The organism is Aeromonas sp. BIGb0445 (assembly GCF_024809075.1).
In the GTDB taxonomy this organism is placed as follows: Bacteria; Pseudomonadota; Gammaproteobacteria; order Enterobacterales; family Aeromonadaceae; genus Aeromonas; species Aeromonas rivuli.
Genome location: NZ_JANUES010000005.1, coordinates 54756 through 111519 on the forward strand (window position 1 = coordinate 54756; position 56764 = coordinate 111519).

Annotated in this window: 58 protein-coding genes (2 of these 58 only partly in view); 46 read left to right on the forward strand and 12 right to left on the reverse strand. The window is 60.2% G+C overall.

The annotated features are described in order from the left end of the window. Window positions 1–550 carry the 5' portion of a flagellar basal body P-ring formation chaperone FlgA gene (gene flgA, locus M2367_RS12145; RefSeq protein WP_224432926.1) on the reverse strand. The gene continues 146 nt to the left of window position 1, outside the view, so the window shows 550 of its 696 coding nt (coding positions 1–550); the start codon lies at window positions 548–550; its stop codon lies off the left edge, out of view. Between the two features lie 169 nt (window positions 551–719). On the opposite strand from flgA, the gene lfgB reads away from it, so the two are divergent. The 12 genes from lfgB to M2367_RS12205 all read left to right on the forward strand — a co-directional run bounded on the left by lfgB (window position 720) and on the right by M2367_RS12205 (window position 10600). Further along, window positions 720–1109 carry a lateral flagellar basal body rod protein LfgB gene (lfgB, locus tag M2367_RS12150; RefSeq protein WP_259236826.1) on the forward strand — a complete coding sequence of 130 codons (390 nt, stop codon included), beginning with the start codon at window positions 720–722 and terminating at the stop codon, window positions 1107–1109. 2 nt (window positions 1110–1111) lie between these two features. Beyond that, window positions 1112–1534 (forward strand): lateral flagellar basal body rod protein FlgCL, encoded by a 423-nt coding sequence (gene flgCL, locus M2367_RS12155; RefSeq protein ID WP_259236827.1) that lies wholly within the window; start codon window positions 1112–1114, stop codon window positions 1532–1534. Between the two features lie 2 nt (window positions 1535–1536). Then, complete coding sequence (locus M2367_RS12160; protein WP_259236828.1) at window positions 1537–2214, forward strand: flagellar hook assembly protein FlgD; 678 nt, start codon at window positions 1537–1539, stop codon at window positions 2212–2214. An 18-nt stretch (window positions 2215–2232) separates the two neighbouring features. After that, window positions 2233–3435, forward strand: a complete 1203-nt coding sequence (gene flgEL, locus M2367_RS12165; RefSeq protein WP_042041857.1) for a lateral flagellar hook protein FlgEL — start codon at window positions 2233–2235, stop codon at window positions 3433–3435. A gap of 9 nt (window positions 3436–3444) precedes the next feature. After that, window positions 3445–4179 (forward strand): lateral flagellar basal-body rod protein LfgF, encoded by a 735-nt coding sequence (gene lfgF / locus M2367_RS12170; RefSeq protein WP_042041855.1) that lies wholly within the window; start codon window positions 3445–3447, stop codon window positions 4177–4179. 66 nt (window positions 4180–4245) lie between these two features. Continuing rightward, window positions 4246–5031 carry a lateral flagellar basal-body rod protein LfgG gene (lfgG, locus tag M2367_RS12175; protein ID WP_042041854.1) on the forward strand — a complete coding sequence of 262 codons (786 nt, stop codon included), beginning with the start codon at window positions 4246–4248 and terminating at the stop codon, window positions 5029–5031. Next, window positions 5031–5702, forward strand: coding sequence for a flagellar basal body L-ring protein FlgH (gene flgH / locus M2367_RS12180; RefSeq protein ID WP_042041852.1), 672 nt, complete (start codon window positions 5031–5033; stop codon window positions 5700–5702). The genes lfgG and flgH overlap by 1 nt, the downstream gene beginning before the upstream one ends. A gap of 8 nt (window positions 5703–5710) precedes the next feature. Next, entirely contained in the window at window positions 5711–6817 is a 1107-nt protein-coding gene (gene fgIL / locus M2367_RS12185) for a lateral flagellar basal body P-ring FlgIL (RefSeq protein ID WP_259236829.1), read from the forward strand. 9 nt (window positions 6818–6826) lie between these two features. Then, a complete protein-coding gene (locus tag M2367_RS12190) occupies window positions 6827–7219 on the forward strand; it encodes a rod-binding protein (protein ID WP_042041849.1) in 393 nt (130 codons plus the stop codon). A 61-nt stretch (window positions 7220–7280) separates the two neighbouring features. Then, window positions 7281–8600, forward strand: coding sequence for a lateral flagellar hook-associated protein LfgK (lfgK, locus tag M2367_RS12195; protein WP_042041847.1), 1320 nt, complete (start codon window positions 7281–7283; stop codon window positions 8598–8600). A 77-nt stretch (window positions 8601–8677) separates the two neighbouring features. Further along, window positions 8678–9577, forward strand: a complete 900-nt coding sequence (lfgL, locus tag M2367_RS12200) for a lateral flagellar hook-associated protein LfgL (protein WP_224431910.1) — start codon at window positions 8678–8680, stop codon at window positions 9575–9577. Window positions 9578–9595: 18 nt separating this feature from the next. Continuing rightward, the gene (locus M2367_RS12205) at window positions 9596–10600 is read left to right on the forward strand and encodes a hypothetical protein (RefSeq protein WP_259236830.1); all 1005 of its coding nucleotides are present in this window, start codon (window positions 9596–9598) and stop codon (window positions 10598–10600) included. Window positions 10601–10677: 77 nt separating this feature from the next. Here M2367_RS12205 and fliB read toward each other — a convergent pair whose 3' ends face one another. Further along, window positions 10678–11850, reverse strand: a complete 1173-nt coding sequence (gene fliB, locus M2367_RS12210; protein WP_259236831.1) for a flagellin lysine-N-methylase — start codon at window positions 11848–11850, stop codon at window positions 10678–10680. Window positions 11851–12086: 236 nt separating this feature from the next. Between fliB and lafA (M2367_RS12215) the strand changes: the two genes are divergently transcribed. The 11 genes from lafA (M2367_RS12215) to M2367_RS12265 all read left to right on the forward strand — a co-directional run bounded on the left by lafA (M2367_RS12215) (window position 12087) and on the right by M2367_RS12265 (window position 20886). Beyond that, the gene (gene lafA / locus M2367_RS12215) at window positions 12087–12947 is read left to right on the forward strand and encodes a lateral flagellin LafA (protein ID WP_259236832.1); all 861 of its coding nucleotides are present in this window, start codon (window positions 12087–12089) and stop codon (window positions 12945–12947) included. Between the two features lie 172 nt (window positions 12948–13119). Then, entirely contained in the window at window positions 13120–13986 is an 867-nt protein-coding gene (gene lafA / locus M2367_RS12220) for a lateral flagellin LafA (protein WP_259236833.1), read from the forward strand. Between the two features lie 119 nt (window positions 13987–14105). Then, window positions 14106–15389: a lateral flagellar capping protein LafB gene (lafB, locus tag M2367_RS12225; RefSeq protein WP_259236834.1), complete on the forward strand. Its 1284-nt coding sequence runs from the start codon at window positions 14106–14108 to the stop codon at window positions 15387–15389. Window positions 15390–15428: 39 nt separating this feature from the next. Continuing rightward, window positions 15429–15821 carry a lateral flagellar export chaperone LafC gene (gene lafC, locus M2367_RS12230; RefSeq protein ID WP_259236835.1) on the forward strand — a complete coding sequence of 131 codons (393 nt, stop codon included), beginning with the start codon at window positions 15429–15431 and terminating at the stop codon, window positions 15819–15821. Window positions 15822–15946: 125 nt separating this feature from the next. Next, window positions 15947–16285 (forward strand): LafX, encoded by a 339-nt coding sequence (locus M2367_RS12235; protein ID WP_259236836.1) that lies wholly within the window; start codon window positions 15947–15949, stop codon window positions 16283–16285. Beyond that, window positions 16276–17376: a flagellar hook-length control protein FliK gene (locus M2367_RS20405; RefSeq protein ID WP_310504069.1), complete on the forward strand. Its 1101-nt coding sequence runs from the start codon at window positions 16276–16278 to the stop codon at window positions 17374–17376. Before M2367_RS12235 ends, M2367_RS20405 begins: the two co-directional genes overlap by 10 nt. Before the next feature lie 31 nt (window positions 17377–17407). Further along, window positions 17408–17866 (forward strand): lateral flagellar basal body-associated protein LafF, encoded by a 459-nt coding sequence (gene lafF / locus M2367_RS12245; protein WP_042041832.1) that lies wholly within the window; start codon window positions 17408–17410, stop codon window positions 17864–17866. 7 nt (window positions 17867–17873) lie between these two features. Continuing rightward, the gene (gene lafS / locus M2367_RS12250; RefSeq protein WP_259236837.1) at window positions 17874–18584 is read left to right on the forward strand and encodes a lateral flagellar system RNA polymerase sigma factor LafS; all 711 of its coding nucleotides are present in this window, start codon (window positions 17874–17876) and stop codon (window positions 18582–18584) included. Window positions 18585–18637: 53 nt separating this feature from the next. Next, the gene (gene lafT / locus M2367_RS12255; protein WP_042041828.1) at window positions 18638–19495 is read left to right on the forward strand and encodes a lateral flagellar motor stator protein LafT; all 858 of its coding nucleotides are present in this window, start codon (window positions 18638–18640) and stop codon (window positions 19493–19495) included. After that, window positions 19496–20434 carry a lateral flagellar motor protein LafU gene (gene lafU / locus M2367_RS12260; RefSeq protein WP_042041825.1) on the forward strand — a complete coding sequence of 313 codons (939 nt, stop codon included), beginning with the start codon at window positions 19496–19498 and terminating at the stop codon, window positions 20432–20434. After that, a complete protein-coding gene (locus tag M2367_RS12265) occupies window positions 20431–20886 on the forward strand; it encodes a hypothetical protein (RefSeq protein WP_224431918.1) in 456 nt (151 codons plus the stop codon). The genes lafU and M2367_RS12265 overlap by 4 nt, the downstream gene beginning before the upstream one ends. Here M2367_RS12265 and M2367_RS12270 read toward each other — a convergent pair. Further along, window positions 20822–21709 (reverse strand): lytic transglycosylase domain-containing protein, encoded by an 888-nt coding sequence (locus M2367_RS12270; protein ID WP_259236838.1) that lies wholly within the window; start codon window positions 21707–21709, stop codon window positions 20822–20824. The genes M2367_RS12265 and M2367_RS12270 overlap by 65 nt on opposite strands. 230 nt (window positions 21710–21939) lie before the next feature. Here M2367_RS12270 and M2367_RS12275 point away from each other — a divergent pair, with 230 nt between their 5' ends. From M2367_RS12275 to mutT, 19 genes are all read left to right on the forward strand, one after another. After that, complete coding sequence (locus M2367_RS12275) at window positions 21940–22236, forward strand: hypothetical protein (protein ID WP_259236839.1); 297 nt, start codon at window positions 21940–21942, stop codon at window positions 22234–22236. 241 nt (window positions 22237–22477) lie between these two features. After that, complete coding sequence (mraZ, locus tag M2367_RS12280; RefSeq protein ID WP_042041821.1) at window positions 22478–22936, forward strand: division/cell wall cluster transcriptional repressor MraZ; 459 nt, start codon at window positions 22478–22480, stop codon at window positions 22934–22936. Next, complete coding sequence (gene rsmH, locus M2367_RS12285; RefSeq protein ID WP_259236840.1) at window positions 22937–23875, forward strand: 16S rRNA (cytosine(1402)-N(4))-methyltransferase RsmH; 939 nt, start codon at window positions 22937–22939, stop codon at window positions 23873–23875. 3 nt (window positions 23876–23878) lie between these two features. Beyond that, window positions 23879–24193: a cell division protein FtsL gene (gene ftsL, locus M2367_RS12290; protein WP_042041817.1), complete on the forward strand. Its 315-nt coding sequence runs from the start codon at window positions 23879–23881 to the stop codon at window positions 24191–24193. Further along, window positions 24190–25935 (forward strand): penicillin-binding transpeptidase domain-containing protein, encoded by a 1746-nt coding sequence (locus M2367_RS12295; protein ID WP_224431921.1) that lies wholly within the window; start codon window positions 24190–24192, stop codon window positions 25933–25935. Before ftsL ends, M2367_RS12295 begins: the two co-directional genes overlap by 4 nt. Then, on the forward strand, window positions 25880–27412 hold the full coding sequence (gene murE, locus M2367_RS12300) for a UDP-N-acetylmuramoyl-L-alanyl-D-glutamate--2,6-diaminopimelate ligase (RefSeq protein ID WP_259236841.1): 1533 nt from the start codon (window positions 25880–25882) through the stop codon (window positions 27410–27412). Before M2367_RS12295 ends, murE begins: the two co-directional genes overlap by 56 nt. Continuing rightward, window positions 27409–28764 carry a UDP-N-acetylmuramoyl-tripeptide--D-alanyl-D-alanine ligase gene (gene murF, locus M2367_RS12305; protein WP_259236842.1) on the forward strand — a complete coding sequence of 452 codons (1356 nt, stop codon included), beginning with the start codon at window positions 27409–27411 and terminating at the stop codon, window positions 28762–28764. Before murE ends, murF begins: the two co-directional genes overlap by 4 nt. Continuing rightward, window positions 28758–29840, forward strand: coding sequence for a phospho-N-acetylmuramoyl-pentapeptide-transferase (gene mraY / locus M2367_RS12310; protein ID WP_042041811.1), 1083 nt, complete (start codon window positions 28758–28760; stop codon window positions 29838–29840). The genes murF and mraY overlap by 7 nt, the downstream gene beginning before the upstream one ends. A gap of 2 nt (window positions 29841–29842) precedes the next feature. Further along, on the forward strand, window positions 29843–31126 hold the full coding sequence (gene murD / locus M2367_RS12315; RefSeq protein WP_259236843.1) for a UDP-N-acetylmuramoyl-L-alanine--D-glutamate ligase: 1284 nt from the start codon (window positions 29843–29845) through the stop codon (window positions 31124–31126). A 91-nt stretch (window positions 31127–31217) separates the two neighbouring features. Continuing rightward, entirely contained in the window at window positions 31218–32402 is a 1185-nt protein-coding gene (ftsW, locus tag M2367_RS12320; protein WP_042041809.1) for a cell division protein FtsW, read from the forward strand. After that, window positions 32399–33493, forward strand: a complete 1095-nt coding sequence (gene murG, locus M2367_RS12325) for an undecaprenyldiphospho-muramoylpentapeptide beta-N-acetylglucosaminyltransferase (RefSeq protein ID WP_259236844.1) — start codon at window positions 32399–32401, stop codon at window positions 33491–33493. Before ftsW ends, murG begins: the two co-directional genes overlap by 4 nt. Window positions 33494–33601: 108 nt before the next feature. After that, the gene (murC, locus tag M2367_RS12330) at window positions 33602–35056 is read left to right on the forward strand and encodes a UDP-N-acetylmuramate--L-alanine ligase (RefSeq protein WP_259236845.1); all 1455 of its coding nucleotides are present in this window, start codon (window positions 33602–33604) and stop codon (window positions 35054–35056) included. Window positions 35057–35152: 96 nt separating this feature from the next. Beyond that, on the forward strand, window positions 35153–35905 hold the full coding sequence (locus tag M2367_RS12335) for a cell division protein FtsQ/DivIB (RefSeq protein WP_224431925.1): 753 nt from the start codon (window positions 35153–35155) through the stop codon (window positions 35903–35905). Then, complete coding sequence (gene ftsA / locus M2367_RS12340) at window positions 35886–37145, forward strand: cell division protein FtsA (protein ID WP_042041806.1); 1260 nt, start codon at window positions 35886–35888, stop codon at window positions 37143–37145. Before M2367_RS12335 ends, ftsA begins: the two co-directional genes overlap by 20 nt. Before the next feature lie 40 nt (window positions 37146–37185). After that, window positions 37186–38337: a cell division protein FtsZ gene (ftsZ, locus tag M2367_RS12345; protein ID WP_005891146.1), complete on the forward strand. Its 1152-nt coding sequence runs from the start codon at window positions 37186–37188 to the stop codon at window positions 38335–38337. 95 nt (window positions 38338–38432) lie between these two features. Further along, on the forward strand, window positions 38433–39356 hold the full coding sequence (lpxC, locus tag M2367_RS12350) for a UDP-3-O-acyl-N-acetylglucosamine deacetylase (protein WP_042041805.1): 924 nt from the start codon (window positions 38433–38435) through the stop codon (window positions 39354–39356). A 137-nt stretch (window positions 39357–39493) separates the two neighbouring features. Beyond that, on the forward strand, window positions 39494–40399 hold the full coding sequence (locus M2367_RS12355; RefSeq protein WP_259236846.1) for a M23 family metallopeptidase: 906 nt from the start codon (window positions 39494–39496) through the stop codon (window positions 40397–40399). A 57-nt stretch (window positions 40400–40456) separates the two neighbouring features. Beyond that, complete coding sequence (gene secA / locus M2367_RS12360) at window positions 40457–43177, forward strand: preprotein translocase subunit SecA (protein WP_042041800.1); 2721 nt, start codon at window positions 40457–40459, stop codon at window positions 43175–43177. A gap of 85 nt (window positions 43178–43262) precedes the next feature. Continuing rightward, entirely contained in the window at window positions 43263–43673 is a 411-nt protein-coding gene (gene mutT / locus M2367_RS12365) for an 8-oxo-dGTP diphosphatase MutT (protein ID WP_042041952.1), read from the forward strand. A 75-nt stretch (window positions 43674–43748) separates the two neighbouring features. Here the strand turns inward: mutT and yacG are convergent, their stop codons facing one another. The 9 genes from yacG to M2367_RS12410 form a co-directional block, all read right to left on the reverse strand. Then, the gene (yacG, locus tag M2367_RS12370) at window positions 43749–43943 is read right to left on the reverse strand and encodes a DNA gyrase inhibitor YacG (protein WP_042041799.1); all 195 of its coding nucleotides are present in this window, start codon (window positions 43941–43943) and stop codon (window positions 43749–43751) included. Between the two features lie 61 nt (window positions 43944–44004). Then, a complete protein-coding gene (gene zapD / locus M2367_RS12375) occupies window positions 44005–44727 on the reverse strand; it encodes a cell division protein ZapD (protein ID WP_042041798.1) in 723 nt (240 codons plus the stop codon). Between the two features lie 37 nt (window positions 44728–44764). Next, the gene (gene coaE, locus M2367_RS12380) at window positions 44765–45379 is read right to left on the reverse strand and encodes a dephospho-CoA kinase (RefSeq protein ID WP_259236847.1); all 615 of its coding nucleotides are present in this window, start codon (window positions 45377–45379) and stop codon (window positions 44765–44767) included. Window positions 45380–45445: 66 nt separating this feature from the next. Beyond that, window positions 45446–46318 carry an A24 family peptidase gene (locus M2367_RS12385; RefSeq protein ID WP_259236848.1) on the reverse strand — a complete coding sequence of 291 codons (873 nt, stop codon included), beginning with the start codon at window positions 46316–46318 and terminating at the stop codon, window positions 45446–45448. Window positions 46319–46402: 84 nt separating this feature from the next. Further along, entirely contained in the window at window positions 46403–47644 is a 1242-nt protein-coding gene (locus M2367_RS12390) for a type II secretion system F family protein (RefSeq protein ID WP_259236849.1), read from the reverse strand. Window positions 47645–47706: 62 nt separating this feature from the next. Continuing rightward, the gene (tapB, locus tag M2367_RS12395) at window positions 47707–49413 is read right to left on the reverse strand and encodes a PilB family type IVa pilus assembly ATPase TapB (protein ID WP_259236850.1); all 1707 of its coding nucleotides are present in this window, start codon (window positions 49411–49413) and stop codon (window positions 47707–47709) included. An 11-nt stretch (window positions 49414–49424) separates the two neighbouring features. Further along, window positions 49425–49847: a type IVa pilus major pilin TapA gene (gene tapA, locus M2367_RS12400; protein ID WP_259236851.1), complete on the reverse strand. Its 423-nt coding sequence runs from the start codon at window positions 49845–49847 to the stop codon at window positions 49425–49427. A gap of 424 nt (window positions 49848–50271) precedes the next feature. Beyond that, a complete protein-coding gene (nadC, locus tag M2367_RS12405) occupies window positions 50272–51141 on the reverse strand; it encodes a carboxylating nicotinate-nucleotide diphosphorylase (protein ID WP_259236852.1) in 870 nt (289 codons plus the stop codon). Between the two features lie 5 nt (window positions 51142–51146). Continuing rightward, complete coding sequence (locus M2367_RS12410; RefSeq protein WP_042041791.1) at window positions 51147–51623, reverse strand: TIGR02281 family clan AA aspartic protease; 477 nt, start codon at window positions 51621–51623, stop codon at window positions 51147–51149. A 111-nt stretch (window positions 51624–51734) separates the two neighbouring features. Between M2367_RS12410 and ampD the strand changes: the two genes are divergently transcribed. The 4 genes from ampD to aceF form a co-directional block, all read left to right on the forward strand. Beyond that, on the forward strand, window positions 51735–52310 hold the full coding sequence (gene ampD / locus M2367_RS12415; protein WP_224432928.1) for a 1,6-anhydro-N-acetylmuramyl-L-alanine amidase AmpD: 576 nt from the start codon (window positions 51735–51737) through the stop codon (window positions 52308–52310). 273 nt (window positions 52311–52583) lie between these two features. After that, window positions 52584–53348 (forward strand): pyruvate dehydrogenase complex transcriptional repressor PdhR, encoded by a 765-nt coding sequence (gene pdhR / locus M2367_RS12420; RefSeq protein ID WP_224431934.1) that lies wholly within the window; start codon window positions 52584–52586, stop codon window positions 53346–53348. Window positions 53349–53415: 67 nt separating this feature from the next. Continuing rightward, the gene (gene aceE, locus M2367_RS12425) at window positions 53416–56076 is read left to right on the forward strand and encodes a pyruvate dehydrogenase (acetyl-transferring), homodimeric type (protein ID WP_224431935.1); all 2661 of its coding nucleotides are present in this window, start codon (window positions 53416–53418) and stop codon (window positions 56074–56076) included. Between the two features lie 163 nt (window positions 56077–56239). Then, a protein-coding gene (aceF, locus tag M2367_RS12430; protein ID WP_042041787.1) for a pyruvate dehydrogenase complex dihydrolipoyllysine-residue acetyltransferase crosses the window boundary here: on the forward strand, window positions 56240–56764 show its 5' end (the start). It continues 1374 nt past the right edge of the window; 525 of the gene's 1899 nt are visible here — the first part of the coding sequence; the start codon lies at window positions 56240–56242; the stop codon falls past the right edge of the window.

Consider the following 56764-nt stretch of genomic DNA (forward strand, 5'->3'; position numbering starts at 1 on the left):
CCGCCCGGATCAGTACCCCTTCCCCCTGGCGCACCGCCCACTGTTTCTGCAGGTCGAGTTCACCGATCAGCTGGCCCGTGCGCAGCCTGCGACCGCTTTTTTGCTCGAGCAAGGAGAGGCTCGCCGGGGTGAAACCGCGCTGAATGCGGCTGACTTCCAGCTCCTTGGCAACCAGATCGGCGACCTGGATGGGGTGCCCCTTGGCTATCTCCTGGGCCGTGGCCCAGACCGACATGAAGACGCTGACATCGACCCTGCCCCTGAGTTGCCATTGGGGATCGCCGCAGCTGATGAGGTAGGGGCGCCGACCCCAGGGCTGGCGATAGAGACCGCCAGCCTGCAACCCGAGGGCTTGTCGACAAGGGGGCAGGTGCGCCGCCGCTGGCGCGAGCCAGACTTGATAATCGACGCGGTTGGCCTGCCAGCGTTGCAGGGTCAGATAATCGTCGAGCTGACGTTGCGCCTGTTGGCGCAGGGTCTGCTCCAGGGCGGTGATATCCAGTGTCTCCGTCTGGGCTTGCACCCCGGGAGACAGGGCGAGCAGCAGCATCAACAAGAGGCCGCTCCACTTCCTGCCGGGAAAGCCAGCTTCCCCCTGATGCGTGCCAGGCAGGGTATGAGGCCACGCCATAGGGCGAACGGGGTGATTTTTCATGGTTGGCATGAGTCTTGATATGGCCTGCACGGGTCTGACTATTTCGCTGACGAGAGGATGAAGCATGAGTATCTCATTTGACAGTGCGCTGGGGGTACATCCCTATGCCCTGAATGTGCGAACGGATAGGGCGCGTATCCTCGCAGGTAATCTGGCAAATGTGGATACCCCGGGCTATCTGGCCAGGGACGTGGATTATAAGAGCATTCTGGGTCGGGTCGCACAGCAAGTGGCGGCCAAGGAAGAGAGCAGTGCCATTGCGGGGGGGCGTCTGCAGGATGATATGCAGCATCCCCTCTACCGCATGCCTTACCAGGTCTCCATGGATGGCAACACCGCCGAGCTCAGTGTGGAGCAGAGCAAGTTTGCCAACAATGCCACCGATTTTCAGACCAGCCTGACCTTCCTCAATATGAAACTCAGCGGGATCGCCAAGGCGATCGAGGGCCGTTAATCATGTCGTTCAATCGAATCTATGAGATCGCCGGCAGTGCCATGCGGGCACAGACGGTCCGTCTCGATACCATCGCCTCCAACCTTGCCAACGTCGATAGCGTGGCGGGACGGGAAGAGGAGGCTTTTCGTGCCATCAAGCCGGTGTTCTCCACCCTGTATCAGCGGGTTCAGGATGCCGATGGCATGGGGGCCGCCCAGGTACAGATTGCCGGCATAGTGCAATCCGATCGCCAGATTGAGCGGCGGCTGGAGCCGACCAATCCCCTGGCCGATGAGGATGGCTTCGTGTACCACTCCAACGTCAATGCGGTGGAGGAGATGGCCGACATGATGAGTGCCTCGCGCGGCTTTGAGACCTCGGTGGAGGTCATCAATCGTATCTCCAGCATGCAGCAGGGTCTCCTGCGCCTCGGGCAGGTCTGATCATGAGCCTTCCTCAGGTCAGTAGCCTGGACACGGCCCGCAGCACCAGTCAGAGCCTGGATGACAACATCGCTGGCAACGGCACGGCGAGCGGTGGCATGCAGCTGCGCAACGAGTTTTTGCAGATGATGGTGGCCCAGCTCCAGAATCAGGATCCCACCAATCCCCTCGACGGCTCCCAATACGTCACCCAGCTGGCCCAGTTCAGCATGGTGGAGGGGGTCGAGCAGTTGAAGGTATTGCAGCAAAAGTCCATCGCCATGATGGATACCCAGCAGGTGCTGCAGAGCACGGATCTGATCGGTCGGGATGTCATGGTGCCGACTGCTTCCCTCAAGCAGGGGGCAGAGAAGGCGATACGGGGCCAGATTGAGCTGGGTGGCGCGGCCGACCAGGTCGAGCTCAAGGTATTTGATCAACATGGCACCCTGGTTGCGACCCGCAACTTGGGTGAGAGCAAGGCTGGTGGCATCGATTACGACCTGCCGGTATTACCCGCCGGCGAGTACAGCTTTGAGGTGAAAGCCTCCCTGGCCGGGAGCAAGGTGCAGAGCAAGCACTATGTCTCCAGTACGGTGGACAGGGTCACCCTGCCCGGCACCGGCGACATCATGTTAGAGGTGGCGGGCGTTGGGGAAGTCCCCCTGTTCAGCGCCATCCAGTTTGGCAAATCGGCATAAGCCCATAGGAGCGACACAGTGTCTTTTAGTATCGGACTGAGCGGCCTGCGCGCCGTTAACCAGGAATTGAGCGTCATCAGCAACAACGTGGCCAACGTCAGCACCGCCGGTTTCAAATCGAGCCGTGCCGAGTTTGCAGCCATCTATGGTGGCGGCCAGGCGGGTGGGGTCGAGATGAACAACGTCTCCCAGAACTTCGATCGCAACGGCGATCTGATGCGCACCGGCCGTGGTCTGGATCTGGCGATCTCCGGCAATGGTTTCTTCCAGCTCAAGGATGGCAACGGCCAGACCTCCTACACCCGTGCCGGCATGTTCCAGCGCGATGCCAACAACTACCTCACCACCTCGACCGGGGATCGCCTGCAAGGCTATACCGTCAACGGCGCCGGTCAGTTGCAGACGGGGGTTGTGGGCGATCTGCAGGTGGGTACCGGCAGTCTGCCCGCCAAGGCCTCCGACTCCCTGGAGTTTGTGGGCAATCTGAAGGCGGATGCCAGCAACATAGACACCACGCTCAATCCGTTCGATGCCAGCAAGGCGGAGAGCTACAACTTCTCCCAGTCCAGCAAGGTGTTTGACTCCCTGGGCAGCGAACACAATGTCACCCAGTATTTCGTCAAGGTTGGCAGCAACGACTGGCAGGTGCACTACACGGTCGATGGCGTCGCCAACGGGACCACCACCAACCTCAAGTTCAATACGGATGGTTCTTTTGATGCGGTGGGCAGCGGTGCCGACAAGGCGACGCTGGCCCTGACACCGCAGGGTGCGGAGCCCATGACCCTGGACATCGGTCTGAGCAAGTTCAGCCAGTATGCCTCCGACTTCAACGTCAGCCGCAACCAGTCCAACGGTTACACCTCCGGCGATCTGACCGGGGTCCGCATCGATGGGGATGGCGGCGTCTACGCCACCTTCACCAATGGTCAGAGCCTGTTGCAGGGGCAGGTGGTCATGGCCAATTTCGCCAACCCCAATGGTCTGCTGCAGAGCAACAACACCACCTGGCAGCAATCCTTCTCCTCCGGTCAGCCAGTGGTCGGTGCCCCGGGCAGCGGCACCCTGGGTTCGCTGACCTCGGGCGCCTACGAGGGCTCCAACGTGGACTTGACCGGTGAGCTGGTGAACCTGATGACCTCTCAGCGCAACTACCAGGCGAACGCCAAGAGCATCAGCTCGGCGGACAAGATGACCCAGGTGCTCTTCAACTCCTTCTGAGGCTGATCCGTGGAAAAGCTAATCTACACCGCCATGTCCGGCGCCCAGCACTCCCTGGTCGCCCAGCAGATCCGGGCCAACAACCTGGCGAACCTCAACACGGCGGGTTTTCGAGCCGATTTCGAGCGGGTCTCCGCTTACGCCCTGAGCGGGGATGGTTACCAGAGCCGCGTCATGGCGCGGGAAGAGGTAGCCGGCACCGACTTTCGAGCCGGTGCCCTGATGCAGACGGATCGCAAGCTGGACGTGGCGGTGCGTGGTGAGGGTTTTCTGACGGTGCAAACGGCAGATGGTGCAGAGGCCTATACCCGGGCCGGCAATCTGGAAGTCGATGCCGATGGCCTGCTCAGCCTCAATGGCCGCCCCGTGCTGGGGGATGGCGGTGAACTGGTGGTGCCGGCCTATCGGGATCTCAGTTTCGGCAATGATGGCTCCCTGAGCATCACGCCTCCCGGTGGGGGCGCCCGCCTCGATGTGGGACGGCTCAAGCTGGTCAATCCGGCGGCCAGCGAGCTGGTCAAGGGACTGGATGGCTTGTTTCGCCTGCGCCAGGGCGGCGATGCCGAGCCGAGTGAAGAGGTGGTGATGGCCTCCGGCTTCCTGGAAGGGGGCAACGTCAACGCGGTCGACGAGCTGATCGGCAGCATGGCACTGACCCGCAACTTCGAATTGCAGGTCAAGTTGATGAAGACGGCAGACGATCAGGCCCGCCAGGGCGCCCGCCTCATCTCGGGCCAGGGTTAACCCTCAGGGGCAATATTTCGGATCCGGCCCCTGGCCGGGTCCTCATGAACGCAGTGGAGAGAGTCGATGCACGCAGCATTATGGGTCAGCAAGACCGGCCTGTCGGCACAAGATGCCAAGATGGCCAGCATTTCCAACAACCTGGCCAACGTCAACACGGTCGGCTTCAAGCGAGATAGGGTTGCTTTCGAAGACCTCTTCTATCAGGTCCAGCGCCAACCGGGTGCCCAGCAGGATCAACAGAATCTGGCGCCGATCGGCATCCAGATGGGGAACGGGGTTCGGGTGGTCGGGACCCAGAAGGTATTCACCTCGGGTCAGTTCCAGAATACCAACCAGGAGCTGGACATGGCGGTGGTCGGGGCGGGTTTCTTCGGGGTCGAGCGCCCGGATGGTGAAACCGCCTATAGCCGCAATGGCCAGTGGCATCGCAGCGCCGAGGGGCTGCTGGTCAATGCCGATGGCCTGCCCATGCTGCCGCAGATCCAGATCCCGGACAATGCCACCAAGGTCTCCATCGGCACAGATGGCACCGTCAGTGCCACTCTGCCGGGTCAGCAGGAGAACGTGGAGCTCGGCCGGATCACCCTGACCAACTTCGCCAATCCGGCCGGTCTGGAGGCGCTGGGTGGCAACCTGTATCGGGCCACCGGAGCCTCCGGTGAGGCGATCGAAGGGGTACCTGGCGAGGATGCCATGGGGGCCATCAAGCAGTACACCCTGGAGAGTTCCAACGTCAATGTGGTGGAAGAGATGGTCGACATGATCACCACCCAGCGCGCCTATGAGATGAATGCCAAGGTGGTCTCGGCGGCGGATCAGATGCTGAAGTTCGTGACCCAGGCCCTGTGATGATGAGCGTGTTCAGGCAGAGCCTCTGGCTGGTGTTGCTGCTCGGTGGCTGCGCCACCTATGAGCTGCGCGCCCCCGAGCCGGGTGAAGAGCAGTGGGCCCCCTCGCGTCCCAATCTGCCCGTGGCGGCCAGTGGCGAGGATGGCAGCCTCTATCGCGACAACTATATGTTCACCCTGTTTCAGGACAGGCGCGCCTATCGGGTCGGCGACATCTTGACCGTCATGCTGGAGGAGCGAACCCAATCCAGCAAGAAGGCCAATACCAGTACCAGCAAGAGCAGCAGTCTCAATGTACCGGCCCCGTCCATCGGCGGTGAGGTGCGCACCGACTGGGGGGCGACCCTGAGCGCTGACCGGGATTTTGACGGCGGCGCGACGTCCAGCCAGCAAAACACCCTGTCCGGTGCCATCACGGTCACAGTGGCAGAGGTGATGCCCAATGGGGTGATAGGGATCCGCGGCGAGAAGTGGATCCGTCTCAACCAGGGGGACGAGTATGTGCGGCTCGGCGGCATGGTGCGGGTCGAAGACATCGATCAGCGCAATCGCATCTCTTCCCAGCGCATAGCCGACGCCCGCATCACCTATGCCGGGCGAGGTGCCCTGGCAGACAGCAACCAGATGGGGTGGTTGAGCCGCTTCTTCAGCTCAGCCTTTGCGCCATTTTGAGGACTCTTATGAAAAAGTGGCTTCCTGCCCTGCTCTGCCTGGTTCTGCCCCTGCTTGCGACGGCGGCACCGGCCAGCAAACGTGCTCTGCTCGACATTGCGGACGTGCAGGGACTGCGCCCCAACCAGTTGGTGGGCTATGGCCTGGTGGTCGGTCTGTCCGGCACCGGGGATCGCAGCCAGGTCAAATTCACCGGTCAGTCGATGGCCAACATGCTCAAGCAGTTCGGTGTGCAGCTGCCTGACGATATCGATCCCAAGCTCAAGAACGTGGCCGCGGTGTCGGTGCAGGCGACCCTGCCTGCCCTGGCGGGCAAGGGCCAGCTGGTGGACGTGACAGTCACCTCCATCGGCGATGCCAAGAGCCTGCGTGGCGGCTCCTTGCTGTTGACGCCACTGCGGGGTATTGACGGTGAAGTCTATGCGGTCGCCCAGGGCAATCTGGTGGTCGCCGGGGTGAAGGCCGAAGGCCAGTCCGGCTCCTCGGTCACCATCAATGTCCCGACCGCAGGTATCATCCCCAATGGCGCCATCATAGAGCGGGAGGCGGTCAACAGCTTCGCCGACAAGCCTGAAGTGACCCTCAACCTGCATCAACCCAACTTCCGCACCGCTCGCAACGTGGAGCGCGCCATCAATGCCCAGTTGGGGCCGGTGGCCAGGGCGGTGAGCGCGGGCCGCATCCAGTTGGCGGCCCCCAAGGATGAGAGCCAGCGTATCTCCTTCATGGCCTTGCTCGAGGACATCCAGATCGATCTTGGCAAGGCGCGGCCCAGGGTGGTATTCAACAGCCGGACCGGCACCGTGGTGATGGGGCAGGGGGTCAAGGTGCGCAAGGCGGCGGTCAGCCATGGTAGTCTCACTGTCACCATAGGCGAGAGCCAGACGGTGAGTCAGCCCAACGCCTTCTCCAATGGGCAGACCACCACCACACCGAACTCCCAGGTCCAGGTTGATCGGGAGCGCAACAATATGTTTGTCTGGCCGGAAGGCACCTCCCTCGAGGTGATCGTCAAGGCGGTCAACTCCCTGGGAGCCACCCCGGATGATGTCATGGCCATACTGCAAGCCCTCGATGAGGCGGGAGCCCTCGAAGGGGAGCTGGTGGTCATCTGAGGACCTATCATGACTAGAATCACATCAGAACCTGGTTTTTATCAGGATCTCAATGAGTTGCAGCAGATAAAGAGCAACCCGGATCAGCGGGCCGCCCTGGAGGCGGCCGCCGGCCAGTTCGAGGTTGGCTTTTTGCAGACGGTGCTCAAGCACATGCGAGCCGCGACCGATGCCTTGCAAGACGAGGATGACAAGCTGATCAAGGGCGAGGGGCTCTATCGCGACATGTATGACAGTCAGCTCGCCATGAGCCTGGTGCAGCGCGGTGGTTTGGGGCTCAAGGAGCAGATGGTCAGGCAACTGGATCCCGCATTAAAGAATCCCGAGCCCATGGTCGCTTCACAGGAACAGGGCCTGGTGGCTTTCCAGCAACCCCTGACCCGGATGAAGAAACCGGGGTGATGCCAAGGCATACCCGCTTCGATCCCTATCGCCAACCTGCCAACAGAAGGAACGCTGACGGATGTCACTGCTCAATATCGGCTTCAGTGGTCTCAACGCCGCCCAGATAGCGTTGAATGTCAGCGCCCAGAACATTGCCAACGCCAATACCACCGGCTATTCGCGCCAGGAGGCCATGATGGGCAGCCTGTCTGGTTTTGGTCGGCTGGATAACGGCATGGGGGTTGAAGTCGTCGGAGTGCGCCGCATCACCGACGACTATCTGGTGGCCCAGCACTGGCGTGCCGGCTCCTCCCTGGGATCTGCCTACTCCTTTCATCAATACATCAATACCACCGAGCAACTGCTTGGCAGCGAATCGATGAATATTGCCAAGGGACTCGACAGTTTCTTTGCCTCACTCAGTGCGGCCCTGGACAGTCCGGAAACCCCGGCCCAGCGCAGTCAGATTGTCAGCTCGGCCGGTGCGCTTGCCAACCGTTTCAATCAACTAAGCGAGAGCCTGCTGACTCAGGAGAAGCAGATCGACGATCAGCTCAACGGCAGCGTCAGTCAGGTCAACAGTTACCTGGGGCAGGTGGCCGAACTCAACAAGCAGATCGGCGATCAATCCTCGAAAGGGGTGAATACCTCGGTGCTGGAAGATAGCCGGGATCAGGTGATCCGCGAGCTTTCCACCCTGATGGAGGTCAGGGTCAACCGCCAGAGCGATGGATCCGTGGCACTCAGCCTGCCTCAGGGACAACCCCTGGTGCTGGGCGCGAGCAGCAGCAGCCTCACCATCAAGGGTGACCAGCTCTCCCTGAGCTTTGGCCCCCAGACGTTCGAGGTGCCCAAGCTCAGTGGCGGCACCCTGGCCGGCATGCTCGCTTACCGTGCCGAGGTACTGCGTCCGACCCGGGATGAGCTGGGCCAGATAGCCAGCAAGCTGGCCGATGAATTCAATGCCAAACAGATGAACGGCATAGACCTCAATGGCGGCACCGGCAAGCCGCTGTTCGTCTATGACCCGCTGGATCCTGCCGGCACGCTCAAGCTGGCGTCGGGTTTTAAAGGGGACGATCTCGCCTTTGCCCAGGTCGGAGGGGGCCCGGGCGACAACCGTAATCTGCAGGCGCTGATCACCATCAAGGATGGCCAGTATGACGCCTACGGCAGTTTGCTTGGCCAGATGGCGGTGCAGAGTGGCCAGGCCAAGGCCCAACTGGATGCCAACGCCAACCTGGAGCAGCAACTCTCCCTCAAGCTGAGCAGTGTCAGCGGCGTCAATACCGATGAGGAAGGGGTCAAGGTGATGGCCTACACCAAGGCGTATCAGGCCAATGCCAAGGTGATCAGCACCTCGGATCAACTCTTCACCTCTCTCCTGAACATGTTCTGAGGTTAAGTCCATGATTGTCAGCGCCGACCAGCACCCGCTCTTCACCTTTTTCCTGAACATGTTCTGAGGAACTCTCCATGCGTGTCAGTACCAACCAGATCCAGCTCAGCATGCTCGGCAACCTGCAACAGGGCTTCGGTGACTATGCGCGGCTCGATCGTCAGATCGCGAGCAACAAGCGGATCCTGCAGCCATCGGATGACGCCATCGGCAGCGTGCGCCTGCAGGGGCTGCACAAAGAGCAGACGGCCATGGCCCAGTACCAGAAGAACATTTTCAATGCCAAGAGCCAGCTATCCCAAGGGGAGCAGCAGCTCGACACCATGACCAACATGCTGATGCGATTGCGAGACCTGACCCAGATGGCGGCCACCGGCAGCATGTCCCCCGATGACAGGGCTGCGGTTGCCAGCGAGCTGGCGGTGCTCAAGGAGGGTCTGCTCGATCTGGCCAATGGCCGCAACGAGAGTGGCTCCAGCCTGTTTGCGGGCAGTCAGGTCGACAAGACCGCCATCGTCAAGGATGCGGGTGGCAACTACCTCTATCAGGGGGATGCCCTGGTGCGGGAGGTGGTGGTGGCCAAGGGGGTGACGGTCGGCCTCAATCACACCGCCGATAGCCTCTTCATTCAGGGCGGGGACTTCTTCAAACAGCTGGACGATCTGGTGACGCTGCTGGAGAGCTCGACCGGTGATACCAATGCAGAGGCGGGTGCCATGCTGGATCGCAGTCAGCTGTTGCAAGATGAGATCAGCCAGATGGTGAGCGGCATAGGCGCCCGCATCAATCTGCTCGACCAGATCGACGAGAGCCATGCCGAGAAGACCATCTATAGCAAGGAAGTGAGCAATCAGATAGAGTCCCTCGATTATGCCGAGGCGGTGACCAAGCAAGCCCATGTGCTGATGGCTCTTCAGGTCCAGCAGCAGGCGTTTGCCAAGGTCAATGGCCTGAGCCTGTTCAACTACATTCCCTGACCCGGATAAGGACCCAAGATGCAGATCCAGCAGACCAGACCGGGCGGTGTGGCCGAAGCCTCCGCCCAGCTCAAGTTGCGCGGTCAGGCATCTGTTCAGGGGAAGAACAAGAGTCGCCAGCCGGTCGCCATGGATCGTCACCCCAATGTGGCGAGGCTGGAACGTTGGGCGCTGATTGGCACGGCCCAGCAACGTATCGCCCATGCTCAGGGTGGCGAGCAGGCCCTCGGTCAGGTGTGGGGCGAGCTCAAGCGCCTGGAGCGGCAGCTCTCGCAGACCACGAGTGCCGGGGGGGAGATAGTCCAGCGTCTGCGCGCCCTCGAAGAGAAACTGACCAGTCAGGATGCCCCCTTGACGGATGCCCTCAAGCCGAGGTTGCTGAATGGTGCGGGCAGCCGGGTTCATTATGGGGTCGATCATCTGGAGCTGCTGACGGCCAAACCGACGGCCGAGCGACTGGTACTGGCCTTTCCCGTCAGCAACAGCGCGGTGGAAGTGTTGATTCCGGCGGGAGCCCAGGGACAAGAGGTGATCAAGCGGCTGGATCAGGCCCTGAACAAGGAGCAGATCCAGGCCAGGATGAGTGAGCAGGGCAAGCTGGAGCTGAGTCTGCCTGAGGCGCAGAGACGCAAACTGGATGAACCTGTCCTCATCAGTGGTGAAGGGATCCGGATCCCGGCCGGTAACCCGGTGCCGGTCAAGTTCAAGCAGCACCCTGGTCAATTGAGCCTGCTGGGTGAGGGGCTGGGGCGCGGTGAGATCAAGCAGGAGCAGCGCAGATTGCACAAGCTGCTCGGCGAGATAGAGCAGTCGGTTCGCGAACTCAAACAGTTCCGCCAGAAGATGGTCCAGCAGCTGGACAAGGTGAAATCCCGCAGCCAGAGTCTCAAGCTCGATGAGCTGGAACAGCTGCAAAGCAAGTTGAGCAGCCAGCTCAAGGATGGCGGTTTTGCCGGTACCATGGCGGGCCTGTTGGCCCAGGCCAATGTCTCCCGCCAGAATGTGGTGGCGCTGCTGGCCTGATCGCGTCGTGCATTTGGTGACACAGACAACACCCCGTGACCCGGGGTGTTGTCGTTTCTGGCATCCCCGCTCCCGGATTATCCCGTCTTGAGCAAGGCGTAGAGGGTCAGGTCGCTGGCGAGCCCGGAATCTTCCAACCCCTTCTCCAGGGTGCTCAGGAAGGTCGCGTTGTGCTGGCGAACCGTGTGATAGCTGTAGAAGAGGTCCGTGACATCCCCCTCGGTCAGGGGCGCATCCCCCATGGCCAGCAGGCACAGGTAGCTGCGCAGCAGGAAGTAGTCCGCGATCAGCAGGCGATAGGCCAGCTGCGGACTCTGTCCCTGGGCCGGGAACTGGTTGTGATAGACGTAATAGAGCAGATGGTTCTGCTGAATATGGGGTCGTTCGGCCAGGAAGGGGGCAACCCGTTCATGCCAGCACTGATGCAGGCTGGCGAGTTTGTGTTCATCATACTCGCCCTCCAGCACCCGATTGATGGTCTCCAGACAGCGGCTCATGGTCACGCGCCCACGGCGCTGCTGGTGCTGGTTGTTGAGCATCAGCAGATGGGTGAGGGTGCGCAGCGCCCACCACTGGATCTTGCCAATGAAGGGGAGCTGGGCGAAGGCCGTGGCGAGTTGGCCCTGCTCTATCATAGGCACCATCTGCTCGAGGAAGGCCTGGTTGGATACCTTGCTCTCATCTCTGTGTACCAGCATGCCAATCAACCAGAGCCGCTCTTCCACCGTCATGGCATCGGCCAGCAGCACGTCGATGCTCAACATGTGCAAGGAGGCCTGGGCAGGAGCGATGGCCTTGGGCTTGCCCTTGCCGATGAAGGGGGTTGCCTCCATCGCCATGGCCTGGGGGTCGAGCAACACCCGGCGGCTGACTTCGGGGCAGGAGAGCATCAGACTGCGCCTGTGCTGATCACCCAACTGGGTTTGCTGCCTGGGGTAGCTCTTGCAGGTGTGGCTGAGGGCTTCGGGGCCCGCCTGCTTGTGGACATTGCACAATCCTGTTCCGTCGAGGAAGGGGCAGGCTCCCGTCTTATCCATGCGGATAGTGCCCCAATGAGCATCGGATTTTTTCACCTTCTGGATATGCTGTTTGGCGGTGCTCTGGATGAGTTGATCAGGGTGGCTGACGTAGTGGCGATAGGTCTGCTTGTCGATGGAAATGGTCCAACCATGACAGCAGTTGTCTTCGCATCGATCGCCGATGCACTGGAATTGCTGATAGTACCTGGGGGTAAGCAGGGTATGGGCCATTCTGATCTCCTTGCGTGGCTTGAACCTCATGATCGCACGGGCGGCTGCCCGCATCGATCGCTGTGGCCGACGTACTGCAAGAAGGGTGCCCGAAGTGGCAAGCGATGCACCCAGGCTTGGGCGGGTGAAAATTTTAAAAAAGTGCGGCCGTCATTTCATTTTCACCGCCGGGCGGTCGCTCTTGAAGGGAGTCAACCAATCAGCTGCCCGGCAGCATCTCACTCAAGGAAACGACCATGGGTCTGTCCATTCACACCAACTTCGCCTCGCTGACCACTCAGAGCCAGCTCAATACCACCAACAAGATGCTGGGCACCGCCATGCAGCGTCTGGGCACCGGTCTGCGCATCAACTCCGCCGCCGATGATGCCGCCGGTCTGCAGATGGCTACCCGCCTGCAAGCCCAATCCAATGGCCAGAAAGTGGGCATGCGCAACGCCCAGGATGCCGTCTCCATGATGCAGACCGCCGAAGGCGCCATGGACGAGATGACCAATATCGTCCAGCGCATGAAGGACCTGGCCACCCAGGGTGCCAACGGCACTACCAGCGCCGAAGACTACACCGCCCTGAACGCCGAGTTCGGCGAACTGACCAAGGAGTTGGGTAATATTGTTGGTAACACCAGCTTTGGTGGCCAGAAATTGTTGAAGGGTGGGTCGTTTGAGGTTGCCACTGGTGTGACTTTCCAGATTGGTGGCTCTAGCACTGAAACACTGAAGGTTGATGTAGCAACCGCCATGAAGGATCTGACCGGCACTACAGCAACTAAGGGTATTGCGGACGCTGATATTGTCGCTGGTATAGGTGATCAAACCAAAGCCAGTGATGCGATTACCGCCACAACTAACCTGCTTGATCAAATCGGCTCTGTCCGTTCCTCCTTCGGTGCCAACATCAACCGTCTGGAGCACACGGTCAACAACCTCTCCAACATGAAAGAGAACACCGACATGGCGAACGGCCGCATCATGGATGCCGATTTCGCCCAGGAGACCACCAACATGACCAAGAACCAGATGCTGATGCAAGCTGGCATGTCCGTGCTCTCCAACTCCAACCAGATGACCGGCATGGTCACCTCCCTGCTGCGTTGATACCTGTGGCACTCATCCCCCGGGATGAGTGCCTTTTTCCGCTTCCTCCCCTCCTGACCGTTTCCGCTTTTCCCGTATTTTTTCAGTAATCCATTCAAGTCTTGGCCGCCCCCGGTCGCTTCTCCTCCCTACAGGGTTACCCGCTGCATCGCAGCTTTTCGAGGAGTACATCATGGGTTTGTCCATTCACACCAACTTCGCCTCTCTGACCACTCAGAGCCAGCTCAATACCACCAACAAGATGCTGGGCACCGCCATGCAGCGTCTGGGCACCGGTCTGCGCATCAACTCCGCCGCCGATGACGCCGCCGGTCTGCAGATGGCTACCCGTCTGCAAGCCCAGTCCAACGGTCAGAAGGTCGGCATGCGCAACGCCCAGGATGCCGTCTCCATGATGCAGACCGCCGAAGGGGCCATGGACGAGATGACCAATATCGTCCAGCGCATGAAGGATCTGGCCACCCAGGGCGCCAACGGTACCTCGAGTGCTGAAGATCGCCTGGCCATGGGGACAGAGATGAAGGCGCTCTCCGCCGAACTGAAGAACATCAGCGACAACACCAAGTTTGGCGGCCAGGACCTGATCAGCGATGCTGGCAAGTTTGGCGCTGCCGCCGTGACCTTCCAGATTGGTGGCTCTGCCACCGAGAAACTGGATGTTGATGCAAGCACTAATGTTCAGGCTGTGAATGCAGCCATTGATACTGCGGGAACAGATTTTGATACCGCCGACGTGGCGGCCACCGCCCTTGCTTCCACTGCGTTCAATGCGCAGATCACCAAGATGGAAGACGCCCTGGACGCCATCGGTACCGCCCGTTCCCAGTTCGGTGCCAACATCAACCGTCTGGAGCACACGGTCAACAACCTTTCCAACATGAAAGAGAACACCGACATGGCGAACGGCCGCATCATGGATGCCGACTTTGCCCAGGAGACCACCAACATGACCAAGAACCAGATGCTGATGCAAGCTGGCATGTCCGTGCTCTCCAACTCCAACCAGATGACCGGCATGGTCACTTCCCTGCTGCGTTAATAGTGTTGACGGGCTGCCCTGTCCGGGCGGCCTGTTTTTATCGCCTGTCCATCGGAAAGCAGGTGCCTGTGTTTTCCAATCGACATGCCGGATGAACCTAGTCTCAAGGGTGTAACAAGATGCAGATAGATCCCTCCTCCATGGCCTCTCAGCTGGTTGCCGCCGAGCGTCAGAACATGGATGCCCTGCTCAATCGCCAGATGGCGAGCGTCAAGGGGCAGCAGACGGCGTTGAGCGCGCTCAACACCAAGCTCTCCACCTTCCAGACCATGCTCAAGGACTTGAACAAGGCTTCCACCTTGCAGGCCCAGAAGGCGACCATGTCCCAGGAGGGCTTCATGACGGTCACCAGCAACGGCAAGGCGAGCTCGGGTCAATACAGTTTCTTCGTCGAGCAGCTGGCTCAGGCTCATCAGCTGGGGGTGCAGCTCGACAGCGACACGGATCTCCTGCCGGCGAGTGGCACTCTCTCTCTGGCGGTGAAGGGCAAGACCCTGAACGTGGACCTGGCCACCCTGCCGGCGGGGGCGACCGTCAAGGATCTGGTCTCCCACATCAACAATGCCACGGACAACCCCGGGATCAAGGCGACCCTGGTGCGCACCGATGGCAAGGTCAACCTGGTACTGACCGGCAAGGAGACGGGGGAGGAGAACGTCATCAATCTGAGTTACAGCGGCGATCCGGCCAGTGCCTTCGCCACTGCGCTGGCGGCTCGCACCGACATCACCAAGGCGCAGGATGCCAAGTTGCGGATGGGGGGGGATAGCCCGCTCACCATCACCTCTGCCAGCAACAAGATAGAGAATGTGGTCGATGGTCTCACTTTGGAGCTGACCAAGGTGCAGGCGGCCGGGGATCCCCCGATGCAGGTCACCATTGGTCAAGATACCGAGGCCGTGACCGGCTCCCTCAAGCAGTTTGTCGACAGCTACAACGAGCTGGTGGGCGAGTTGGCCAAGATGACCGCCAGCGATCCCAAGGCGCCGGGAGCCCTTGCCTCGGACAGTGGGGTGCGCGGTCTCAAGAGCCTGCTGGCTGCCAAGGTACGGGATCTGCCCAATGGCCTGACCCTGAATAGCTTGGGGATCAAGACGGATAAGGCGGGCAAGCTGGCGTTCAACGAGACTGACTTCAACAAGGCGCTGGAGAAGGACCCCGAGCTGCTTGGCAAGGCATTGATGGGGGATGATGGTCTGCTCAAGCGGATGAGTAACGCCATGGATCCTTACACCAAGCGGGATGGGATGCTCAAAGGACGCAAGACGGGTCTTGAGAACAACCAGCGCCGTCTGGACGAGCGGATGGAGGCACTGGATCGGCGCATGGAATCCACGTATAAGCGCTACCTCAATCAATTCACCACCATGAACCAGATGATGCAGACCATGGGTTCTTTGTGAGTCGATGCCCGCGCTTTATTCTGACTAAGTGAGTCTTCCATGTTTGAACACCAAGATGGCTACGATGCCTATCAATTTGCCGCCACTCAGGCCAAGGCCGCCAGCGCCGATCCCCATCAGCTGGTGCTGATGTTGATGGATGGCCTGCTCGATGAGATAGCCCGGGCCGAAGGCCATATCCAGGCCAGGCAGTATGAGCGCAAGGGGCAGGCCATCAACAAGTGCCTGCAGATCCTCGGTGGCCTCGACAGCGCCCTCGACATGGAGAAGGGGGGGGAGCTTGCGGCCAACCTGCACCGTCTCTATGACTACTGCGGCCAGCGCCTGTTCGAGATCAGCGTCAGCAATGATTTGGCTGGTTTCGCCGATGTACGACGCATTCTGCAGGAGCTAAAACAGGGCTGGGAAGCCATGGCGGCTCACAAGGGGTGAAGCAGGCGGAAGCAGCACTTCCCGCCATTCCCATGTCGACATCCTAATCCATTGATAATTATTATTTATTTTATGGCCCACTCCTTGCTAGTGGCTATGTGGTACCACTCATTAAGGCCCTTGCCATGCCCGTCAAAAAGCCATCGATACCCGGCATCGAGTATGAGACTCGCCAGCGCCAGCTGCTGGCTCTGGGTCGTCAGTTGCAACAGCAGGCCCAGGCCGGTCAGTGGGATGCGGTGCGCTTGACCGATCAGCGGTTGGCACAGTTTTGCTGCGCACTGGCGAACTCGCCCTCCCTTTGGCAGGCTCTGCAGCCTGTCCGTCAGCAGGTCAAGGCCTGGCATGGCGAGGCGCTTGCCCAGTGCCGGGCCGAGCTGGAGACCCGTCAGCAAGAGTGGCAACGACTCAGTCAGGGGCGCGAAGGGATGCAAGCCTATGACGAGGTGCAGTCATGGCTGTGATCCGCCATCTGGAGCAGGCGACACTGGCCGCCGCGTCCCCAGAGCAGGGCACTATTCGTAGTCGCCAGCCGGTGGAGCCCGAACAGGGTTACCTGCCGCTCGACAGCCCCCACGCTGAGGTACCGCCTCTTCCTTTGCCAACGCTGTCTCAAGAACAAGGTAATGAGGAGGCCCCGCCGGAGGAAGGTCACCATGATGAGGAGGCGCTGGCCGCCGCCCTCGCTGTTTTCCTGCAGCAAGATCCCATGACTGGTTTCACAGCATCCACGAGCAGCGGCTTCTCCCGGCGCAGTGCCGGGGTGGAGACACTGACTTTCAGCGCGGAGTCGCGCCCGACGCAGGTAACCCAGGCACTTGTCTCTACTCGGGAGGATCGGCCGCTGTTGCCGGATGTACCATCGCTCGCATTCGAGACGCTGCAGGCGAGGCTCAAGCTGCGTCAAGGTGCCTTCGCCGATCTGGCCGGTCAAGCCAGCCAGGCTGAGCATCAGACTCCCGCGACAACCCGCGCCGGTGAAGCCGTTACCGCCCGTCCCTTACCCGTTTTGCCTCCCGCCCTGATCGCTGCGTTGGGGGGGGATCTGCCCAAAGGGGAGGGGGTCGAATCGAAAGGGATGCAGGTGCCCACCCTCACCACCCTGCAGCTGGCTCGCGGTCCCGAGTATCAATGGGCACCGGCCAAGCTGGCAGACAACCAGTCTCAATGGGGCCAGCAACTGGTCGATCTGCTCCGCGACAAGGTCGAGATGCAGGTCAACCATCAGATAAAGCAGGCTCATATTCGCCTGGACCCCCCTGAGCTGGGGCGCCTTGAGCTCACGGTGCGGATGGAGGGCGACAAGCTCAGTGTGCAGCTGAATGTGGCTAATCCGGCGGTGCGTGACGCCCTGATCCAGTCAATGGAACGGCTGCGCATGAGCCTGGCACCCCATCATGCTGGTGGGGTTGAGGTCAATGTGGGTCAGGGGGGCGAGCAGGAGCGGCGTCAGGCCTGGACTCAGGACGAGGTACTGGCCGGGCGGCGCGACTGGGCCGATGAACCCTCACCGACCGACACCCGGGGCCGAGATTGGCTCAACACCCTGGTCTGATAGCAACCGAACAACAAGGTAACGAGATACGATGCGGCGATTTTTCAAGTGGTTGATGGTGATAGTGGCGGCTTGCTGCTTACTGCTGGTGCTAGCTTATGGCGCTTATCTGAAGCGGGAGCAGATCGGGGTCTGGCTCGGTCTGACCGAGGCCAAGCCTGAACTCAGTGCGACGCCGTTGTTCAAACCCATGGAGCGTTTCGTCATCAGCCTGGAGGGCGGGGCCCAGACCCATTATCTGGTACTGGAACTGGCACTGGTGACCCACAATCCGGCCCAACTGACCGTGCTGGAAGAGCTCAAACCCCTGATCCGCAACGCCATGGTGCAGTACTTCAGCCATCGGACCCTGGAGAACGTGCGGCAGGAGCTGCAGAACATCAGCGTCCTGCAGAGCTCGCTGCTTGGCAAGTTGACCACGACGCTACAGGGATATGGTTATCAGACCTATCTGGATGAAGTGCTGATCACCAAGGTGTTGGTGCAATAGGTCCGCGATGAGTCATTCGGAGTGGGAGCAGCCAGATGTCTTCGCCGCCAAGAGGCCCATCTTCGGCGAGCAGGCCATCTTGATGCGCTATCTGCCCCTGGTCAAACGGGCGGCCAGTCACCTGCGTAGCCAGGTATCTGCCAGTTTCGATCAGGATGACATGGAGCAGGTGGGCATGATGGGCTTGCTGGAGGCCTGGCGTCGCTATGATGGTGAGCCGGATCAGCAGTTCGAGAGTTATGCCTTCAAGCGCGTCCGTGGCGCCATGCTCGACGAGCTGCGTCGTCTCGACTGGCGACCACGCCAACTGCGTCAGCAGGTCCATGTTTACAACCAGGCCCAGCGCGAGCTGCACAACAGCGCAGGGCGCGCACCGACCGAGCAAGAGCTGGCCGATGCGCTCGCCACCTCGGTGGAGGAGGTCCGCCAGCTTGCCTATGCCAGCCAGGCCGAGGCTTTGCAGAGTCTGGAAGAGTGGCTGGAAAACGGTGGCCGGGCGCCGACCGCCGAATCCGATGATGCCGACCTGGCCATGACCCTCAGCAAGGTGCTCGCCACCCTGGACAAGCGGGAGCAGTTGCTGCTCTCCCTCTACTACCAACATGAGCTGAACATGAAGGAGATAGCCCTGGTACTCGGTCTGACCGAGTCCCGGGTTTGTCAGCTGCATAAGCAGTGTGTGCTTCAGCTCAAGAAGCAATTGGTCGATTCCATCTAATCATGCCTCGCCACACCCCGTGGCGAGGCTCCTTGTGTTGTGCGGGAGCATTCATGCAAAAACAGCTAGGCCTGGGCATCATCTTCGTGTGTGTGCTGGGCGGTTTCATGATGGCCGGTGGGCGCCTGCTCGCCCTGTGGCAGCCCGCCGAGATGGTCATTATCTTCGGCGCGGCCATCGGCTCCATGTTCATCGGCAACTCCAAAGAGGTGCTCCACGAGATGTGGCGCCAGATCAAACTGGTGGCCAAGCCAAACAAGGCTGAGCGGGAGCTCTACCGCGAGTTGCTGACCTTGATGCATCAACTGCTGGAAGAGACCCGCAGCAAGGGCCTCAAGGCCCTCGATGAACACATCGAGAATCCGCAGCAGAGCTCGGTCTTCCTGATGTACCCGCAGATCGCCGAGGATCCTCAGTTGCTGGGCTTCATCATCGACAACCTGCGCCTGCTCGGCATGGGCAAGATCAGCCCCCATGAACTGGAGACCATGCTCGAGCAGGAGATCATGGCCATCGAGGAGGAGATGCTCAAACCGGCCCATGCCCTGCACAAGACGGGGGAGGCCTGCCCGGGCTTCGGCATACTGGCGGCGGTCATGGGCATCATCATCACCATGCAGCAGCTCGATGGCCCTCTCACCGCCATTGGCGTACACGTGGCTGCGGCCCTGGTCGGCACCTTCATCGGGATATTCATGTGTTACTGCCTGCTCGAGCCCCTGAGCAGCGCCATGGAAGATCTGGTCAAACGGCGCATCTCCCTGCTGATGTGCGTCAAATCCATACTGCTGGCCCAGTTGCGTGGCAAACAGCCTCTGCTTGCGGTGGACTCGGGACGCAAGGTATTAGAGCCCGACGTCAAACCCAGCTTCATGGAGCTGGAAGAGTGGGTCACCAACAAGGCGATGTAGATGCGTAACCACGAACAGATCATTATCAAGCGGCAGAACCGACGCAACTCGGCGCCCAAGAGCGGAGGGGCCTGGAAGGTGGCCTTCGCCGACTTCACCCTCGCCATGATGGCCCTGTTCATGGTGCTCTGGATCCTGGCCGTCTCCAATCAGGAGGAGCGTGAGCAGGTCGCCAGCCATCTGCGTGATTACAGTATTCTGGACAACGCGGCCAATCCCTTCGATATCCGTAATAGCCCCTTCCCGGTCGACCTCGGCGGCCAGCCCTCACCCCTGGAAGAGCTGGTGCCCGTTTACACGCCGGACGGCCAGTTGATGCCCAGACACAGAGACCCCAGCCAGAGCATCCTCAATGAGAAGGGAGTCGATCACTACAGCAACCTGATTGTGGGGCGGGTCGAGGGCAAGCAACAGATGGCGCAATTGGCTGGCGTCATCGACTCCCTGGCCGATCAACTGCAGGCCAAGAACAACCTGGAGCTTCAGCTGGTGCCGCAGGGGCTGCGGATCCTCATCCGGGACAACGAGGACAGGGAGATGTACAGCCGGGGCAGTGCCAGGATCAGCCCCTTCTTCCGTCATCTGCTGATGGGGCTGGCCCCGGTGTTTCAGCGGGTGGAGAACCGGGTGATGATCTCGGGCCACACGGATAACACCCCCTTTGCCGGAGACAACTACAGCAACTGGGAGCTCTCCTCCGATCGCGCCATGATGGCCAGACGGGTGTTGCTGGCAGGCGGCATGCCGCCACAGCGGATTGCCCAGGTAGTGGCGATGTCCGATACCATGCTGGAGGATGCCGATAACCCGACCGGTAGCCGTAACCGGCGAATCGAATTGCTGATCATGACGACCGAGGCCGAGCAGAGCCTGGATCAGTTGTTCAGCTCACAGATACAGGCCGCGACGGCCCAGGCCAAGGAAGGTGTGCCCAGATGAAGGATGAACTAGCCCATGAGCTAACGCTGCAGCAGCAGGATCCCAGGCGCAAGGTACCGCGTTGGTATCTGCACGACGGCACCACCCCCTTAGAGGCGCAAAGCTGTGGCATCGCCGCTCGCCTGCTGATCAGCGGTCTGTTGTTTGACAAGCGGATCGGGCGGGCAGTGATCAAGGACATAGGACCTGGCGGGGTGGGCTTCCTGGCCCCGTCCCGTTTCGAGCTGCCTGACACCATCAGCCTCTCGCTTGCCCCCCACATCCGGCTCGAGTGCCAGATCATGCATAGGCGCGGCATAGGCCAGTATTTGAGTTTCTATGGAGCCAGCTGGACGGATCCGGGACAAGTGGATCTGGCTCCTGTGCTTAGCCACTGGCGACACTGCTTCATGGCAGTAGCGGAACCGGGCGTCGATCCAGACCCAGCGGATCAGGCACCTTCTCCAACCTGAGCCCGCCTTGACCCAGGTCCAGTCCCTTGCTTGCCTGGAGCAGCAAGGGATCATGCAGACTCTCCAATGAAATGGTACTGGCGATAAAGGGCCCCCTGGTCGCTTGATGTCCACTGGGTGGGTGCCCGTCGGATGTGCTGTAGGCAATGGGACAACGGCTTACCCCCTGAGCCTGGGGCAGGCGCCAGGCGGGATTCCAGCGACTGGCATCATTCATGGAAACACCTTTCTCAAGCGCCCAGGCCAGCAGGGAACAGCCCTGAGGTTCTGATTCGAGTTGCAGATCGGCCCCTTGGCGCCAGGGGGGTAGCATGAAACTGTAGCGATCTGGGTTCTGCAACAGACGAGAGAGGGCCAGCAGGCGTGCGACATAGAAACGCGTCTCCTCCGGCAGCGCCAGATCCCACAGATTACGGCTGTTGGCGGCCAGTATGGCCTTGGCGACTCGACCCTCCCCCGCGTTGTAGGCTGCTAGGGCCAATGGCCAGTCCCGATCGAACAGTTGATAGAGCCAGGCGAGGTAGGTGAGTGCTGCCTCGGTGGCGAGCGGCAGGGAGTAGCGGCCATCAAAGCTGCTGTTAATGGGGACCCCGAAGCGACTCGCCGTCTGGGGCATCAATTGCCAGGGACCGGCTGCCCCCGCGTGGGAGACAACCTCCAGCCGGTAACTGCTCTCGATGAGGGGTACGAAACTGAGCAGGGGGGGGAGCTGTCTGGCTTCGACCTGCTGGGCGACCCAGCGGATCATCGGTTGCACCTGACTCAGGCGCCGCTGCAGATAATCCTGCTGTTTGAGCAGGAACTGAGTCTGTTCCTGTACCAACTCATTGCCCACCCCTGTCAGGGGGCTGGGAAAACCCGACTGCCAATGATAGTTTTGATAAGAATAACAACAGGATGATGTCAAAATTGTCAGCGAGTACAGCCACTTTGTTATGACTCTCATGGCGCCGCCATCTCTGGGTGGCCGAATGGGAATAAAAACATGGTTGCTCTCAACAGTTTTAGACCTTTTTTGTCGACTGTTCATGTGGATTCAAGGATGTGATGAGCATGATACCACAAGCAAAAAAACCCTCGACAGCAGGCAGAACACTGCAGAAATTTCTGCTCTATCTCATCCTGATTAACTTCGTGCTGATGGGACTCTACATCCTTTATATGGATGGACTGGGTTTGGCGACAAATATGCTGCTGAGCGCCCTCCTCATTCTCTACAACCTGCTGCTTTGTCAGCTTGTTTGCCTGCGAGCACGGCGGGCTGGGGATGGTTACATCATCTATCCCGTGGTCGGTGTGAGCATTGCCTTGTGTACCTTAATCCTTTATCGCTTTATTATTTCGCCCTGAATGGAGGCGTTGCCTCAATGGGACTCTAATTAATCGCTGTCTTTTTCCAGCAAATAACTTGTGGAAAATCAACTCACTTAATCTGCCCTTGTCAGCTGCTGCGTCAATATGTTCCCCGCCGTAAGGATCCTTGCTTGAAAAGCACTTTACTCGTCCTTAAACTTCACAGTGGAGAAAAGTGGATCAAAGTGGTTTTTCTGGGCAAAGGCCCACCATGTGTTACTCATTGGGGATGGCTAATTTGTTGCGTGGTGCTCACGCCATCAGCCTGGATGTCAAAGGGCGACTGGCGATTCCGACCAAATACCGTGATTGGCTGCGCGACGAATGCGACGGCCAGCTGGTCTGTACCATCGATATCGCCCACCCCTGCCTGCTGCTCTACCCCTTGCATGAATGGGAGGAGATTGAGCGCAAGCTGAAGACACTCTCGAGCATGGATCCGGCACAGCGCCGCCTGCAGCGTCTGCTGCTCGGCCATGCGACCGAATGTGAACTGGACGGCAATGGCCGTCTTTTGCTCTCCCAGCCCCTGCGCACTCATGCCGGGCTGGACAAAAAAATCATGCTGGTGGGTCAGCTCAACAAGTTTGAGCTGTGGGACGAGTCCCGCTGGCAACATCAGATCGATACCGATATCGCGAGCCTGCCCGAGGATGACTGGGCTGGCTCGGATCGTTTACAGGATTTCTCGCTATAAATGAGCCAAGCCGCTGAACACATCACAGTGCTGTTGCACGAAGCCGTCGAAGGTCTGGCCATCCAGCCGGACGGCATCTACGTCGACGGCACCTTTGGCCGTGGCGGTCACTCCCGTCTCATCTTGGAAAAACTGGGCCCCCATGGCCGCTTGATCGCGATTGACCGCGATCCCCAGGCCATCGCCGAGGCTGCCAAGATCCAGGACTCCCGTTTCGAGATAGTCCATGGTCCCTTCTCCGGCATCACCGACTACCTCAATGATCGCGGCCTGCTCGGCAAGGTAAACGGCTTCCTGCTGGATCTGGGGGTTTCCTCGCCTCAGCTCGATGATGCAGAGCGCGGTTTCAGCTTCATGAAAGATGGCCCCCTCGACATGCGTATGGATCCGACCAGCGGCCAGAGCGCCGCCGAGTGGCTGGCCAGGGCCGATGTGGATGATATTGCCTGGGTGCTCAAGACCTTTGGTGAGGAGCGCTTCGCCAAGAAAATAGCCCGCGCCATCGTCCATGACCGTGCCACTGAGCCCTATCTGCGTACCCGGCCACTGGCGGAGATGATTGCCAGGGTCAATCCGAGCAAAGAGAAGGGTAAACACGCTGCCACCCGCAGCTTCCAGGCGATCCGCATCTATATCAACAGCGAGCTTGACGAGATAGAGACGGCCCTCGATGGTGCCTTGCAGGCCCTGGCCCCGGAAGGGCGCCTGTCGGTCATCAGCTTCCACTCCCTGGAAGATCGCCTCGTGAAACACTTCATCCGCAAACATGAGAAGGGCCCGGACGTTCCCCGCGGCATCCCCCTGACCGAGTCCCAACTGGCCGGTGGTCGCAAGTTGAAGTCGGTGGGCAAGGCACTCAAGCCTTCTGACCATGAAGTCAGCGAAAACAGCCGTTCACGCAGCTCGGTGCTGCGGGTCGCACAGCGGTTGGCGGATTAACTCATGAGCGAGCCCCGCGTTCACCTCGGCAAGGAGATAATCCAGGACCTGTGGCGTCACAAGCTGCAGCTCGCGCTGGCCGTTGCCGTGCTGGTGACCTCCTTTGCGGTGATCCTGGTGACCAACATGACGCGGGTCATGACGTCGACCCAGAACGATCTCATGGCCGAGGAAGACAGGCTCAATATCGAATGGCGTCACCTGCTGCTGGAGCAGGGGACCCTGGCCGAGCACTCCCGTGTGGCAGCGCTGGCCATGGACAAGTTACAGATGGCTCGCCCCCTGGTGACCACTGAGAAGGTAATCAACCAACCATGAAACGCAAGACGCCCGCCAAGGCGCAGGCCAAAGCCCCGTCACTCTATCCGTGGCGCTTTCGCACCCTGGTGTTCTTCATCGGGGTCGCCTTTATCGGGCTTATCTTGCGTCTGGCCTGGATCCAGGTGATCAACCCGGACAGGTTGCGTCAGGAGGGGGACCTGCGCTCTTTGCGTACCACCTCGACCCAGGCTGTGCGCGGCATGATCACGGATCGGAACGGCGAACAGCTGGCCGTCTCCGTGCCGGTTGAGGCGGTCTGGGCCGATCCCAAGACGGTGCACGAATCCGGCTCCATCCATAACGAGCGGGCCTGGCTGGCGCTCTCCGCCGTGCTGAAGGTCGATATCGATGTGCTCAAGCGCCGTACCGCCAACCCCAAGAAACGCTTCGTTTACTTGCAGCGCCAGGTGACCCCTGCGGTGGCCGAATACATCAAGGGCCTCAAGCTGGGGGGGGTCTTCCTGCGCCCGGAATCCCGCCGTTTCTACCCCACTGGGGAGATCAGCTCTCATCTGGTCGGGGTGACCAACATCGATGGCCACGGCATCGAAGGCATAGAGCGCAGTTACGACCAGTGGCTGACGGCAACCCCTGGGGAACAGCGGGTGCGCAAGGATCGTCAGGGTCGGGTCATAGAGCGGCTCGGGGTGGTGAAAGAGGGCAAGAATGCCAACAACCTGGCCTTGAGCATCGATCAGCGGGTACAGGCGCTGGCCTACCGCGCCCTCAAGCGCGCCACCGATGAGAACAAGGCGACCTCCGGCTCCCTGGTCATGCTGGACGTCAAGACAGGGGAGGTGCTGGCCATGGTCAACACCCCCTCCTACAACCCGAATAACCGCGGTCAGTATCAGAGTTTCCGGGTGCGCAACCGGGTTGTGACAGATACCTATGAGCCGGGCTCCACCATCAAGCCGTTGATATTGTTGAGTGCCTTGCAGGCCGGGGTGACGAGCTGGAAAGATCATATCCCGGGTGGCCCGCTCTATATCGGCGCCAAGCAGATCAGGGATGTCAGCATCCACAGTGCCAACAACCTGTTCGACATACTGCGTTACTCCTCCAACATCGGCATGTCACGGATCGCCTTGCGCATGCCGGCTCAGGAGATGATCAACACCCTCAGCCTGTTCGGGCTTGGCAATGACACCGGCAGCGGCCTGATCGGTGAGAGCCTTGGGATGCTGCCCCAGCGTCGGCGCTGGTCCGATATCGAGCGCGCCACCCTGTCGTTCGGCTACGGCCTGCGGGTGACACCGCTGCAGCTGGCCTCCGCCTACGCCACCCTGGCCAATCAGGGCAAGCGGGTACCCATCTCCACCATCAAGCTGGACAAGGCGCCCAGGGGAGAGCAGGTCATCGACCACAACAACGCCAAGGCCATGATGCAGGCGCTGGAGTTCGTGGTCGACAATGCCATTCCCAAGGCCAAGGTGCCCGGCTACCGCATCGGTGGCAAGAGTGGCACCGCCAAGGTGGCGGTCGCCGGTGGCTATGGCAAGGACTACATGGGCTGGTTCGCCGGTTTCGCGCCAGCCAGCGATCCTCGCTTCGTTATGGTGGTGGTGATCAACGAGCCCAAGGGCAGTGCCTATTACGGCGGCGCCGTTGCCACCCCGCCCTTCGCCGAGGCCATGGGCGGCGTACTCCAGCTCTACAACATTCGTCCCGATGCGGTGCCCAATGCGCCGCCCCCCTCGCTCGCCCAGATGGAGGCCGCCGTTGTCCCTCACACTTGATGCACTCGTGCGCCCCCTTGGCATTGAGGCCCAGGCGCTCCCGCTGACCGACATGCAGCTCGATAGCCGACGGGTCGGCCCCGGCTGTCTGTTCGTGGCGCTCAAGGGGCATCAGGTCGACGGCAGAGAGTTCATCGAACAGGCGGTGGCCCAGGGGGCAAGCGCCGTGCTGTTTGAGGAAGATGGGACATTCGTACCGCCAGCGCTCGATGTGCCCTGCGTCGGTATTCGCGATCTGCCCGCCAAGCTGTCGGGTCTGGCCGGGCGTTTCTTCGGGGAGCCTGCGGCGGCGCTGGACTTGATTGGTATCACCGGCACCAATGGCAAGAGCACCACCGCCTTGCTGGTTGCCAACTGGCATAGCCTGCTGTTCGGTGAACAGGGTGGCAAGGCCGCCGTCATGGGCACCATAGGCAATGGTCTGTTTGGCGAGCTGATTGAAGCCGCCAACACCACGGGCAGCGCTCTAGAGGTGCAGGCCAATCTGGCCGCCTTGCGGGACAAAGGCGCCAGTCTGGTTGCCATGGAGGTTTCCAGCCATGGCCTGGTGCAGCACAGGGTGGCCGAGCTGCACTTCGCCGCCACCGTGTTCACCAACCTGAGCCGGGATCATCTCGACTATCACGGCACCATGGCGGCCTACGGCGAAGCCAAGGCGCTGCTGCTCAAGCAGGTCGACGCGCCCCATGCGGTCATCAATCATGATGATCCGCTCGGGTGCCAATGGCTGGCTCTCCATCCCCAGGCGGTGGCCTTCGGTACCCATGGTCCGATTGAAAACCATCCAGGGCGACAGTTGACGGCGCAGGATCCCCAATTTCATCAGCAGGGATTCAGTTCTGCCATTAACTCCAGCTGGGGGAATGGTGTATTATCCGCCCCCTTGCTCGGCCGCTTCAACGTCAGCAATGTGCTGGCCGCCATGGGGGTCATGCTGGTACTCGGTCATGAGTTTGAGCAACTGCTCGCGACCGCTCCCCGCTTGCAGGGGGTGACGGGCCGCATGGAGTGCTTTGGCGGTGGTCAGGTGCCGCTCGCCGTGGTCGATTATGCCCACACACCGGATGCGCTGGAGAAGGCATTGCAGGCCCTGCGGGTGCACTGCGAGGGTCGGCTCTGGTGCATCGTCGGCTGTGGCGGAGACAGGGACAGCGGCAAGCGCCCCATGATGGCTGCGGTGGCAGAGCAACATGCGGACTGCGTGATCCTGACCGATGACAACCCCCGTACCGAATCGCCGGCCCGCATCATGGCTGACATGGTGGCGGGTCTTGCCGATCCTGACGCCGTGACCATAGAGCACGACAGGGTCAAGGCCATCGAATACGCGTTAGTGCAGGCGAGCAAAGAAGACATCATCCTGGTGGCCGGTAAGGGGCACGAGGATTATCAGATCATTGGTACCGACAAGCGGCACTACAGCGATCGGGAGACCGTCGCGGCCGCCTTGGACACAATATTGGAGTCATTCAGATGATGACCCTCAGGCTTGCCGAACTGGCCCTGGTTCTCGATGCCCGCTTGCTGGGCGAGGATGCAGCGATCACAGCGATCAGCACGGATACCCGTACCCTGGGTCCGGGCGCACTCTTCGTTGCCCTGCGCGGTGAGCGTTTCGACGCCCACGATTTTTGTGAGCAAGCCATGGCGGCAGGCGCCAGCGCCTTGCTGGTGGAGCGCGAGCTGCCCCTGGCCATTCCCCAGCTGATCGTGACGGACAGCCTCAAGGGGCTGGGTCTGCTCGGTCGACTGGTGCGGGAACGCGTCAATCCCAAGGTGCTGGCGATCACCGGCAGCTGTGGCAAGACCACGGTGAAGGAGATGGCGACCGCCATATTGCGTCAGGAAGGTGAGGTATTGGCCACCGCGGGTAACTTCAACAACGAGGTGGGCGTGCCGCTCACCCTGCTGCGTCTCGAACCGCACCATCAGTTTGCGGTGATGGAGCTGGGCGCCAACCACCCGGGGGAGATTGCCTGGACCACCTCCCTGGCCCGGCCCGATGCCGCCCTCATCAACAATGTGGCCGCCGCCCATCTGGAAGGCTTCGGCTCTCTGGAAGGGGTGTTCCACGCCAAGAGCGAGATCTTCGAAGGACTGAGTGAGCAGGGAACTGCCATCGTCAACGCCGACAACGAGTTCTGGCCCAAGTGGCAGGCGAACGGGATCCGCTGTGCCTTCTCCATCGAGGATCAACGCCAGCCGTTCCATGCTCGCAACATCGTACTCAACGGGCAAGGCTGCGCCGAGTGCGTGCTGGTGACCCCGCAAGGGGAAGTGAACCTGACCCTGGCCATCCCGGGTCGCCACAACGTGGCCAACGCCCTGGCCGCCGCCGCGGGCTGCCTGGCACTGGGGGCGTCGCTTGCCTCGGTCAAGGCGGGGCTGGAGCAGATGGCACCGGTCAAGGGGCGCTTCTGTGTGCGGCGCTGGGGTGGTCTCACCCTGATCGATGACACCTATAACGCCAGCGTGGAGTCCGTGCTGGCAGGCATCGATGCCCTGACCGCCATGGGCGGTTACAAGGTGCTGGTGTTTGGTGACATGAAGGAGTTGGGTGAGGAGTCTGCCGCGCAACATGCACGGGTGGGACGCCACGCCCGGGAGCGCGGCCTCGACGCCGTGCTGACGGTCGGTGAACAGAGCCGCCACACCGCGGATGCCGCGGGTGGTCGACATTTTGATAACAAGGCGTCCCTGTATGACGCGCTGGCACAGATGATAAACACAGAACAAACCATCTCGATTCTGGTGAAAGGGGCGCGGGGTTCGCGCATGGAAGAGATCGTCAACATGGTCGCCGACCATCAGGAGCAAGCCTCATGCTAGTCTGGTTGGCGGAATTACTCACCCCGCACTTCACCTTCTTCAACGTCTTCTCCTATCTGACGCTGCGCGCCATCCTGTCTATCCTCACGGCGCTCGGAGTGGCACTCTGGTTGGGACCACGGCTGATCCGTCGCCTGCAGATCATGAAATTTGGCCAGGTGATCCGCCAGGACGGCCCTGAGTCTCATTTCAGCAAGGCGGGTACCCCGACCATGGGCGGCCTGATGATACTGGCGGCCATCTTCGTCTCTGTGCTGCTCTGGTGTCGCCTCGACAACCCCTATGTCTGGCTGGTGCTGTTCGTGCTGGCCGCCTACGGTGCCATCGGTTTCGTCGATGACTATCGCAAGGTGGTGCGCAAGAATACCGATGGCCTGATCGCCCGCTGGAAATATTTCTGGCAATCCGCGGTGGCACTGATCGTCGCCGTCTTCCTCTACACCACGGCCACCCATGATGGTCAGACTCAGCTGGTGGTGCCCTTCCTCAAGGATGTGATGCCGCAGCTCGGGCTGATGTTCATCCTGCTGACCTACTTCGTCATCGTCGGTACCTCCAACGCGGTCAATCTGACCGATGGTCTGGATGGCCTGGCCATCATGCCGACCGTGATGGTGGCAGGAGGCTTCGCCCTGATTGCCTGGGCGACCGGTAACGTCAATTTTGCCAGCTACCTGCATATTCCTTATGTGCCCTATACCTCCGAGCTGGTGATTGTGTGCACCGCCATCATAGGGGCGGGCCTGGGCTTCCTCTGGTTCAATACCTATCCCGCTCAGGTCTTCATGGGGGATGTGGGCTCACTGGCTCTGGGCGGCGCCCTTGGCACCATAGCCGTGCTGGTACGCCAGGAGTTCCTGCTGGTGATCATGGGGGGCGTCTTCGTGATGGAGACCGTCTCCGTTATCCTGCAGGTTGGGTCCTACAAGCTGCGCGGGGTACGCATCTTCCGCATGGCGCCCATCCATCACCACTACGAGAAGAAGGGCTGGCCCGAGCCGCGCGTCATCGTGCGCTTCTGGATCATCACCCTGATGCTGGTGCTGCTGGGTCTTGCCACCCTGAAGGTGCGTTAATCATGGTCATCATCATAGGTCTGGGGAAAACCGGTCTCTCTTGTGTCGATTATTTCCTCGGCCGTGGTGTGACCCCCCTGGTGATGGATACCCGTCGCAATCCCCCTGGTCAGGATCAGCTCCCGGCCGGGGTTGAACTCATTGAGGGACTGGATGAAGCCTTGCTCACCCAGGCCCATCTGATCGTGGCCAGTCCCGGTATCGCCCTGGCGACCCCCGAACTCAGGGCTGCCGCCGAGCGGGGGGTGGACATAGTCGGCGACATCGAGCTGTTCGTGCGCGAGACCCACACCCCCGTCATTGCCATCACCGGCTCCAACGGCAAGAGCACGGTCACCACCCTGGTCGGCGAGATGATCGCCGAGGCGGGCCTCAAGGTGGGCGTCGGTGGCAACATCGGCACCCCTGCGCTGACGTTGCTCAAGCAGCCGATGGATCTCTGCGTGCTGGAGCTATCCAGCTTCCAGCTCGAGACCACCCATAGCCTGCGCGCCGTCGCCTCAGTGGTGCTGAACCTCTCTGAGGATCACATGGATCGCTACCTGGGCATGGCCGATTACCGCGCCGCCAAGCAAGAGATCCATCAGCATTCCCAACATATTCTGGTCAATCGGGACGATGCCCTGACCCTGCCCGACGTGGGCGAGCTCTGGCAAAGTTTTGGCCTGGACGACAAGAGTTATGGCCGAACCCTCTGCGAGGAGCGCCTGTGGCTGAGCCTGCATGGCGAGCCGCTCATCGCGGTGGACGAGATGAAGATCGTCGGTGCCCACAACCAGGCCAACGCCCTTGCCGCCATGGCCCTGTGCGACGCAGTCGGCATTCCCCGCGAGCCACAGCTTGCCGTGCTGCGCCGCTTCGAAGGACTGCCCCACCGTGCCCGCTTCGTGCGCGAGGTGGCGGGGGTTCGCTGGATCAATGACTCCAAGGCCACCAACGTGGGGGCCACCCTGGCCGCCGTGGCTGGGGTGCGGGAATCGGTCAAGGGGCGCCTGCTGCTGTTGGCTGGCGGCCAGGGCAAGGGCCAGGATTTTGGCCCTGTGCAAGCGCTGCTCGGCAGCCAGATAGACAAGATGTACTGCTTTGGTCAGGATGCCGACACCTTGCTGGCGCTGGGCGAGCAGACTGAGCGGGTTGACTCCCTCGAGGCCGCCGTCGCCAAGGCCGCAGCCGACGCCAGACCCGGCGACTGGGTGCTGCTTGCCCCGGCCTGCGCCAGTCTGGATCAGTTCAAATCCTTCGAAGCACGGGGCGATCGCTTCACCGAACTGGTACTGATGCTATGAACGCGCCCCTTGCCAGCCTGGACGGGCTTAACCTCTTCACATCCTTCGACGTTCGCGGTGATCGCCTTACCGCTGAACGGGTGATGGCCCTATGAACGCCCTGCGCGCGACCCTGGCTTTCCTGCAACGGATCCTGCTGCCCGCCCGGCCCGGTGCGCTCTACGATCGCCAGCTGGTGGTGCTGGGCTTCTCGCTGATGACGGTGGGGCTGGTCATAGTGGCCTCGGCCTCCATCCCGGAAGGGATTGCGCTGGCCAATGACCCCTTCATGTTTGTCAAACGCCACGGCCTCTTCCTGGTGATGGCGCTCGGTATCTCCTGGTTTGTCTTGCAGGTGCCCATGGCCCGCTGGCAGCAATACAACGGCCCCATGCTGCTGCTCGCCATCCTGATGCTGGTGCTGGTGCTACTGGTGGGACGGAGCGTCAACGGCTCGGTGCGTTGGTTGCCCCTGGGGCCCTTCAACCTGCAACCGGCCGAATTTGGCAAGCTGGCGCTCTTTGTCTATCTGGCGGGCTACCTGGTACGCCGCCAGAACGAGGTGCGCGAGCGGCTCATCGGCTTCATGAAGCCGATGGCGGTGCTCTTCCTGGTGGCCGTGCTGTTGCTGGCCCAGCCGGATCTGGGCTCCGTGGTGGTGATGTTTGTCACCTCGTTGGGGATGCTGTTCCTGGCGGGGGCCCGCATGGGTCAGTTCATCGCCCTCATTCTGGTGGGGGTGAGCGCCGTGGTGACCCTGATCATCGCCGAGCCGTATCGGATGCGGCGGGTGACCTCCTTCCTCGACCCCTGGGCCGACCCCTTCGGCAGTGGCTATCAGCTGACCCAGTCCCTGATGGCGTTCGGCCGCGGCAGCTGGCTTGGGGAAGGGCTCGGCAACTCCATCCAGAAGATGGAGTACCTGCCGGAGGCCCACACCGACTTCGTGTTCGCCATCCTGGGTGAAGAGCTCGGCTATCTCGGGGTGCTCGGCGCCCTCTTCCTGATTTTCGCCCTGGCATACAAGGCGCTCAAGCTGGGCCATCAGGCCCTGGTGGCAGACAAGCTCTATGAGGGCTATCTCGCCATCGGTATTGGCATCTGGTTCAGTTTCCAGACCTTCGTCAACGTGGGTGCCGCCAGCGGCATGATGCCGACCAAGGGGTTGACCCTGCCACTGGTCAGCTATGGTGGCTCCAGTCTCATCATCATGACGGTCGCGGTGAGCATGTTGATCCGGATCGATTTCGAATTGCGCCAGGCCAGTGCCCAGGCGCGCGTGCGGGAGGTTGCGTGAGTAGCAAGACGTTGTTGGTGATGGCCGGTGGTACCGGGGGCCATGTGTTCCCCGGCTTGGCGGTGGCTGACAGGCTCAAGGCACAGGGCTGGACCATACATTGGCTAGGCACGGCGGATCGCATGGAAGCCGAGTTGGTGCCGGCCCATGGCTACCCCATCTCCTTCATCGACATTCAGGGGGTGCGTGGCAATGGCATCAAGCGCTTGCTGGTTGCCCCTTACCGCATCGTCAAATCCATACTGCAGGCGCGTCAGGTACTGAAAGAGATCAAGCCTGATGTGGTGCTCGGCATGGGGGGCTTCGCCTCGGGTCCAGGTGGCGTAGCGGCCTGGTTGTCCGGTATTCCTCTGCTGCTTCATGAGCAAAATGCCGCTGCCGGCATGACCAACAAGCTGCTGGCGCGCCTCGCCAAGCGAGTGCTGATGGCCTTCCCCGGCGCGTTTGCTCCCAGCAACCGCACCGCAGTGGTCGGTAATCCGGTCCGCCCGGAAGTGGTGGCGCTGCCGGAACCGGCCAGCCGCATCAGCACTCAGCCCGCCCCTCTGCGCCTGCTCATCATTGGCGGCAGTCTGGGAGCCCGGGTGCTGAATGAACAGGTCCCCGCCGCGGTTGCCGCCGCGGGGGTGCCCATCGAGGTCCGCCACCAGACCGGCAAGGGAAACAGGGAGGCTGTGGCCAATGCCTATGCCGCCCTGGGGCAGGATGCGGAGGTGAGCGACTTTATCAAGGAGATGGCCGATGCCTATGCCTGGGCCGATCTCGTGGTGTGTCGCGCGGGGGCCCTGACCGTCTCTGAAGTGGCTGCCGCCGGTGTGGCGGCCATCTTCGTGCCGCTGCCCCATGCGGTGGACGATCACCAGACCCGCAATGCCCTGACCCTGGTCGATGGTGGCGCCGCCGAATTCCTGCCCCAGGCGGAACTGAGCCCAACCACCCTGGCGGCCCGCCTCAGCTGGCTGGCCGGGCGCAGGGAGATCTTGTTGAACATGGCCAAGGCGGCGCGGCGCGTCGCCATTATCGATGCGGCAGAACGGGTTGCCGATGAGTGCAAGCGGCTCGCCACCGGGCAGAGTGAGAAAGCATGCTGATCAGGATTGCACAGGCCAAGCCATGCAGTCTTACCCCTCAATGTATTGAGGCCGCAGAGCGCGTTGCAGATGAGTGCGCGGGACTGGCGGCAGAGTCAAGAGAGAATTATGAACAAGGTTGAACTGGCAAAACTGCGTACTGTGATCCCCGAAATGCGCCGCGTGCGTCGCATCCACTTTATCGGAATAGGTGGTGCGGGCATGGGCGGCATTGCCGAGGTGCTGGCCAACGAAGGCTATCAGGTCTCAGGCTCTGACTTGGCCAGCAATGCCGTGACAGCGCGGCTTGCCAGCCTGGGGGCGCAGATCTTCGTCGGTCACAGTGCCGAGCATGTGGATGGCGCCAGCGTCGTGGTGGTCTCCACCGCCATCAATACCGACAACCCCGAGCTGCTCGCCGCCCGGGAGCTGCGCATCCCCGTGGTGCGCCGCGCCGAGATGCTGGCCGAGCTGATGCGTTTTCGCCATGGCATCGCCGTCGCCGGCACCCATGGCAAGACCACGACTACCAGTCTGGTCGCCAGTATCTATGCCGAGGCGGACCGGGATCCCACCTTCGTCATCGGTGGCCTGCTCAACAGTGCCGGTACCAATGCGCGACTGGGCAGCAGCCGCTATCTGATAGCGGAAGCGGATGAGAGCGATGCCTCCTTCCTGCATCTGCAGCCCATGGTTTCCATCGTGACCAACATCGAAGCGGACCACATGGACACCTATGGCGGTGACTTCTCCAAGTTGAAAGCCACCTTCATCGAATTCCTCCATAACCTGCCTTTTTACGGTTTGGCTGTGGTATGTGTTGACGATCCCGTGGTCCGTGGCATGCTGCCTGAGATAGCGCGTCCGACCCTGACCTACGGCCTGTCCGATGACGCCGATGTGCAGGTGCTGGACTTCGTGCAAACCACCCATCGCAGCAGCTTCCGGGTATGCCGTAAAGATGCCGGTGAGTTGCAAGTGACTCTGAACCTGCCGGGTGTGCACAACGCGCTCAACGCCGCTGCCGCAATCGCGGTCGCGACCGAAGATGGTGTCAGTGATGGGGCCATCATCAATGCCCTGGCCAAGTTTGAGGGTGTGGGGCGTCGCTTCCAGCAATATGGCGAATTCGAGACCGGGCGTGGCAAGGCCATGCTGGTGGATGACTATGGCCATCACCCGAGCGAAGTGAAGGTCACCATCAACGCCGCGCGCGCCGGCTGGCCCGAGAAGCGTCTGGTGATGGTGTTCCAGCCGCACCGCTACAGCCGCACCCGCGATCTCTATGAAGATTTTGCCGATGTGCTCTCCAAGGTGGACGTCTTGGTGATGCTGGAGGTTTACGCCGCCGGTGAAGAGGCGATCCCGGGCGCCGATGGCCGCGCCCTGTGCCGTTCCATTCGCTCCCGTGGCAGCCTGGAGCCGGTTTTTGTCGCCACGCCGGATGATGTGCCGCCCGTGTTGGCAGATCTCATCGGTGAGGGGGATTTGGTGCTGACCCAGGGGGCGGGCAACGTGGGGGCGCTGGCCCGACGTCTCGGTGAGATGAAATTGAGCGTAGAGAGCATGAAATCCGGCGCCTGAGGGCCTAATGAGTATTTTGACCGCCAAGCCGGGGCCTATATAATGGCGCACCCGGCCCGGCCGGCGGTCTGGTCACGTTTTACGGGGATATGACGGGTGGAGGCAAGGGCACAAGGGCGCACCAAGGGCGGCTTCATCATCGGAGTGACGTTTTTCCTCCTGGTGATGGCGGGGCTCTACCAGAGTGCGCTGGACGTAAAGGATTGGCTGACAGATGCCAACCGGTTGCCCATCAGTGCCTTGCTGGTACAGGGGCAACACCAATATATCAAGGCGGAGGAGTTGCGCAGTGCCGTGCTGGATGGCGATGCGCCCCGCAACTTCTTCGAGATGGATGTGAATGCCCTGCAGACACGTCTGACGGCATTGCCCTGGGTCGCCCAGGTGTCGGTACGCAAGAAGTGGCCCGACAAGATCAAGGTCTACCTCACGGAGCAGAAGGTGGCGGCCCGCTGGAATGGCGACCGATTCATCAATGCCAAGGGTGAGCTGTTCAGTGCACCAAATCGGGTGAAGAGCCCCTTGATGCAACTGTCCGGCCCTGATGACCAGGCTGCCAAGGTGCTGGAGAACAGCCACCACTTTGAGGCGCAGCTGGCAGAGCGTGGTTACAAGCTCAGTGCGGTCAATCTGACCCCACGTTATGGCTGGGAACTGACGCTGGATAACAATATTCAACTGTTTGTGGGGCGCTCGGATATGGCGCTCCGTCTACAGAGATTTATCGATGTCTTCCCGATCATCGAACCCCGTGAGCAAGTGGCTTATGTGGACCTTCGATACGACACCGGGATGGCGGTTGGCTGGAAGAAGAACGAAGAGAAAGCGCATGACCAAAACCGCAGATAGAAATCTGATTGTCGGGCTGGATATCGGCACCACCAAGGTGGCGGTTCTGGTGGGCGAAGTGCTGCCGGACGGTGAACTCAATGTCATCGGTATGGGCAGCCATACCTCTCGCGGCATGGACAAGGGCGGGGTCAACGATCTGGATTCCGTGGTCAAGTCCCTGCGCCGAGCCGTGGAAGAGGCCGAGATGATGGCCGACTGCCAGATTAGCTCCGTCTATCTGGGTCTGTCTGGCAAGCACATTGATTGCCGCAACGAGACCGGCATGGTGCCTATCTCCGACGAGGAGGTGACTCAGGAGGACGTGGACAACGTCATCCACACCGCCAAGTCGGTGCGTCTGTCCGATGAGCTGAGGGTGCTGCACGTGCTGCCCCAGGAGTTTGCCATCGACTACCAGGAGGGCATCAAGAACCCGGTCGGTCTGTCCGGGGTACGGATGGCCGCCAAGGTGCACCTGATCACCTGCCACAACGACATGGCTCGCAACATCGAGAAGTGTGTGGAAAAGGTGGGGTTGAGGGTCGATCAGCTGATCTTCTCCGCCCTGGCCTCCAGCTACGCCGTCTTGACCGAAGACGAGAAAGAGCTGGGCGTCTGCGTGGTCGACATCGGTGGCGGCACCATGGACATGTCGCTGTTTACCGGCGGTGCCCTGCGTCACACCAAGGTGATCCCGTATGCCGGCAGCACTGTCACCAGCGATATCGCCTACGCCTTCGGCACGCCGCCGCTGGACGCCGAGGCCATCAAGGTGCGCTACGGCTGCGCTCTGGGCCGCCTGGTCAGTAAAGAAGACAATATTGAAGTGCCCAGCGTCGGTGGACGCCCGGCCCGCAGTCTGCAACGACAGACCCTGGCCGAGGTGATAGAGCCGCGCTACACCGAGCTGCTCTCCATGATCAATGACGAGCTGGTGAAGGTGCAAAGCGAATTGAAACAGCAGGGGGTCAAGCATCAGCTGGCCGCCGGTTTGGTACTGACCGGTGGTGCGGCCCAGATCGAAGGCATAGTGGAGTGCGCAGAGCAGGTATTCCAGTGTCAGGTCCGGGTCGGGGAACCCATGAATGTGCGCGGATTGAGCGATTACGTGCAGGCGCCAGTCTACTCGACCGCGGTCGGGTTGCTGCAATACGGCCGTACCCATCAATCCACAGGCAGTAGCAACGATTATACCGCCAAGGCAAGCGTCGGTGGGCTGGTCAAACGGGTCAGCAACTGGTTGCGTGGCGAGTTCTAAAAGATTTTGCGTCAGTCAGCAAATAAAGCGGAGAGACAACATGTTTGAATTTATGGATAGCCACACGGACGAAGCTGTCATCAAGGTGATAGGCGTGGGTGGCGGCGGCGGCAACGCAGTCGAGCACATGGTTCGTCAAAACATCGAAGGTGTTGAATTCATCACCATCAACACCGACGCCCAGGCACTGCGTAACTCCAGTGCCAACACCACACTGCAGATCGGCAGTGGTATCACCAAGGGACTGGGTGCCGGAGCCAGCCCGGATGTGGGTCGTGAAGCCGCCCTGGAAGACCGTGAAGCACTGCGTGAGCTGCTGACCGGTTCCGACATGGTATTCATCGCCGCGGGCATGGGCGGTGGTACTGGTACTGGCGCGGCCCCCGTCGTGGCCGAAGTGGCCCGCGAGATGGGCATACTGACCGTCGCCGTGGTGACCAAGCCGTTCTCCTTCGAAGGCAAGAAGCGGATGGGCTTTGCCGCCCACGGCATCGAAGAGCTCTCGAAGAACGTCGACTCCCTGATCACCATCCCCAACGACAAGTTGCTGAAGGTGCTGGGTCGCGGCATCTCCCTGCTGGACGCCTTCAAGGCGGCCAACGATGTGCTGCTGGGTGCGGTACAGGGCATTGCCGAGTTGATCACCCGTCCGGGCTTGATCAACGTCGACTTCGCGGACGTGCGTACCGTGATGCGTGAGATGGGTACCGCCATGATGGGTACCGGTTCCGCCTCCGGGGATGACCGTGCCGAAGAAGCTGCCGAGAAAGCCATCTCCAGCCCGCTGCTGGAAGACGTGGATCTGGCCGGTGCCCGTGGCATCCTGGTCAACATCACCGCCGGCATGGACATGACCATCGAAGAGTTCGAAACCGTGGGTAACGCGGTCAAGGCCTTCGCCTCCGAGAATGCCACCGTGGTGGTTGGTACCGTAATCGACCCAGAGATGCAAGACGAGCTGCGGGTGACCGTGGTTGCGACCGGCATCGGTGCCGATCGCAAGAGCGACATCACGCTCGTGAAAAACAACATGGTACAAGAGCGTCCGGCCCGTCAGCCCCTGATCAGCGAAGCTCTGCAGTCTCGCGTGATGGAAGAGGCCCCGGCCAAGGCGGTGAATGCCGAGCCACAAGCTCGTCGTGAGCCTGATTATCTGGATATTCCGGCTTTCCTGCGCAAGCAGGCAGACTAAGCCTCTAACGGGGCTGGTTTGTTTGTTGTTTAAGGAATGTGCTAAGATGGCCCGTCAACGACCATCTGGTCCGGAATTTAGCTGTGGATACGCCCATGATTAGACAAAGAACCTTGAAAACGAGTGTCCAGGCCACTGGTGTGGGCCTGCATTCGGGTCGGAAAGTCACAATGACATTCCGTCCGGCACCTGTGAACACAGGGATCGTTTACTTGCGTACCGATCTGGATCCTGTGGTGGAATTGCCAGCAAATGCTGACCAGGTGCGGGATACCGTACTCTGTACTGCGTTGGTCAACGAAGCTGGTGTGCGTGTTTCCACCATAGAACACCTCTCCGCCGCCTTGGCCGGAATGGGGATCGACAACCTCTATGTCGAGGTTGATGCTCCCGAGATCCCGGTCATGGATGGCAGTGCGCACCCCTTCATCTACCTGCTGCAGGAAGTCGGGATCCGCGAACAGAATGCGCCCAAGCAGTTTGTGCGGATCAAGCAGAGCATCCGGGTTGAGGACGGCGACAAGTGGGCGGAATTCCACCCCTATCGCAACGGCTTCAAGATGGATCTCGAGATCGATTTCCAGCACCCGGTGTTCGAAGGCCGCAATCAGCGTTGTGTACTGGACTTCTCCGGCGCCTCTTTCGTGAAAGAGATCAGCCGTGCCCGTACCTTTGGCTTCATGCGTGACATCGAGTACCTGCGTTCCCAGAACCTGGCCTTGGGCGGAAGCCTGGAGAATGCCGTGGTGCTGGATGACTATCGGGTGCTGAACGAAGATGGTTTGCGCTACGAAGATGAGTTCGTCAAGCACAAGATGCTGGATGCTATCGGTGACCTTTATATGTGTAACCGCAGCATCATCGGCGAATTCCGCGCCTACAAGACGGGTCATGCCTTGAACAACAAACTGCTGCGTGCCTTGCTGGCTCAGCAGGAGGCATGGGAACTGGTGACCTTCGAGGGTGAGGGCGACAAAGCGCCCATCGCTTACTACGATAACGGTCTGGTTCTAGCCTGATAGCTGTGCAACAGGACGTCGGTCATCTCTCCGCACCGACGTCCTGTCATTCTTGTTTACATCCCGATACCGATACTCTCCCGGTTTTATTTTCGTGGTGGCAACTCGCCTCACCCGACCGAGCAGATTGAATTTCTATGAGCATTACCCTGATCCTCAATGGCAAGCAGCGGCGCAAGCTGCACTTCCCCAAACAACGTCTGGCCTGGGTCGGCGGTCTCTTTCTCTCTATTCTGGTGCTGAGTTGTGTCCTGTTATGGCAGAGCTGGCATCAGAAGATGGCCGCCCTCGAGCTGGCGCTGGTTCAAGCAGAGCAGCAGCAGGCGAGCCAAACTACCGATCAGGCCCGTGAGCAACTCGCCATGTTGGCCGCCCAGGTAGGCACCATGCAGGGCCAGCTTGGCAGACTCAATGCCCTCGGCGAGCGCCTGACCGAACAAGCCGAGCTCGATCCCGACGAGTTCAACTTCAAAGAGCTGCCTCCCATGGGCGGCCCCTCCTATGATGCCGATCTGGAAGTGAACCTGGACGAGCTGCAAAGCTCCATGGCCCACCTCAGCAAACAGCTCAGCAGTCGTGAAGAACAGCTGTCAGTACTTGAATCTTTCATGCTCAATCACCATATCACTGACGCAGGCTTTATTTCCGGCTCGCCGGTCAAGCAGGAGCGGGTCTGGATAAGCTCCGGTTTCGGTGGCCGGGTCGATCCGTTCAACGGTCGGGCCAAGATGCACAAAGGTGTCGATTTTCGCGGCAAGCCGGGCACGCCCATATTGGCAACCGGGCCCGGCATAGTGAGCTGGTCGGGTCGGCATCCTGAATTTGGCAACATGATTGAGATCAATCATGGTAATGGCCTGGTGACTCGCTATGCCCACAACTCCAAGTTGTTGGTGGAGGTGGGCACGCTAGTGGATCAGGGTCAGCAGATAGCCCTGATGGGACGCACCGGTCGCGCGACCGGGGTCCATTTGCATTATGAAGTGTTGAAAGACGGTCGTCAGGTCAACCCCAGTCAATTCCTTACTGCCAGACGGGGTTAGGTTTTTTTCTCTCCAGTTCCAGCGACGGAACCTTATAACCAGAAACAGTTGGTACCCATGATTAGCACACTGCTTACCAAGATTATCGGCAGCCGGAACGACAGAACGCTCAAGGCCCTGCGCAAAATAGTAAAACAGATCAATGCAATGGAGCCTCAGTTCGAGGCGTTGTCTGATGCTGAACTGCAGGCCAAGACGGCCGAGTATCGTCAGCGTCTGGATCAGGGCGAGACCCTGGAGCAGCTGCTGCCGGAAGCCTTCGCCACGGTGCGTGAGGCTTCGCGCCGCGTGTTTGGCATGCGCCACTTCGACGTCCAGCTGATCGGCGGCATGGTGCTCAACTCCAACCGCATCGCCGAGATGAAAACCGGTGAAGGTAAGACGCTTACCGCTACCTTGCCGGCGTATCTGAACGCCCTGAGTGGCCACGGCGTGCACGTGGTGACGGTGAACGACTATCTGGCCAGGCGTGATGCCGAGGCGAACCGCCCGCTGTTCACCTTCCTCGGCCTGACCGTGGATTGCAACGTGCCTGGCATGGATGCATCCCAGAAGCGTGACGCTTACGCCGCCGACATCACCTACGGTACCAACAACGAATTCGGTTTTGACTACCTGCGCGACAACATGGCGTTCTCGCCGGAGCAGCGCGTGCAGCGCCCTCTCAACTATGCCCTGGTGGATGAGGTGGATTCGGTGCTGATCGATGAGGCGCGTACACCGCTCATCATCTCGGGCCCGGCGGAAGATAGCTCCGCCATGTATATCCAGATCAACAAGCTGATCCCGCTGCTGGTCAAGCAGGACAAGGAAGACTCCGAAGAGTACACCGGCGACGGTCACTACACGGTCGACGAGAAGAACCGTCAGGCTCTGCTGACCGAGAATGGTCAGATCTTCGTGGAAGAGCTGCTCAAGAAGGAAGGGTTGCTGGCCGAGGATGACTCCCTGTTCTCCGCCACCAACATCAGCCTGCTGCATCACGTCAACGCCGGTCTGCGGGCTCACACCCTGTTTGAGCGCAACGTCGATTACATCGTGCAGAAAGACGAGATCGTCATCGTCGATGAACACACCGGCCGTACCATGCCGGGTCGTCGCTGGTCCGATGGCCTGCATCAGGCGGTCGAAGCGAAGGAAGGGGTCAAGATCCAGAACGAGAACCAGACCCTGGCCTCCATCACCTTCCAGAACTACTTCCGTCTCTATGACAAACTGGCGGGGATGACGGGCACTGCAGATACCGAAGCCTTCGAATTCCAGCAGATCTATGGTCTGGACACCGTGGTCATTCCGACCAACCAGCCGATGGTGCGCAAGGACATGGGCGATCTGGTCTATCTCACTGCGCAAGAAAAATACGGCGCCATCGTCGAAGATATCCGTGGTTGCGTCTCCCGCGGCCAGCCGGTGCTGGTCGGTACCGTCTCCATCGAGAACTCCGAGCTGCTGTCCGGCATCCTGACCAAGGAGAACATCCCGCACAAGGTGCTGAACGCCAAGTTCCACGCCATGGAGGCGGAGATCGTCGCCCAGGCCGGTCAACTCGGCGCCGTGACCATCGCCACCAACATGGCCGGTCGTGGTACTGACATCGTGCTGGGTGGCAACTGGCAGGCCGAGATTGCCGCGCTGGAGAACCCGACCACCGAACAGATCAGCGACATCAAGGCCGCCTGGCAGATCCGTCACGATGAAGTGCTGGCCGCCGGTGGCTTGCACATCATCGGTACCGAGCGCCATGAATCCCGCCGGATCGACAACCAGCTGCGCGGCCGTTCCGGTCGTCAGGGGGATCCGGGTTCGTCCCGCTTCTATCTCTCCATGGAAGACCAGCTGATGCGTATCTTCGCCTCTGACCGCGTCACCGGCATGATGAAGAAGCTGGGCATGGAAGAGGGCGAGGCCATCGAGCACCCATGGGTGACCAAGGCCATCGAGAATGCCCAGCGCAAGGTGGAGGGTCGCAACTTCGACATCCGCAAGAACTTGCTCGAGTTTGATGACGTGGCCAACGACCAGCGCAAGGTGGTCTACGAGCAGCGCAACGAGCTGCTGGAGACCAACGACATCTCCGAGACCATCCACATCATCCGTGATGACGTCTATGGCGCCGTGATTGACGAATACATTCCGCCCCAGTCTCTGGAAGAGATGTGGGACGTGCCCGGCCTGGAGGCCCGTTTGGCCGCCGATTTTGGCCTGGTCCTGCCCATTCAGCAGTGGCTGAGTGACGACGACAAGCTCTACGAAGAGAAGCTGCGCGAGCGCATTCTGGACGAAGCGAACCAACTCTATGCCCGCAAGGAGGAGCTGGTCGGTGTCGATGTGCTGCGCAACTTCGAGAAGGCCGTGATGCTGCAGACCCTGGATGGTCTGTGGAAGGAGCATCTGGCCGCCATGGATCACCTGCGTCAGGGCATTCATCTGCGCGGTTATGCCCAGAAGAACCCCAAGCAGGAGTACAAGCGCGAATCCTTCGACTTGTTCACCCAGATGCTGGAGACCCTCAAGCGTGACGTGGTCAGCATACTGAGCCGGGTTCAGGTACAGGAGCGGGATGTCGAGGTGATGGAAGAGCAGCAGCGCCAGCAGGCGGAAGCGACTCCCCGTACTTACACCCATGCTACCGCCGATAACCAGCTGGCCGACGAAGAGACCCAGGCCGACACGGCACCGGTTACCTTCGTGCGGGACGAGCAGAAGGTGGGCCGCAACGATCCTTGCCCCTGCGGCTCCGGCAAGAAGTACAAGCATTGCCACGGCCAGTTGACCTGAGTCGTCAATCAGTCATAAGGAGGCGGGCCCAGTGCCCGCCTTCATTTTGTTAAGGGCCCGAGTGGTCAGCCATGAGGTGAAGCGAGTGGAACAGAAGAAGCGGATTTGGGTGGCGGTTGGCGTCATCGAGAACGAGCGGGGTGACATCTTCATCGCCAAACGCTCCTCAGACCGTCACCAGGGCGATCGTTGGGAGTTCCCCGGTGGCAAGGTTGAGGCGGGGGAAGATCTGCTGGCAGCCCTGGACAGGGAGCTGTGGGAGGAGATCGGCATCCGGGTCGAGGATTGCGCCCCCTTCATGGAGTTGCATCATGACTATCCCGAGAAACAGGTATTGCTGGATATCTGGAAGGTGACGCAGTTCAGTGGTGAACCCTTTGGCAAGGAGGGCCAGGAGTGTCTGTGGGTACCCCTGGCCGAGCTGGATAACTACCAGTTCCCGGATGCCAATGGCCCCATAGTCGCGCGGCTACAGGGTTTGGTCGCTAAAAGCTGACAACGAATGCGGTAGCGAAACGTTGATAACAAAAAAGGGCCATTGTGGCCCTTTTTTGTTATGGAGGGGGAGGGCTCAGCGCCACTCCTCTCCGGCATCGGGATCTGGCAGCAGATCCGGATTGAGCTCTCCCGGGATCCGCTTCTCTTCATCGGCCCACTCGCCAAGATCGATCAGCTGGCAGCGCTTGCTGCAGAAGGGGCGAAACGGGCTCTGCGGCCCCCATTCCACGGGGGTTTGGCAATTGGGGCAGTTGACCTTGGTGACCATGAGTTCCTCCACAGGCAAGAGATGAATGACGCAGGATGGGAGCCAGGCTCCCATCTCTTGGTTAGCAGCAGGCGAGCTGGAAGGGCACATCGCCAATGGGTTGTTCCTGGGTGGGCAGGAAGCGCAGCGCAAAGCGGTTCTTGTGGCCACTCAGGGTCGGGTAGCAACCCATGGCATGGGGCAAGCGGATACGGATCAACTCCGCATTCTCCGCCGTGTCCTGATAGAAACCATTGGTGGCGACCTGATCGCTGAAGTGGGACGCATCGCGCCACAGTCGCAGCAAGAGGCCAATCGCCCCCATCAGCAACTGGATGTCGCTCAGCCAGGCTTCCATCTGCGGGTGTCGCAGGGACGCCGGGGTGGTCAACCAGTGGTGCAGCTGAGGCACATCAAAGGCGCAGAGTCCGCCGGGAATGGAGAAACGCTGGCGGATGGAGCCGAGCAGCTTGTCTTCCTTGAGGCGAGCGCCGGGACGCGCGGCACCCAACAGCTTGCGGGAAAGCTGGCTGCTCTCCTGTTGCATCGCACGGATCTGGTCGAGATCGACATCGGGCAGCTCTGCCCAGTGGCCGAGGCGCTGACTCAGGCGTTCAAGATCCTTGATGAGATCCGAGCGCAGATCTCCCCGCTCGAGCAGTTCCTGCAGATCGAACAGCCCCTTGAAGAAGGCGATATGAGACCAGGGGTGATCGCTCCCCAGATTGTCATGGATCTGGTTGAACAGTGATTCCAGACGAAGATAGGTCCGGCTTTTTTCGTTGAGAGGGAAATCGTAAATCATGCCTAATCCTGGCCAGCCATAAACCGGCCTAGTGTACTCACAGTTGCCGAGCTTGTTGAGTGGCAAATGTCAGATATGTTTGGTGCAGCGCCAGAATTCGCCCACGCAATAGCTCGGGAGAGCCGTCCCGGTTCTCAATGATGTCATCGGCGGCGGCCAAGCGAGCCATACGACTCGCTTGAGCGGTGACGATGGCCCTGGCCTGTTCACGGCTGACCCCATCACGACGACAAGTGCGGGTGATCTGTGTCTCCTCGTCCACATCGACCACCAGTACCCGGTTAGCCATGGCGGTGAGCCGGTTTTCAACCAGCAGGGGCACCACCAGCAAGCAATAAGGGGAGCTAGCCTCGGCGCATTGGCGCTGCATCTCCTGGCGGATCAGGGGGTGGAGCAGGGCGTTGAGCCACCCCTTGGCATCGGGATCTCTGAACACGCGGTCACGGAGCTTGCGTCTGTCCAGTGCACCCTCTTCATCGAGTACGCCAACCCCGAAGTGCTGGGTGATGGCAGCCAGTGCAGGGGTACCGGGTTCCACCACCTCGCGGGCGATAACATCCGCATCAATGATGTCGATGCCCAGCTCGCCAAACAGATTGGCGACAGTGGTCTTGCCACTGCCTATGCCCCCTGTGATTGCGACTATATACATGGGTGAGTGTGTCCTGAAGTGATCGTTCTTTATTCGTCTTGCTGGTTATTGTGCCCCAAGCGGGGGTCAGAGCACCATGTGCAGATACCAGGTGGTGATGCTATCTCCCCAGAGCAGAGCGACCCAACCGGCGATGGCGAGATAGGGGCCGAAGGGGATGGGTTTGCTGTACGCTTGGCGGCGGGAGATGATAAGCGCTATGCCGATCACGGCGCCCACCAAGGAGGAGAGCAGCAGGATCAGCGGCAGCGCCTGCCAGCCGAGCCAGGCCCCCAGGGCTGCCAGCAACTTGAAGTCACCATAACCCATCCCTTCCTTGCCCGTGAACAGTTTGAAGGCCCAATAGAGGCTCCAGAGCACCAGATAACCGGCCATGGCACCGATGACGGCATCCGCCAAGGGCACCTTCTGCCAGATGAGGTTGACCAGCAGGCCAGCCCAGAGCAGCGGCAGCGTGAGGGGATCTGGCAGTAGCATCTTGTCCAGATCGATGAAGGTCAGAGCAACCAGCACCCAGGTGAGCAGCAGATAGGCCAGCAGGGAAGAGTCAGCAGGCAGGCGGCTGGCCACGACGACGGAGAGCAGGGCGGTGAGCAGCTCGACCAGGGGATAGCGCGCCGAGATAGGCGCGGAGCAGCTGCGGCAGCGCCCCTTGAGCCAGAGCCAGCTCAATAGCGGGATGTTTTCCAGGGCGCTGATGGCATGGTGGCAATGGGGGCACCGGGAGCGTGGCACCATGAGGTTATAGGGCTCGGTAGGGGCGGACTCGCTCTCAGGATGAAAGTAGTCCCGATACTCGGCCAGCCAGCCACGCTCGAGCATGATGGGCAGACGGTGGATGACGACATTGAGGAAGCTGCCAATGGTCAGGGAAAAGAGAAATACCAGGGTCAGGTAGAGCCAGGGCAGGCTGAGCGCCAGTTCAGTCATGGGTTGCATCGAGTCTCGGATAAGGAAGCAGGCAGTGTAGCATGACCCCGGCGGCTGAGGGCGCCGGCCCCCCGCCGGGATGGTTTGATCGCACTAGTGGATGACAGAGCCCAGTTTGAAAATGGGCAGATACATGGCCACCACCATGCCGCCAACCAGCACGCCCAGCACCACCATGATGAAGGGCTCTAGCAGGCTGGTGAGGCCGTCGACCAGATCGTCAACCTCCTGCTCGAAGATGGTCGCGACCTTGGAGAGCATCTCATCGATAGCGCCAGATTCCTCTCCTATCATCACCATCTGGATCACCATGTCCGGGAAGAGATCCACGGTGCGCATGGCTACGTTGATCTGCATACCAGCCATCACCTCATTGCGAATGGCCAGAATGGCAGTGCGATAGACATAGTTCCCCGAGGCTCCTGCCGCCGAGATCAGTGCATCCACCAGGGGAATACCGGCGCTGAAGGTAGTGGAGAGGGTGCGAGCGAAGCGGGCCATGGCGGCCTTGTGCAATATCATGCCGACCACGGGGATGGTGAGAATGAACTTGTCGGTGTTATCTCGGACTTTGGAATAGCGGCGCCAGGCCCGTACGTAGAGGAAGATGGCCAGGGCTATCCCGCCGAAAATCACATACCACCAATCCTGCATGAAGCGGGAGATGCCAATGACGAACTGGGTGAAAATGGGCAGCTCGGCGCCAAAACTCTTGAAGATGTCTTCAAACTGCGGGATGACAAACAACAGCAGGATGGAGGTCACCACTATGGCCACCAGGATCACCATACTGGGATAGAACATCGCCTTCTTGATCTTGGATTTGAGCGCTTCGGCCTTTTCCCGATAGGTAGCGATGCGATCATAGATGGTCTCGAGTGCCCCCGAATGTTCCCCTGCCTCGATCAAATCGCAATAGAGATCGTCAAAATGGCGGGGGTGTTGGCGCAGGGCTTCCGACATGGGCGTACCGGTTTCGACATCGCTGGCAATCTGCCCCATCAAATCACGCATGCTCGATTTTTCGTGGCTACGGGCGATGATCTGCAGGCTCTGCACTAGGGGTACGCCAGCGCTCAACATGGTAGCAAGTTGGCGGCTCACCACGGCGATATCCATCGCCTTGATCTTGGCACCCGCCTTGGAGAAGAGGCCGTGACTCTTTTTGCCGATACGGGAGACGCTGACCCCCTGCTTGCGCAGCTCGGCCTTGGCCATATTGACGTGTTCGGCCTGTAGCTCCCCGGAGATATCCTTGCCTTTGCGATTGACCCCTTTCCAGCGGAAGGTATAGACCTTGGCGGGCTGGTTGCGCTTCTTCGATAGAGTAGCCATCCTTGCATCCTTGCAATGAGGGCCGCTTGATGAGCGGCGTGATAAGTCGGCGGCCTGACGAGCTAGTTGGTGGTGATCCTATTGATTTCGCTCAGACTGGTGACGCCGAGACGGGCTTTTTCCAGGCCAGATATGCGCAGGGTTCGCATCCCCTCCTTCTGGGCGATGGCGGCAATCTGCAATGAGTTCGCCCCCTGCATGATGAGTTTGGCGATATTTTCTGACATCAACAGTATTTCATAAATGCCGACCCGCCCCTTGTAACCCCCGGTACACTCCTTGCAACCCTTGGGTTTGAACAGCCTTACCCCAGCGGTCACTTGCTGAGTACTGAAGCCCAGCGCGGTCAGCTCGGAGTCGGGGATAGCTTCCGGCTCCTTGCAGTGATCGCACAGCTTGCGGGCGAGCCGCTGAGCCATGATGAGCGTTACCGACGAGGCGATGTTGAAAGCGGGCACTCCCATGTTCATCATCCGGGTCAGGGTCTCGGCTGCCGAGTTGGTGTGCAGGGTAGAGAGTACCAGGTGGCCGGTCTGGGCCGCCTTGATGGCTATCTCGGCGGTTTCAAGATCCCGGATCTCCCCCACCATGACGATATCCGGGTCCTGGCGAAGGAAGGAGCGCAGGGCGCTGGCGAAGGTGAGCCCTGCCTTGGGATTGACCTGCACCTGATTGACCCCGGGCAGGTTGATCTCTACCGGATCTTCGGCGGTGGAGATATTGACCTCAAGGGTATTGAGTATGTTGAGCCCGGTATAGAGAGAAACCGTCTTGCCGGAGCCGGTGGGTCCTGTCACCAGGATCATGCCCTGCGGTTTGCTCAGTGCGGTCAGGTATTGCTGTTTCTGCGTCTCGTCAAAGCCCAGTTGCTCGATGTTGAGCCGGGCCGCCGAGGAGTCAAGCAACCGGATGACGACCTTCTCGCCCCACATGGTCGGCAGGGTATTGACCCGCATGTCCATGGAGCGGTTACGGGACAGCTTGAGCTTGATGCGACCATCCTGAGGCAGGCGCCGTTCGGCAATGTCTAGTCTGGCCATGACCTTGAGGCGGGCGGCGAAGCGGTTGGCCAGATTGACCGGCGGGGTGGAGGCCTCGTGCAATATGCCATCGATACGAAAGCGGATGCGGTACTTGAACTCATAGGGTTCGAAGTGCAGGTCGGATGCCCCCTGGCGAATGGCGTCCATCAAGATCTTGTTGATGTATTTGACGATGGGGGCATCGTCGTCGGCGGTGTTGACGCTTTCGTCGAGGCGACTGCTGTCGTCAGCCACTTCGAGTGCCGAGATCTCGGCCTCATCAATATCGTCCATGCCGAGGGCGTCATGCTCGCTCTCGAGCAGCTTGCCGATGGCCTGGCTCAGTTTGTCCTCTTCGACCAGCAGGGCCTCGGTATGCAGGCCGAAGCTGAAGCCGAAATCTTCCAGTGCCGCCACATTGGTCGGGTCGGACATGGCGATATAGAGGGTATGGCCCTGGGTGTAGATGGGCAGCACATGGTGCTTGTCGATCAACTTCTGGTTGAGGTATTTCTGCGGGATCTCGGCCAGGTCGAAGGCGGCAAGATCCAGCAGAGGTACCCCATATTCCAGCTCGCAGAACTCGGCCAGCGCCTTGCTGGCGAGGATATCGTTCTCGATAAGGTAGGTGACAAAGGGTTTGCGCTGGGCGCGGGCCTGGCTCAGATAGTGCTGTGAGTCAGACTCACTTAACAGGGAAGAAGCGGCCAGGCTCAGGGCCAGGCCGCTATGGGGGCTAGAGGTCATTGGCTAATAAATCAGCAGATGCCTGGGGTGATGCAGGTTGATGCACTTGCAACAGCCCAATTGACTTTACCAGTTGTCACCATCGGCACCAGGATGTAATCCAGCCCACCAACGTCTGCCGTACCTGTGACAGTAATCGCATTACCTGTATCAGCAACATCAACTGAAGCAACGTTGCCATTAGCTGCACTAATAGCTGCCGGGACGCCGTTTGTGCCTGCATCACAATCATCCAATGCACCGTCAGCAAGCGCTAATGTTTGAGCACATATTTCTATAGCTGCTTTATATGGGGCGGTTGCCGATATAACCTCGGTAAAGCGGGCTTTTTGGGTATAGGTCTGATACGCCGGCAGGGCGATGGCGGCAAGTATGGCGACGATGGCCACGACGATCATCAGTTCGATCAGGGTAAAGCCTGTTTGCTTTCTCATCTTCAATATCCTTATTTCACATGGGTCCTGATAACACTGGCGGTGACCTCACCGCTCTTGGCAGCTTAGCCAAACTGCTGCACTTGGCAACAACGCAATCCAGTTTAGTTGACGAGCATTAAACTAATGACATAAGTAGAGATAAATCAGAAGGTTAGTGGTTTCCTTTGGTTCCCTGTCATTCAGTCGGCTGTTCCGGTCTCTCCTTTTACCATGGGCGGGCCTTGCCTAAAGAAAAGGCGTCAATGGCGTCTTTTGCAAGTCGAGATGCGTCAGGGGTTGATTGCTGCCCCGGTACCGGGGGAAGGGGGAGATCGAGGGATTGAGCCAAAAGGATTGAGGGGCTTGACTAAGGAGAGATCCCTGCCCCCGCTGGCATCATGGATAGCGGGGGCAGGTGAATGGTAATGACGGCGTTGACTGTTTAGATAAAGCGCATGGAGAGATCGAGGGCCCGCACATGCTTGGTCAGGGCACCGACCGAGATGTAATCCACGCCGGTGGCGGCAAATTCAGCCAGCGTGTCCAGGGTGACGTTGCCGGACACCTCCAACTTGGCCCGGCGCTCGCCCCCCTTGCCGTTCAGGGTGACCGCCTCACCCATCATGGCCACATCAAAGTTATCCAGCATGACGATATCGGCGCCAGCATCGAGGGCGAGTGCCAGCTCGACGAGCGACTCCACCTCCACCTCCACCGGTTTGCCCGGATTGAGGCGGCGGGCCTCGCTCACGGCCTCCATGATGCCGCCGCAGGCGAGGATATGGTTCTCCTTGATGAGGTAGGCGTCATACAGACCGATACGGTGGTTCTTGCCGCCGCCGCAGGTCACGGCATATTTTTGGGCATCCCGCAGCCCTGGCAGCGTCTTGCGGGTGTCGAGCAGGCGGCATTGGGTGCCGGTGAGCTCTGCGACGTAGCGGGCGGTCAGGGTGGCCACCCCGGAGAGGGTCTGCACGAAGTTCAGGGCATTGCGCTCGCCGGTCAACAGCACCCGGGCCGGGCCATGGAGGCGAAACAACTCCTGATCCGGCTGCAAGATGTCGCCGTCCTGGACCAACCACTCCACTTGTACCTCGCCACCGAGCTGGGCAAAGACCTCATCCACCCAGGCTTGACCACAGAAGACCCCCGCCTCGCGGGTGATGATCCGGGCACTGGCCTGGCGATCGGCCGGGATGAGCTGCGCCGTGATGTCGGCGCGGGCATCCGGTTGGCCTTGGGCGGTCAGGGCGCCCCCCAAATCTTCGAGTAACGCGGCGCGCACGGCGCGGCTGATGTCCTGTTGTAACATGCCTTTTATTCCTGCAAGGGTCTGAGAAGCAACTGCCTGTCTCGTTGAGTCAGCTCCAGCCGACCGAGGGCGTTCATGCCGACCAGGATCTCATTGCCGCTGGCGGCTGGATTGATGTAAACGGCCAGATCGTACAAGGTCAGCGGGCCCATCGCCAGGCTTTCTATCCGGCCGTTGCCGACCAGAATAGGGCCAGCTGCCGTATTGACCCGACTCTGTCCCTGCACCACGAGCCCCAGCCGACTCGCCACCTCAGCCGGTATGGTGACCCGGGTGGCGCCGGTGTCGAGCAGCAGTTGCACCTCCTGGCCGTTGATGGCACCCTCCAGGCGATAGTGGCCGCTGGCATCCATCGGCAGACGCAGTTCGCCGCTGGCAGTGACGCTGGGCTGGCTACCCGTGTGGAAATAGAGGGTGAGCAGTCCCATCAGCGAGAGCCAGGTCAGTAGCCAGAGCCAGCGGGCCGCAGCAGGGGCCGCCATTATGAGCGACTCCCGGTGCAGGACAACAGTCCGGGCTGTGAACGCGGGGGGAGGGATAGCCAGACCCTAAGGGCGGTAATGCGCACATCCATACCATGAGCAAGAGAGATGATGACCCAGCCTAACACAGTATTTTCCATTGATTCAGACGGTTGGTGCGAGCAGGCCAGACGGGTGCCCTCTCCTCATCACAATGAGCGGGCCAGCCCCGAGGATGTCTCCTTGCTGGTGGTGCACGGCATCAGTCTGCCACCAGGGCAGTTCGGCGGTCCTCATATCGACGAGCTGTTCAGCGGCACCCTCAATCCTGATGGCCACCCCTATTTCGCCGAGATCCATCAACTGCGGGTCTCCGCCCATTGCCTGATCCGCCGCGACGGAGAGCTGGTGCAATATGTGCCTTTTATTGCCCGAGCCTGGCATGCTGGCCTCTCTTGCTGGGAGGGGCGAGAGGCGTGCAACGATTACTCCATCGGCATCGAGCTGGAGGGGACCGATGATCTGCCTTATAGCCCTGCGCAATATGCCGTGCTGGCGAGTCTCACTCGAACCATTCAGGCGCGTTTTCCTGCCATAGTGGCAGAGCGGGTAGTGGGGCACTGCGACATAGCGCCGGGCCGCAAGACGGATCCGGGCAGCAGTTTTGACTGGGTGCGATATCGCCAGGAAACAAACAAATCCTGCTAGTGTTGAAATTAAGTTTGTGTTTTTTAAATCAATGGCTTGCCAACAGCGCAGGCTATTTTTATTGGCTGTTACCCAAATGTTATCTGTGATCTGGCGCAGAAATATTGGTCAGACCATTTTCTATGAGTGAGATCATGGTTCCCGAAGATTACCCATAAGTAGGCAGTTCACTTTCTTGATGCAGATCAGATTTTGGGTGGACATTTTCCATGCCCTCTGCTAATTTTCGCCCCATTCATGAAATTGGTAATACCAATTTAACAAAGCTGCCTCATGCCCTATCGTAAAGTTACTCAACCCAAATTGGCTGACGCCATCGTCGCCGAGTTGGAGCACATGATCCTGGAAGGCAGCTTGCAGCCTGGCCAGAAGTTGCCGCCAGAGCGGGAACTCGCCATCCAGTTTCAGGTGTCGCGCCCCTCCTTGCGAGAGGCCATCCAGCGTCTGGAGGCTCGTGGGTTGCTGTATCGCCGCCAGGGCGGTGGCACCTTTGTGCAAAATGGTTTGAGCAAGGGCATCGCCGATCCCCTGTTCGAGCTGCTCAGTACCCACCCTGAAGCCCAGTATGACTTGCTGGAGTTTCGCCACGCACTGGAAGGCATCTGTGCCTACTATGCTGCGCTGCGGGGTACAGAGGCAGATTTCGAGCGCATCCGCGCCGCCCAGGCCGCCATCGAGGCCGCCGGGCAGCAGGGATCGCTTGCGAGCGAGTCGAGCGCTGTCACCCAGTTCTATCTGGCGGTGGCGGAGGCCTCCCACAACGTGGTGCTGCTGCACCTGTTGCGGGCCATGGGTCCAATGCTCGAACAGAACATTTTGCGAAATAACGAAATTTTGAATCGCCGTCCGGGAGTGGTCGCCAAGATCCGTCGCCATCGTGCGTCGCTGATCGAGGCTATCCTGTCGGGGGCTCCGGAGCGGGCCAGGACTGCTTGTCATGAGCACCTGGCCTTTATCGAGGACACCTTGTTGGATATGCAGAGGGAAGATAGCCGGATCCAGCGATCCATGCGTCGGATCCGTCAGCAGGAAAACTAATCCCACAAGGCTTTATTGTCGAATTTTGCGCAACTTACATCCCGTGCAATAACAATAGGAACCAGCCATGTCTGATATCCTGAAGAACGATGTGGACCCGATAGAAACGCTGGAGTGGCTTGCCTCTCTGGAATCCTTGTTGCGTGAAGAGGGTCCGCAACGCGCTCAGTTCATCCTTGAACAGCTTACTGAGAAGGCACGCGTTAGCGGTGTGGAAGTGGCTGAGAAAGCGAATCGCGATTACATCAACACCATTCCTGCCATTGACGAACCGGCTTACCCGGGCGATCAGGAGATGGAGCGCCGTATTCGCGCCATCATCCGCTGGAATGCCGTGATGATAGTGCTGCGCGCTTCTAAAAAGGATCTGGACCTGGGTGGTCACATGTCCTCCTTCGCCTCCAGTGCCACCATTTACGAAGTCTGCTACAACCACTTCTTCCGTGCTCGCAACGAGAAGGATGGTGGTGATCTGGTTTACTTCCAGGGTCACATCTCCCCGGGCATCTATGCTCGTGCCTTTGTCGAAGGTCGCCTGACCGAAGACCAGCTGGACAACTTCCGTCAGGAAGTGGACGGCAAGGGTATCCCTTCCTATCCGCACCCGAAACTGATGCCGGACTTCTGGCAGTTCCCGACCGTCTCCATGGGTCTGGGTCCTATCGCCGCCATCTATCAGGCGCGTTTCCTGAAATACCTGACCGACCGTGGCATCAAAGACTGTGCCGACCAGACCGTGTACGCCTTCCTGGGTGACGGCGAGATGGACGAGCCGGAAGCCAAGGGCGCCCTGACCGTTGCCGTGCGTGAAAAGCTCGACAACCTGGTATTCGTGGTCAACTGCAACCTGCAGCGTCTGGATGGTCCTGTCGTGGGTAACGGCAAGGTCATCAACGAGCTGGACGGCCTGTTCGCCGGCGCCGGCTGGGATGTGACCAAGGTTATCTGGGGTCGCAAGTGGGATGAGCTGCTCAAGAAAGACACCTCAGGCAAGCTGATCCAGCTGATGAACGAGACCGTGGATGGTGACTACCAGACCATGAAGTCCCGTGACGGCGCCTATGTCCGTGAGCACTTCTTCAATCGCTACCCGGAAACCGCAGCCCTGGTCAAAGACATGACCGACGAGGAGATCTTCGCCCTGAACCGCGGTGGTCACGATCCTCGTAAGCTGTTCGCCGCCTTCTCCAAGGCCGCAGCGACCAAGGGCAAGCCGACCGTCATCCTGGCCAAGACCATCAAGGGTTATGGCATGGGTGAAGCGGCCGAAGGCAAGAACATTGCCCACCAGGTCAAGAAGATGGATCTCGGCTCTGTGCGTCACCTGCGCGATCGTTTCAACCTGCCGGTGACCGATGAGCAGATGGAAGAGCTGCCGTACCTGAAGATCGAAGAGGGTACCGAAGAGTACAAGTACCTGCATGCCCGCCGTGCCGAGCTGAAAGGTTATGTACCGACTCGTCTGCGTGAGACCACCACCACCCTGGAAATCCCGGCGCTGGAGACCTTTGGTCCGCTGCTGGGCGAGCAGGCCCGTGAGATCTCCACCACCATGGCGTTCGTGCGTTCCCTGAACGTGCTGCTCAAAGACAAGTCCATCGGCAAGCGCATCGTGCCGATCCTGGCCGATGAAGCTCGTACCTTCGGGATGGAAGGTCTGTTCCGTCAGATCGGCATCTACAGCCCGCATGGTCAGCAGTACACCCCGCAAGACCGTGACATCGTCTCCTACTACAAGGAAGACAAACAGGGTCAGGTTCTGCAGGACGGCATCAACGAGCTGGGCGCCATGTCCTCCTGGCTGGCTGCTGCGACCTCCTACAGCACCAACGATTGCCCGATGATCCCGTTCTACATCTACTACTCCATGTTCGGCTTCCAGCGGATCGGCGACATGGCGTGGGCAGCCGGTGACCAGCAAGCTCGTGGTTTCCTGCTGGGCGCGACTTCCGGTCGTACCACCCTCAACGGTGAAGGTCTGCAGCACGAAGATGGTCACAGCCACATCCTGGCCGGCACCATCCCGAACTGCATCTCCTATGACCCGTCCTACGCCTATGAAGTGGCGGTGATCGTACAGGACGGCCTGCGCCGCATGTACGGTGAGAAGCCTGAGAACGTCTTCTACTACATCACCACCCTCAACGAGAACTACGCCATGCCGGCCATGCCGGAAGGCGCCGAGGAAGGCATCCGCAAGGGTATCTACAAGCTGGAATCCGTGGCCGGTACCAAGGCCAAGGTACAGCTGCTGGGTTGTGGTTCCATCCTGGGTCACGTCCGTACCGCCGCCCAGATCCTGGCGAGCGAGTATGGCGTCGGTTCCGACGTGTTCAGCGTCACCTCCTTCAACGAGCTGGCTCGTGATGGTCAGGACGTCGATCGCTGGAACATGCTGCACCCGACTGCTGCTGCCCGCGTACCCTACATCACCTCGGTACTGGGTTCCGAAGCCACCATAGCCGCGACCGACTACATGAAGTCCTTCGCCGAGCAGGTGCGTGCCTTCATGCCGACCGAGCACTACCGTGTACTGGGTACCGATGGTTATGGCCGTTCCGACAGCCGTGCCAACCTGCGTCGTCACTTCGAAGTGAACGAGTTCTATGTCGTGGTTGCTGCCTTGACCGAACTGGCCAAGCGCGGTGAGATCGACAAGCAGGTTGTGGCCGACGCCATCGCCAAGTACGGCATCGATGCCGACAAGGTTAACCCGCTGTACGCGTAAGAGGATTGAGCGCCCTGTCCGGACTTGCGTGCCGGACAGGGCCTTGCCCAGGTTAATGCGACATAAGGGTAAGAGGACAAACACAGGGTCCGGACGGCAACAACGAGCCGGAACCTGCTCTTGCCAAGGTTAACGCGACAGACGCGTAAGAGGATAAAGCACAATGTCCAAACAGATTATGGTGCCGGATATCGGTGCCGATGAAGTGGAAGTGACTGAAATCATGGTCGCTGTGGGTGACAAGGTCGAGCTCGACCAGTCCCTGATTGCCGTGGAAGGTGACAAGGCCTCCATGGAAGTCCCGGCTCCGGCTGCGGGTATCGTCAAAGAGATCCTGATCAAGGTGGGCGACAAGGTTGCCACCGGTTCCCAGATCATGATCTTCGAAGCCGAAGGTGCTGCTGCCGCCGCGCCAGCCCCCGCTCAAGCTGCCGCTCCGGTTGCTGCTGCACCGGCCGCTCCTGCTGCCGCCGCACGCAAAGACGTTCACGTCCCTGATATAGGTGACGACGAAGTCGAAGTGACCGAGCTGATGGTTGCCGTGGGTGACATGGTTGAAGCCGACCAGTCCATCATTGCCGTGGAAGGCGACAAAGCTTCCATGGAAGTGCCGGCGCCGTTCGCGGGCCGTGTGGTCGAGATCAAGGTTGCCGCCGGCGCCAAGGTCTCCACCGGTTCCCTGGTGATG

Excerpts from the sequence above, each read along its gene's own strand:
- M2367_RS12275 (WP_259236839.1), top strand. The coding sequence starts at position 21,940 with ATGATACCACAAGCAAAAAAACCCTCGACAGCAGGCAGAACACTGCAG.
- lpxC (WP_042041805.1), top strand. The coding sequence starts at position 38,433 with ATGATTAGACAAAGAACCTTGAAAACGAGTGTCCAGGCCACTGGTGTG.
- lfgB (WP_259236826.1), top strand. The coding sequence starts at position 720 with ATGAGTATCTCATTTGACAGTGCGCTGGGGGTACATCCCTATGCCCTG.
- ampD (WP_224432928.1), top strand. The coding sequence starts at position 51,735 with ATGACCCAGCCTAACACAGTATTTTCCATTGATTCAGACGGTTGGTGC.
- lafA (WP_259236832.1), top strand. The coding sequence starts at position 12,087 with ATGGGTCTGTCCATTCACACCAACTTCGCCTCGCTGACCACTCAGAGC.
- ftsW (WP_042041809.1), top strand. The coding sequence starts at position 31,218 with ATGAACGCCCTGCGCGCGACCCTGGCTTTCCTGCAACGGATCCTGCTG.
- aceE (WP_224431935.1), top strand. The coding sequence starts at position 53,416 with ATGTCTGATATCCTGAAGAACGATGTGGACCCGATAGAAACGCTGGAG.
- murD (WP_259236843.1), top strand. The coding sequence starts at position 29,843 with ATGGTCATCATCATAGGTCTGGGGAAAACCGGTCTCTCTTGTGTCGAT.
- lafS (WP_259236837.1), top strand. The coding sequence starts at position 17,874 with ATGAGTCATTCGGAGTGGGAGCAGCCAGATGTCTTCGCCGCCAAGAGG.
- M2367_RS12355 (WP_259236846.1), top strand. The coding sequence starts at position 39,494 with ATGAGCATTACCCTGATCCTCAATGGCAAGCAGCGGCGCAAGCTGCAC.
- murF (WP_259236842.1), top strand. The coding sequence starts at position 27,409 with ATGATGACCCTCAGGCTTGCCGAACTGGCCCTGGTTCTCGATGCCCGC.
- mraY (WP_042041811.1), top strand. The coding sequence starts at position 28,758 with ATGCTAGTCTGGTTGGCGGAATTACTCACCCCGCACTTCACCTTCTTC.
- lafC (WP_259236835.1), top strand. The coding sequence starts at position 15,429 with ATGTTTGAACACCAAGATGGCTACGATGCCTATCAATTTGCCGCCACT.
- lfgK (WP_042041847.1), top strand. The coding sequence starts at position 7,281 with ATGTCACTGCTCAATATCGGCTTCAGTGGTCTCAACGCCGCCCAGATA.
- lafU (WP_042041825.1), top strand. The coding sequence starts at position 19,496 with ATGCGTAACCACGAACAGATCATTATCAAGCGGCAGAACCGACGCAAC.
- zapD (WP_042041798.1), bottom strand. The coding sequence starts at position 44,727 with ATGATTTACGATTTCCCTCTCAACGAAAAAAGCCGGACCTATCTTCGT.
- lafT (WP_042041828.1), top strand. The coding sequence starts at position 18,638 with ATGCAAAAACAGCTAGGCCTGGGCATCATCTTCGTGTGTGTGCTGGGC.
- lafA (WP_259236833.1), top strand. The coding sequence starts at position 13,120 with ATGGGTTTGTCCATTCACACCAACTTCGCCTCTCTGACCACTCAGAGC.
- M2367_RS12205 (WP_259236830.1), top strand. The coding sequence starts at position 9,596 with ATGCAGATCCAGCAGACCAGACCGGGCGGTGTGGCCGAAGCCTCCGCC.
- lafB (WP_259236834.1), top strand. The coding sequence starts at position 14,106 with ATGCAGATAGATCCCTCCTCCATGGCCTCTCAGCTGGTTGCCGCCGAG.
- M2367_RS12235 (WP_259236836.1), top strand. The coding sequence starts at position 15,947 with ATGCCCGTCAAAAAGCCATCGATACCCGGCATCGAGTATGAGACTCGC.
- M2367_RS12265 (WP_224431918.1), top strand. The coding sequence starts at position 20,431 with ATGAAGGATGAACTAGCCCATGAGCTAACGCTGCAGCAGCAGGATCCC.
- M2367_RS12295 (WP_224431921.1), top strand. The coding sequence starts at position 24,190 with ATGAAACGCAAGACGCCCGCCAAGGCGCAGGCCAAAGCCCCGTCACTC.
- murE (WP_259236841.1), top strand. The coding sequence starts at position 25,880 with ATGCGCCGCCCCCCTCGCTCGCCCAGATGGAGGCCGCCGTTGTCCCTC.
- lfgG (WP_042041854.1), top strand. The coding sequence starts at position 4,246 with ATGCACGCAGCATTATGGGTCAGCAAGACCGGCCTGTCGGCACAAGAT.
- fliB (WP_259236831.1), bottom strand. The coding sequence starts at position 11,850 with ATGGCCCATACCCTGCTTACCCCCAGGTACTATCAGCAATTCCAGTGC.
- tapA (WP_259236851.1), bottom strand. The coding sequence starts at position 49,847 with ATGAGAAAGCAAACAGGCTTTACCCTGATCGAACTGATGATCGTCGTG.
- nadC (WP_259236852.1), bottom strand. The coding sequence starts at position 51,141 with ATGTTACAACAGGACATCAGCCGCGCCGTGCGCGCCGCGTTACTCGAA.
- M2367_RS12160 (WP_259236828.1), top strand. The coding sequence starts at position 1,537 with ATGAGCCTTCCTCAGGTCAGTAGCCTGGACACGGCCCGCAGCACCAGT.
- coaE (WP_259236847.1), bottom strand. The coding sequence starts at position 45,379 with ATGTATATAGTCGCAATCACAGGGGGCATAGGCAGTGGCAAGACCACT.
- secA (WP_042041800.1), top strand. The coding sequence starts at position 40,457 with ATGATTAGCACACTGCTTACCAAGATTATCGGCAGCCGGAACGACAGA.
- flgH (WP_042041852.1), top strand. The coding sequence starts at position 5,031 with ATGATGAGCGTGTTCAGGCAGAGCCTCTGGCTGGTGTTGCTGCTCGGT.
- ftsL (WP_042041817.1), top strand. The coding sequence starts at position 23,879 with ATGAGCGAGCCCCGCGTTCACCTCGGCAAGGAGATAATCCAGGACCTG.
- ftsA (WP_042041806.1), top strand. The coding sequence starts at position 35,886 with ATGACCAAAACCGCAGATAGAAATCTGATTGTCGGGCTGGATATCGGC.
- pdhR (WP_224431934.1), top strand. The coding sequence starts at position 52,584 with ATGCCCTATCGTAAAGTTACTCAACCCAAATTGGCTGACGCCATCGTC.
- murC (WP_259236845.1), top strand. The coding sequence starts at position 33,602 with ATGAACAAGGTTGAACTGGCAAAACTGCGTACTGTGATCCCCGAAATG.
- flgCL (WP_259236827.1), top strand. The coding sequence starts at position 1,112 with ATGTCGTTCAATCGAATCTATGAGATCGCCGGCAGTGCCATGCGGGCA.
- ftsZ (WP_005891146.1), top strand. The coding sequence starts at position 37,186 with ATGTTTGAATTTATGGATAGCCACACGGACGAAGCTGTCATCAAGGTG.
- M2367_RS12390 (WP_259236849.1), bottom strand. The coding sequence starts at position 47,644 with ATGGCTACTCTATCGAAGAAGCGCAACCAGCCCGCCAAGGTCTATACC.
- lfgL (WP_224431910.1), top strand. The coding sequence starts at position 8,678 with ATGCGTGTCAGTACCAACCAGATCCAGCTCAGCATGCTCGGCAACCTG.
- M2367_RS12190 (WP_042041849.1), top strand. The coding sequence starts at position 6,827 with ATGACTAGAATCACATCAGAACCTGGTTTTTATCAGGATCTCAATGAG.
- rsmH (WP_259236840.1), top strand. The coding sequence starts at position 22,937 with ATGAGCCAAGCCGCTGAACACATCACAGTGCTGTTGCACGAAGCCGTC.
- yacG (WP_042041799.1), bottom strand. The coding sequence starts at position 43,943 with ATGGTCACCAAGGTCAACTGCCCCAATTGCCAAACCCCCGTGGAATGG.
- M2367_RS12385 (WP_259236848.1), bottom strand. The coding sequence starts at position 46,318 with ATGCAACCCATGACTGAACTGGCGCTCAGCCTGCCCTGGCTCTACCTG.
- M2367_RS20405 (WP_310504069.1), top strand. The coding sequence starts at position 16,276 with ATGGCTGTGATCCGCCATCTGGAGCAGGCGACACTGGCCGCCGCGTCC.
- tapB (WP_259236850.1), bottom strand. The coding sequence starts at position 49,413 with ATGACCTCTAGCCCCCATAGCGGCCTGGCCCTGAGCCTGGCCGCTTCT.
- lafF (WP_042041832.1), top strand. The coding sequence starts at position 17,408 with ATGCGGCGATTTTTCAAGTGGTTGATGGTGATAGTGGCGGCTTGCTGC.
- M2367_RS12410 (WP_042041791.1), bottom strand. The coding sequence starts at position 51,623 with ATGGCGGCCCCTGCTGCGGCCCGCTGGCTCTGGCTACTGACCTGGCTC.
- fgIL (WP_259236829.1), top strand. The coding sequence starts at position 5,711 with ATGAAAAAGTGGCTTCCTGCCCTGCTCTGCCTGGTTCTGCCCCTGCTT.